General features: G+C 60.0%; 54 protein-coding genes (2 of these 54 cut by a window edge). 29 read left to right on the top strand and 25 right to left on the bottom strand.

Going from position 1 to position 56,201, the window contains the following annotated elements; all coding sequences use genetic code 11:
• The 4 genes from HD598_RS09395 to HD598_RS09380 all read left to right on the top strand — a co-directional run.
• Positions 1-732: the 3' portion of a PhzF family phenazine biosynthesis protein gene (locus HD598_RS09395; protein ID WP_071894763.1), read on the top strand. The gene continues 246 nt to the left of window position 1, outside the view; the window shows 732 of its 978 coding nt (coding positions 247-978); the start codon falls outside the window, past its left edge; the stop codon is at positions 730-732.
• 29 nt (positions 733-761) lie between these two features.
• Entirely contained in the window at positions 762-2,327 is a 1,566-nt protein-coding gene (locus HD598_RS09390) for a DHA2 family efflux MFS transporter permease subunit (RefSeq protein WP_311539011.1), read from the top strand.
• A 1-nt stretch (position 2,328) separates the two neighbouring features.
• Positions 2,329-3,015: a TetR/AcrR family transcriptional regulator gene (locus tag HD598_RS09385; RefSeq protein WP_071894761.1), complete on the top strand. Its 687-nt coding sequence runs from the start codon at positions 2,329-2,331 to the stop codon at positions 3,013-3,015.
• 120 nt (positions 3,016-3,135) lie between these two features.
• Positions 3,136-4,443 (top strand): acyl-CoA dehydrogenase family protein, encoded by a 1,308-nt coding sequence (locus tag HD598_RS09380; protein WP_183665440.1) that lies wholly within the window; start codon positions 3,136-3,138, stop codon positions 4,441-4,443.
• A 514-nt stretch (positions 4,444-4,957) separates the two neighbouring features.
• Here HD598_RS09380 and HD598_RS09375 read toward each other — a convergent pair.
• Together HD598_RS09375 and HD598_RS09370 are read right to left on the bottom strand one after the other, a co-directional pair.
• On the bottom strand, positions 4,958-5,734 hold the full coding sequence (locus HD598_RS09375; protein WP_183665438.1) for an alpha/beta fold hydrolase: 777 nt from the start codon (positions 5,732-5,734) through the stop codon (positions 4,958-4,960).
• Between the two features lie 304 nt (positions 5,735-6,038).
• Positions 6,039-6,695 carry an NAD(P)-dependent oxidoreductase gene (locus HD598_RS09370; protein WP_183665436.1) on the bottom strand — a complete coding sequence of 219 codons (657 nt, stop codon included), beginning with the start codon at positions 6,693-6,695 and terminating at the stop codon, positions 6,039-6,041.
• Positions 6,696-6,859: 164 nt separating this feature from the next.
• Between HD598_RS09370 and HD598_RS09365 the strand changes: the two genes are divergently transcribed.
• The 6 genes from HD598_RS09365 (at position 6,860) to glsA (ending at position 14,055) form a co-directional block, all read left to right on the top strand.
• Positions 6,860-8,263 (top strand): NAD-dependent succinate-semialdehyde dehydrogenase, encoded by a 1,404-nt coding sequence (locus HD598_RS09365; protein ID WP_183665434.1) that lies wholly within the window; start codon positions 6,860-6,862, stop codon positions 8,261-8,263.
• 162 nt (positions 8,264-8,425) lie between these two features.
• Positions 8,426-9,883: an AI-2E family transporter gene (locus HD598_RS09360; protein WP_311539010.1), complete on the top strand. Its 1,458-nt coding sequence runs from the start codon at positions 8,426-8,428 to the stop codon at positions 9,881-9,883.
• Between the two features lie 17 nt (positions 9,884-9,900).
• Positions 9,901-10,767 carry an alpha-ketoglutarate-dependent dioxygenase AlkB family protein gene (locus HD598_RS09355; RefSeq protein WP_183665432.1) on the top strand — a complete coding sequence of 289 codons (867 nt, stop codon included), beginning with the start codon at positions 9,901-9,903 and terminating at the stop codon, positions 10,765-10,767.
• The gene (locus HD598_RS09350; RefSeq protein WP_183665430.1) at positions 10,745-11,356 is read left to right on the top strand and encodes a DNA-3-methyladenine glycosylase I; all 612 of its coding nucleotides are present in this window, start codon (positions 10,745-10,747) and stop codon (positions 11,354-11,356) included. Before HD598_RS09355 ends, HD598_RS09350 begins: the two co-directional genes overlap by 23 nt.
• Before the next feature lie 55 nt (positions 11,357-11,411).
• Positions 11,412-12,161: a MerR family transcriptional regulator gene (locus tag HD598_RS09345; RefSeq protein ID WP_183665428.1), complete on the top strand. Its 750-nt coding sequence runs from the start codon at positions 11,412-11,414 to the stop codon at positions 12,159-12,161.
• A 76-nt stretch (positions 12,162-12,237) separates the two neighbouring features.
• The gene (gene glsA / locus HD598_RS09340; protein ID WP_183665426.1) at positions 12,238-14,055 is read left to right on the top strand and encodes a glutaminase A; all 1,818 of its coding nucleotides are present in this window, start codon (positions 12,238-12,240) and stop codon (positions 14,053-14,055) included.
• A gap of 135 nt (positions 14,056-14,190) precedes the next feature.
• On the opposite strand, the gene purU is transcribed toward glsA, so the two are convergent.
• Complete coding sequence (gene purU / locus HD598_RS09335; RefSeq protein ID WP_409366181.1) at positions 14,191-15,111, bottom strand: formyltetrahydrofolate deformylase; 921 nt, start codon at positions 15,109-15,111, stop codon at positions 14,191-14,193.
• A 200-nt stretch (positions 15,112-15,311) separates the two neighbouring features.
• Here purU and HD598_RS09330 point away from each other — a divergent pair, with 200 nt between their 5' ends.
• Together HD598_RS09330 and HD598_RS09325 are read left to right on the top strand one after the other, a co-directional pair.
• A complete protein-coding gene (locus tag HD598_RS09330; RefSeq protein WP_183665424.1) occupies positions 15,312-15,965 on the top strand; it encodes a helix-turn-helix transcriptional regulator in 654 nt (217 codons plus the stop codon).
• 82 nt (positions 15,966-16,047) lie between these two features.
• Positions 16,048-16,899 carry a methylenetetrahydrofolate reductase gene (locus HD598_RS09325; protein WP_071894751.1) on the top strand — a complete coding sequence of 284 codons (852 nt, stop codon included), beginning with the start codon at positions 16,048-16,050 and terminating at the stop codon, positions 16,897-16,899.
• A gap of 99 nt (positions 16,900-16,998) precedes the next feature.
• Here HD598_RS09325 and HD598_RS09320 read toward each other — a convergent pair whose 3' ends face one another.
• From HD598_RS09320 to HD598_RS09270, 11 genes are all read right to left on the bottom strand, one after another.
• Positions 16,999-17,994 carry an ABC transporter substrate-binding protein gene (locus HD598_RS09320; RefSeq protein ID WP_183665422.1) on the bottom strand — a complete coding sequence of 332 codons (996 nt, stop codon included), beginning with the start codon at positions 17,992-17,994 and terminating at the stop codon, positions 16,999-17,001.
• Positions 17,995-18,045: 51 nt separating this feature from the next.
• Entirely contained in the window at positions 18,046-19,467 is a 1,422-nt protein-coding gene (gene ligM / locus HD598_RS09315; RefSeq protein WP_183665420.1) for a vanillate/3-O-methylgallate O-demethylase, read from the bottom strand.
• 212 nt (positions 19,468-19,679) lie between these two features.
• Positions 19,680-20,609 carry an ABC transporter ATP-binding protein gene (locus tag HD598_RS09310; RefSeq protein WP_183665418.1) on the bottom strand — a complete coding sequence of 310 codons (930 nt, stop codon included), beginning with the start codon at positions 20,607-20,609 and terminating at the stop codon, positions 19,680-19,682.
• Positions 20,599-21,372 (bottom strand): ABC transporter permease, encoded by a 774-nt coding sequence (locus HD598_RS09305; protein WP_071894748.1) that lies wholly within the window; start codon positions 21,370-21,372, stop codon positions 20,599-20,601. Before HD598_RS09305 ends, HD598_RS09310 begins: the two co-directional genes overlap by 11 nt.
• Positions 21,372-22,205 (bottom strand): ABC transporter permease, encoded by an 834-nt coding sequence (locus HD598_RS09300; RefSeq protein WP_183665416.1) that lies wholly within the window; start codon positions 22,203-22,205, stop codon positions 21,372-21,374. Before HD598_RS09300 ends, HD598_RS09305 begins: the two co-directional genes overlap by 1 nt.
• 117 nt (positions 22,206-22,322) lie before the next feature.
• Positions 22,323-23,882, bottom strand: coding sequence for an o-succinylbenzoate--CoA ligase (gene menE / locus HD598_RS09295; protein WP_183665415.1), 1,560 nt, complete (start codon positions 23,880-23,882; stop codon positions 22,323-22,325).
• A gap of 78 nt (positions 23,883-23,960) precedes the next feature.
• Positions 23,961-24,956, bottom strand: a complete 996-nt coding sequence (locus HD598_RS09290; protein ID WP_183665413.1) for an ABC transporter substrate-binding protein — start codon at positions 24,954-24,956, stop codon at positions 23,961-23,963.
• A 161-nt stretch (positions 24,957-25,117) separates the two neighbouring features.
• On the bottom strand, positions 25,118-25,573 hold the full coding sequence (locus tag HD598_RS09285; protein ID WP_183665411.1) for a MaoC family dehydratase: 456 nt from the start codon (positions 25,571-25,573) through the stop codon (positions 25,118-25,120).
• 28 nt (positions 25,574-25,601) lie between these two features.
• Complete coding sequence (locus HD598_RS09280; RefSeq protein ID WP_183665409.1) at positions 25,602-26,777, bottom strand: acyl-CoA dehydrogenase family protein; 1,176 nt, start codon at positions 26,775-26,777, stop codon at positions 25,602-25,604.
• A 2-nt stretch (positions 26,778-26,779) separates the two neighbouring features.
• Positions 26,780-27,667: an amidohydrolase family protein gene (locus HD598_RS09275; RefSeq protein ID WP_183665407.1), complete on the bottom strand. Its 888-nt coding sequence runs from the start codon at positions 27,665-27,667 to the stop codon at positions 26,780-26,782.
• Between the two features lies 1 nt (position 27,668).
• Entirely contained in the window at positions 27,669-28,595 is a 927-nt protein-coding gene (locus tag HD598_RS09270; RefSeq protein ID WP_183665405.1) for an SDR family NAD(P)-dependent oxidoreductase, read from the bottom strand.
• Between the two features lie 151 nt (positions 28,596-28,746).
• On the opposite strand from HD598_RS09270, the gene HD598_RS09265 reads away from it, so the two are divergent.
• On the top strand, positions 28,747-29,208 hold the full coding sequence (locus HD598_RS09265; protein WP_071894740.1) for a MarR family winged helix-turn-helix transcriptional regulator: 462 nt from the start codon (positions 28,747-28,749) through the stop codon (positions 29,206-29,208).
• 86 nt (positions 29,209-29,294) lie between these two features.
• Here HD598_RS09265 and HD598_RS09260 read toward each other — a convergent pair whose 3' ends face one another.
• Together HD598_RS09260 and HD598_RS09255 are read right to left on the bottom strand one after the other, a co-directional pair.
• On the bottom strand, positions 29,295-31,355 hold the full coding sequence (locus HD598_RS09260) for an SH3 domain-containing protein (RefSeq protein WP_183665403.1): 2,061 nt from the start codon (positions 31,353-31,355) through the stop codon (positions 29,295-29,297).
• Positions 31,356-31,731: 376 nt separating this feature from the next.
• Entirely contained in the window at positions 31,732-32,247 is a 516-nt protein-coding gene (locus HD598_RS09255; protein ID WP_071894738.1) for a ferritin, read from the bottom strand.
• Between the two features lie 106 nt (positions 32,248-32,353).
• Between HD598_RS09255 and HD598_RS09250 the strand changes: the two genes are divergently transcribed.
• The 4 genes from HD598_RS09250 (at position 32,354) to HD598_RS09235 (ending at position 35,502) form a co-directional block, all read left to right on the top strand.
• Positions 32,354-33,106, top strand: a complete 753-nt coding sequence (locus tag HD598_RS09250; protein ID WP_183665400.1) for a TetR/AcrR family transcriptional regulator — start codon at positions 32,354-32,356, stop codon at positions 33,104-33,106.
• 283 nt (positions 33,107-33,389) lie between these two features.
• Positions 33,390-33,593, top strand: coding sequence for a cold-shock protein (locus HD598_RS09245; RefSeq protein ID WP_071894736.1), 204 nt, complete (start codon positions 33,390-33,392; stop codon positions 33,591-33,593).
• 194 nt (positions 33,594-33,787) lie between these two features.
• Positions 33,788-33,976, top strand: coding sequence for a hypothetical protein (locus HD598_RS09240; protein ID WP_183665398.1), 189 nt, complete (start codon positions 33,788-33,790; stop codon positions 33,974-33,976).
• Between the two features lie 521 nt (positions 33,977-34,497).
• Entirely contained in the window at positions 34,498-35,502 is a 1,005-nt protein-coding gene (locus HD598_RS09235; protein WP_183665396.1) for an LLM class flavin-dependent oxidoreductase, read from the top strand.
• A 117-nt stretch (positions 35,503-35,619) separates the two neighbouring features.
• Here the strand turns inward: HD598_RS09235 and HD598_RS09230 are convergent, their stop codons facing one another.
• Complete coding sequence (locus HD598_RS09230; RefSeq protein ID WP_260170530.1) at positions 35,620-36,111, bottom strand: hypothetical protein; 492 nt, start codon at positions 36,109-36,111, stop codon at positions 35,620-35,622.
• Positions 36,112-36,239: 128 nt separating this feature from the next.
• Here HD598_RS09230 and HD598_RS09225 point away from each other — a divergent pair, with 128 nt between their 5' ends.
• Both HD598_RS09225 and HD598_RS09220 read left to right on the top strand, forming a co-directional pair.
• Positions 36,240-36,623 carry a hypothetical protein gene (locus HD598_RS09225; protein WP_183665394.1) on the top strand — a complete coding sequence of 128 codons (384 nt, stop codon included), beginning with the start codon at positions 36,240-36,242 and terminating at the stop codon, positions 36,621-36,623.
• A gap of 27 nt (positions 36,624-36,650) precedes the next feature.
• Positions 36,651-37,607 carry a LysR family transcriptional regulator gene (locus HD598_RS09220; protein ID WP_183665392.1) on the top strand — a complete coding sequence of 319 codons (957 nt, stop codon included), beginning with the start codon at positions 36,651-36,653 and terminating at the stop codon, positions 37,605-37,607.
• 125 nt (positions 37,608-37,732) lie between these two features.
• Here the strand turns inward: HD598_RS09220 and HD598_RS09215 are convergent, their stop codons facing one another.
• The 4 genes from HD598_RS09215 to HD598_RS09200 all read right to left on the bottom strand — a co-directional run bounded on the left by HD598_RS09215 (position 37,733) and on the right by HD598_RS09200 (position 41,372).
• Complete coding sequence (locus HD598_RS09215) at positions 37,733-38,653, bottom strand: IclR family transcriptional regulator domain-containing protein (protein WP_183665390.1); 921 nt, start codon at positions 38,651-38,653, stop codon at positions 37,733-37,735.
• A 109-nt stretch (positions 38,654-38,762) separates the two neighbouring features.
• Entirely contained in the window at positions 38,763-39,419 is a 657-nt protein-coding gene (locus HD598_RS09210; protein WP_183665388.1) for a 3-oxoacid CoA-transferase subunit B, read from the bottom strand.
• The gene (locus HD598_RS09205) at positions 39,419-40,114 is read right to left on the bottom strand and encodes a 3-oxoacid CoA-transferase subunit A (protein ID WP_183665386.1); all 696 of its coding nucleotides are present in this window, start codon (positions 40,112-40,114) and stop codon (positions 39,419-39,421) included. Before HD598_RS09205 ends, HD598_RS09210 begins: the two co-directional genes overlap by 1 nt.
• 46 nt (positions 40,115-40,160) lie before the next feature.
• Positions 40,161-41,372: a thiolase family protein gene (locus HD598_RS09200; RefSeq protein WP_183665384.1), complete on the bottom strand. Its 1,212-nt coding sequence runs from the start codon at positions 41,370-41,372 to the stop codon at positions 40,161-40,163.
• A gap of 246 nt (positions 41,373-41,618) precedes the next feature.
• Here HD598_RS09200 and HD598_RS09195 point away from each other — a divergent pair, with 246 nt between their 5' ends.
• The 7 genes from HD598_RS09195 to pcaDC all read left to right on the top strand — a co-directional run bounded on the left by HD598_RS09195 (position 41,619) and on the right by pcaDC (position 49,109).
• A complete protein-coding gene (locus HD598_RS09195) occupies positions 41,619-42,692 on the top strand; it encodes an enoyl-CoA hydratase/isomerase family protein (protein ID WP_183665382.1) in 1,074 nt (357 codons plus the stop codon).
• 46 nt (positions 42,693-42,738) lie between these two features.
• Complete coding sequence (locus HD598_RS09190) at positions 42,739-43,485, top strand: IclR family transcriptional regulator (RefSeq protein ID WP_183665380.1); 747 nt, start codon at positions 42,739-42,741, stop codon at positions 43,483-43,485.
• A gap of 145 nt (positions 43,486-43,630) precedes the next feature.
• The gene (locus tag HD598_RS09185) at positions 43,631-44,848 is read left to right on the top strand and encodes a 4-hydroxybenzoate 3-monooxygenase (RefSeq protein ID WP_260170529.1); all 1,218 of its coding nucleotides are present in this window, start codon (positions 43,631-43,633) and stop codon (positions 44,846-44,848) included.
• A 65-nt stretch (positions 44,849-44,913) separates the two neighbouring features.
• Positions 44,914-45,753, top strand: coding sequence for a protocatechuate 3,4-dioxygenase subunit beta (gene pcaH / locus HD598_RS09180; RefSeq protein WP_183665378.1), 840 nt, complete (start codon positions 44,914-44,916; stop codon positions 45,751-45,753).
• Positions 45,754-46,335, top strand: a complete 582-nt coding sequence (gene pcaG, locus HD598_RS09175; protein ID WP_071894724.1) for a protocatechuate 3,4-dioxygenase subunit alpha — start codon at positions 45,754-45,756, stop codon at positions 46,333-46,335.
• Positions 46,336-46,455: 120 nt separating this feature from the next.
• The gene (locus HD598_RS09170) at positions 46,456-47,859 is read left to right on the top strand and encodes a lyase family protein (RefSeq protein WP_183665376.1); all 1,404 of its coding nucleotides are present in this window, start codon (positions 46,456-46,458) and stop codon (positions 47,857-47,859) included.
• Positions 47,856-49,109 carry a bifunctional 3-oxoadipate enol-lactonase/4-carboxymuconolactone decarboxylase PcaDC gene (pcaDC, locus tag HD598_RS13890; protein ID WP_183665374.1) on the top strand — a complete coding sequence of 418 codons (1,254 nt, stop codon included), beginning with the start codon at positions 47,856-47,858 and terminating at the stop codon, positions 49,107-49,109. The genes HD598_RS09170 and pcaDC overlap by 4 nt, the downstream gene beginning before the upstream one ends.
• Before the next feature lie 102 nt (positions 49,110-49,211).
• Here the strand turns inward: pcaDC and HD598_RS09160 are convergent, their stop codons facing one another.
• From HD598_RS09160 to HD598_RS09150, 3 genes are all read right to left on the bottom strand, one after another.
• Positions 49,212-50,441: a glycerophosphodiester phosphodiesterase family protein gene (locus tag HD598_RS09160; protein ID WP_183665372.1), complete on the bottom strand. Its 1,230-nt coding sequence runs from the start codon at positions 50,439-50,441 to the stop codon at positions 49,212-49,214.
• 87 nt (positions 50,442-50,528) lie between these two features.
• On the bottom strand, positions 50,529-52,358 hold the full coding sequence (locus HD598_RS09155) for an FMN-binding glutamate synthase family protein (RefSeq protein ID WP_183665370.1): 1,830 nt from the start codon (positions 52,356-52,358) through the stop codon (positions 50,529-50,531).
• Positions 52,359-52,531: 173 nt separating this feature from the next.
• Positions 52,532-52,861 (bottom strand): hypothetical protein, encoded by a 330-nt coding sequence (locus tag HD598_RS09150; protein ID WP_183665368.1) that lies wholly within the window; start codon positions 52,859-52,861, stop codon positions 52,532-52,534.
• Between the two features lie 34 nt (positions 52,862-52,895).
• Here HD598_RS09150 and HD598_RS09145 point away from each other — a divergent pair, with 34 nt between their 5' ends.
• Positions 52,896-53,321, top strand: a complete 426-nt coding sequence (locus HD598_RS09145) for a hypothetical protein (RefSeq protein ID WP_071894717.1) — start codon at positions 52,896-52,898, stop codon at positions 53,319-53,321.
• Between the two features lie 44 nt (positions 53,322-53,365).
• Here the strand turns inward: HD598_RS09145 and HD598_RS09140 are convergent, their stop codons facing one another.
• Positions 53,366-53,962, bottom strand: coding sequence for an acyl-CoA thioesterase (locus HD598_RS09140; protein ID WP_071894716.1), 597 nt, complete (start codon positions 53,960-53,962; stop codon positions 53,366-53,368).
• 111 nt (positions 53,963-54,073) lie between these two features.
• Between HD598_RS09140 and HD598_RS09135 the strand changes: the two genes are divergently transcribed.
• On the top strand, positions 54,074-55,459 hold the full coding sequence (locus tag HD598_RS09135) for an MFS transporter (protein ID WP_183665367.1): 1,386 nt from the start codon (positions 54,074-54,076) through the stop codon (positions 55,457-55,459).
• 70 nt (positions 55,460-55,529) lie between these two features.
• Positions 55,530-56,201 carry the 5' end (the start) of a sodium/proline symporter PutP gene (gene putP / locus HD598_RS09130; protein ID WP_183665365.1) on the top strand. Its footprint extends 849 nt past the window's final position, so 672 of the gene's 1,521 nt are visible here — the first part of the coding sequence; it begins with the start codon at positions 55,530-55,532; its stop codon lies beyond the right edge, outside the window.

The following is a 56,201-nucleotide window of genomic DNA, read 5'->3' as shown; positions in this document are numbered from 1 at the left end:
GTCCACGCGTGGCTCAAGGCCGGCAACGTTCCCAAAGCCACCGGCAAGGTCAAGGTGGAATGCCAGCGCGGACTCATCGATGTACGCATCAACTCGCAAGAAAGCGACGTCACCAACCTCGCCTTCCGCGCGCCGGAGCTCTTGCGCACGGGACCGCTCGAGGATGACGTTCTGGAATGGGCCATCGGCGCGCTCGGCATTCAGCCGGAGGCCGTGGTGGCGCACCAATGGATCGCGAACGGGCCGCAGTGGGCTGGCCTCATGTTGCGCAGCGCCGAGGATGTTCTAGCGATCGAACCGGATTACAAGGACCTTGAAGGACTCGAGGTCGGCGTGATCGGCCCGCATCTTCCCGCCACGGAAGCGGACGCTCTGACCAAGCGCAAGGCTCACGCGAAGCCGCGCAAGAAGGGCGCCCGCGCTGAGCTTGAACCGCTCGAAGCCGCCCCCGACGAACTCGTCTTTGACTCTGAAATCGCCACCGCACCTGCGGACTTCGAGGTTCGCGCTTTCGTGTCCGGCGAAGGTCAGCCCGAGGACCCCGCGACGGGTTCGCTCAACGCGGGCTTTGGCGTGTGGCTCACGTACGCCGGCCTCGCCTCAAGCAAGTTCGTGGTGCGTCAAGGCACGCGCATTGGCCGAGCAGGCATGATCGGGATTTCCGCCGAGGACGACGGCGTGTGGGTTGCGGGCGACTGCCGAACCCTCATTCAAGGATCCGTCACCGTCTAAAGCTGCACTGCCCGCGGTACGCTATCGAGGTGTCTTCGACGAACCCACCCCACCAGCACGCCGGTCAACCAGTGACTCCTGAACAGGAAGCTCAACAACTCAAGATCGCGTGGGGTGCGCTCTTCGCGATGGTGATTGGGTTCTTCATCATCCTCGTGGACTCCACGATTGTTTCCACCGCCATGCCCGCGATCATGCGCGGCCTGAACGCGTCCATCACGGATGTGGTGTGGGTAAACAGCGCGTACTTGCTGGCCATCGCCGTGCCACTGCTGATAACTGGCAGGCTGGGTGACCGTTTTGGTCCCAAGAACATCTTCTTGATCGGTGTGGTGGTCTTCACCCTCACGAGTCTGTGGTGTGGGCTCGCCCCGAACATCGAGACGCTCATTGTGGCTCGTGTTTTCCAGGGCCTTGGCGCTTCCTTGATGATGCCGCAATCCATGACCGTTATTACGCGTCTTTTCCCGCCGCATCGTCGCGGCGCAGCCATGGGCCTCTGGGGCGCCGTGGCCGGTATCGCCACCCTCGTTGGTCCGTTGGCCGGCGGATTCCTGGTGGACACCATGGGCTGGGAATGGGTCTTCTTCGTCAACGTGCCTGTGGGACTGATCTGCATCTGGCGCGTCATGGCGAAGGTGCCGCGCTTTGAAGTGCACAGCCACAGCTTCGATTGGCTGGGCGTAGCGCTCTCCGGCATCGCGATGTTCCTCATTGTCTTTGGCATCCAAGAAGGCAACACCTACAACTGGGGCGCCATCAACGAATGGGTCTCCGTCCCCGGGTTGATCATCTGCGGAGTGGTCATCTTTATTGCGTTCATCCTGTGGCAGCGCTTCAATAAAGCGGAGCCGTTGCTTCCGTTGAAGCTCTTCACGGACTGGAACTTCTCCTTCGCCAACGGCGCCATTGCGCTCATGGGCGTGGCCATCACGGCCTTCGCGTTCCCCATCATGCTGTACTTACAGTCCGTGCGCGGCCTGACCCCCACGCAGTCGGCGTTCATGATCGCCCCTATGGCGGTCATGTCCCTCATCATGGCCCCGCTGGTGGGCAAGGTGTCCAACAAGGTGGACGCGCGCGTCTTCGCCGTGCCTGGCTTCTTGCTGTTCGGCGGTGCGATTTGCGCGTACGGGCTCATCTTGCGCGCCGATACGCCGCTGTGGATTCTGCTGATCCTCTCGGCTCTCATGGGCATTGGCTCGGCGGCCGTGTTCCCGACGGTTTCCATGACCGCTACTCGCGACCTTGGCCAGTCCAACGCGGGCGCGGGTTCCGGTATCTACAACACCACGCGCCAACTGGGCGCAGTCTTGGGTTCGGCGCTGATCGCTTCGGCGATGGAGGCGCGCATCGCTCAAGAAGTCGCGAACACTACCGCGGGCGCCTCGGCTGCCGTGAGCGGCGGTTTCTCCGAGGGAAGCATGGGTCAGGCCGTTCCCGAGTTCTTGCACGGAGCCTTCAGCGCCGGACTGGGCCAATCTTTGTTGGTTCCGGGTATTGCCGGATTGCTGGGCGCCGTAGTGTGCTTGTTCTTTAAGAAGCGCATCGATTCCCCTCCTGCCCACACCGCCGCACAGAACACGCCTGAATAAGATGACCGAGTCCACGTCCTCACCCGTCCTTCCCGCCCTCGAGCTGCTGGCGCATCAGGGTTTCCATGCCACGAGCGTGGACGAGCTCGCGGCGGCGCTCGGCATGAGCCGATCCACGTTTTTCCGTCGCTACGGCACCAAGGAAGCGGTGGTTTTCTCGGATCAGGAAGCTATCGTCAAGCACGCAACCGAACGTCTCTCCCAGATTGACCCCAACGCAACGCTTGCCGACCGCCTTCCGATAGTGCGCGACGTCGTACTCTCCGTCTTTGACCGCTTCACCGCGGATCGCGAAACCGCGGCCCTCCGCTTCCACCTGGTGCGCGAAGTCCCGGAGCTCAAGGACCGCGAGCTGGTGAGCACGCACCGTTTTGAGCGCGTGTTCCGGACCTTCTTGGATACGTCAAAGAAGGAGCACGACGCCGCAGCTCGGGTCACGTCCGTAGCTTTCGCCGCCGCTGTGGTTGCGGTTCATAACGATCACTTCCGCCGTTGGTTGCGTGACTTTTCCGCGGTGCATCAAGCGGAACTGCGGGTTGCGGTGGATGGTGTCTTGCGTCGGTTCCTTCCTGAGGCCGCGGGAAGTGAGGCTTCTGAACCTGCTGAACTTTCTGATCAGCGATTGTTTACCGCTGAGGATGTGCTTGAGAAGGTTCGCGCGGCGCTTGCTTTCGACGCTCGGGATTGATGGTCCTGCGGGGATCGACGTGGAACTGAGTACCTTGACATGAAACGCAGTGTCAGCGATAGTTAAGCCAATTGTGGGGCGTGCTGTTGCACCTCCAAAGCTGACCTTTCAGGAGCTTCCATGTCACTGGACCACACCCTCGACGCACCACTTGACGACTCCAGCGAGGACACTTTCCCGCACGGCGTGACGGAGCCCGAATACGACCTCTGGGGAACCTTCGCCGATCCTCGCGATCCCTCCGCCACCATGGACGTCAACACGGATCCGGCCGGCATCTTTGCCAATGTTTCCGCGGAAGACCGCGAATACTGGGCGCGTGCTCGCGAGTTCGGCTGGAACCATGTTCGCCCCGTGATCGACGAAGCCTGGTCCAACGCGGACTACCCGGTGGACCTCGCCGTGAAGCTCGGCGAAGCAGACCTCCTGCGTGACGGCCTGGATCTTGCCGGGCACCCAAAGCAGTCTCGCTCCGCGGCAGCTCTTGTGAATATGGAACTGAGTCGCTTCGACGGTTCCGTAGGAACCATCTTGGGCGTTCAGGGCGGACTCGCTTTGCGCTCCGTGGTCATGTGTGGCTCCGAAGAGCAGCACCGAGACATCGTTCCGGCCATGGCTAACGGCACGCTCTTAGGCGCCTTCGCCTTGACCGAACCCACCCACGGCTCCGACTCTGTGGGCCTCGAAACGCGCGCAGTGCGCACCGAGGGCGGCTACCTCATCAGCGGTGAAAAGAAGTGGATCGGCAACGGCTCCATGGCACAGTCCGGACACGACGCCGTCTCCGTGGTCTGGGCACGCGACGAAGAAGGCAAGGTTCGCGGGTTCATCGTGGACCAGAAGTCCGAGGGCTACAAGGCCACCACCATCACCGGCAAGCTGAGCCTTCGCGCCATCTGGCAGGCTCACATCCGCATGGACAACGTGTTCGTTCCCGACTCGATGGTGTTGCCAAACGCTCGCAGCTTCAAAGACACTGCCGCCGTCCTCTTCGCCACCCGTCTGGGTGTTGCGTGGAGCGCAGTAGGTCACGCCACCGCGCTCTATGAGACCGCGGTTCGCTACGCGAAGCAGCGCACCCAGTTCGGCAAGCCGCTGGCAGCGCACCAGATTGTTCAAGAGCGCCTGACGCGCATGCAGTCGGAGCTCGTTGCAGCTCAGCTCATTGCATGGCAGATGACTCAGCTTGAAGAAACCGGGCAGCTCACTGGCGCTCAGGCGTCCTTGGCCAAGTTCACCTGCACGCGCAACGCTCGCTCTATCGCGCAGAACGCGCGTGACCTCATGGGCGGAAACGGCATCCTCATTGCCAACCGCGCCGCGCGTCACTTCGCGGACATCGAGGCCATCCACACGTACGAAGGCACCGAGACCGTTCAGGCCCTCATCATCGGCCGCGACATCACGGGCTTCTCCGCGTTCGCGTAACCTCCACCACGCGCAACCTCCGCCACGCGATAGCTCGAGCGGCTTTTCCAACAGTCCGTCCGCTCGAGCGTCGCGAGTGCCTGCTCTTATCAGGCGTCGTATCACTCGCAGCGATTGTTGCGTCTGCCAGCATGCTGGGCGCTCGGCTTCTCCCGCCATGTACTGATTGTTGCGCTCAAGGTCGCCGCTCAGTCCAGACGGCCGGCGAGACACCACTTCACGCGTACCGATTGTTGCGCCCAACGTCGCAACCCGAGACTCACCACGGAGCACTCGTAGCTGGTGTTGCGTTATCGTCGGCGCAGAGACAGCATGTACGCAACCCCAGCTACATGTGAAATAAGAACGCCCGTTAACCGGCCTCAAAACGTACCCATTGTTGCGCCGATTCTCGTCCTTGGACTTGGGAAATCGGTCACTCGTAGCTGGAGTTGAGGGATCGTAGTCTCTGAACCTACGATCCCTCAACTCCAGCTACGTTTAGATTGAGAACGCTCATCGGAAGGCGGACGTGCTACTTCCCGAGACGCTCCAAGAACGGGAGCACCGCGTCCAGGATCTCCTGGTTCGGGAAGAGCGTCTGCCCGTGAGTGCGACCTTCGAGTGCCACGAACTCGGCGTTCGGCATGATGGTGGCGGCTTCGCGAGCTTCGGAGAAACGCGGTTCATCGCGAGTGCCCGCCATCAAGAGTGCTGGCATGGTCAAGTGCGCCAATGCGTCATTGGACACCCCCACGTCGTGGGACTCGGTGTATTCGAAGAGTGCTGCGAGTGCTAGCGGGTCGTTCGCCACGAAGGCGGCCCGAGTTGCCGGGTCTACGCCGGTTCCGTCCGCGAACGCTTCAATGTCTTCGTTCTTGAGGGCTTCCAAGTAGCCCGGGAAGAACACGCGCTCGTATTGGCCTTCTTGCTTTCGCGGGCTTCCGCCCAAGCTGATCAAAGAATCCACGCGCAGGGGCGCTGCTTCGGCCAACGCAAAAGCCAGTCGACCGCCCAGCGAGTACCCCATGATCGAGGCGGACTCCACGGATTCCGCGTCCATGACGGTGAGGACATCCTCGACGAATCGTTCCATCACATAGGCGGACTGGTCGTGCGGTTTCCCGGAGCGCCCGTGACCGCGAAGGTCAATGCGGATGGTGCGGTAGTCGGACAGGCCTTTCACATAGCCCAAGCCCCTCCAGATCACGCGTGAAAGAGCGGATCCGTGTAGCAGGATGACGGCGGGACCGGACCCTGCGACGTCGTACCGGATTGTGGTTCCATCAGTGGGATTGGCTACGTCAGACACATCAGCCATGGTACCGCTGCACTCTCACCACACTCATAACTAGTATCCAGCCAATTACAAGGTTCGGTTCTTAAGCTAGAAGTACCTCAAAAGGTGCGAGTGATGATGAAAGCGCCGGCTGGTTGGAAGATCCCCCTGAATCTCCTCCGGCCGGCGCTCCATTTAACGCAAAAGGCTGCCGTGGGCGAGTCATGAACCGTGCGGAGTCGACCAATCATCGCAAAATGATGGACAATAGTTTCACGCGCCGGTTCCAGATCCCTATCGCCTCCATTTTCTGGACCGGCGCACATCCTTTTTTCGGCTATTCGCCGAGGCTTGAGAACCACTCCTGCAGAGGCGTCTCGCCATCGCGGAAATTCAGCGTGTGACCGATGGTCCGCGGCTCGTTCAGCGCTTCAACAATCGCGTGCGCTACGTTGCCGCGCGAGGTCTGCGATCCTGACTCCGCCACGAAATCCGGTTCCACTCGGCCCGTAGGCTCTTCGAGCGTGAGCGCGCCGGGACCCAGGACGGTCCAGTCGAGTTCAGAAGCGCGCAAGTGATCGTCCGCGGCGATCTTCGCGACCATATACGGGTAGAACGGATCGTCCTGGTTGACGAGGTATTCCGTGCTCGCTCGCGAGAAACTCACCGTGACGTAGCGCGAAACTTGGGCGTCGCGCGCGGCATTCATAGAACGTATCGCTGCGTCGCGGTCTACCGCGTACGTGCGGTCGGGATTGCCGCCGCCGGCACCCGCGGACCACACCACAGCGTCCTGGCCGCGGAGTACTTCCGCAAGCTCCGTCGTCGTAGCTTCTTCAATATTTAGTACGACGACGCTCGCACCGGTCGCGCTTACTTCTTCCGCGTGATCGGGGTTGCGAATAATTGATTGCACTTCGTGGCCTGATTCGACCAAGAGTGGGGCCGCCAACAGGGCGATCTTTCCGTGTCCACCGATAATTGTCACCTTCATGCTCTCCAGCCTAGTTCTGGGAACTGTACGAGAGCTAGGAGTGAGCGCGCCGGGAGCTTTTTTCGCATAGGCTTGAGGGGACTGTAATCGCGCTCACAGCTTCGGTGTTTTACCCGGATGTGCGCGAGTGCAGGAATGCACCAATTGCTACAAAGGGAGTACTTGTGTCCGCCAACAAGAGCGCAGCTCAGGACCTTTTCTACACCGTCATCAACCCTGCCACGGGGGAGGTCGTCAAAGAATATCCAACGGCCACGGATCAGGAAGTGCAGGATGCCCTTGCTGCCGCCGATAGCGCTTACAAGGAATGGCGCGAGGTGCCTATCGAGGAGCGCGCCAAGATCGTGGCTCGCATTGCCGAGCTGTTCACTGAGCGCGCAGACGAACTCGCCGCCATCATCACCACCGAGATGGGCAAACCGCTCTCCCAGTCCAAGGGTGAAGCCGAGTTCTGCACGGATATCTTCAACTACTTCGCCACCGAGGGCCCAACGCTGGCCGCGGATCAGGAGATCAAGTCCTTCAGCGGTGGCAAGGCCATCATTCAGAAGCGTCCCGTAGGCGCACTGTTGGGCATCATGCCGTGGAACTACCCGTACTACCAGGTGGCTCGTTTCGCAGCCCCTAACCTGATGCTGGGCAACACGATTGTGCTCAAGCACGCTGAATCGTGTGCCACCTCGGCGCTGGCCATTCAGCAGATCATGGAAGACGCTGGCCTGCCTAAGGGCGCGTACGTGAATGTTTTCGCGAGCCACGATCAGATCGCGGACATCATCGCTGACCCTCGCATTCAGGGCGTCTCGCTGACCGGTTCTGAGCGCGCTGGCGCTAAGGTCGCCGAGATCGCGGGCCGCAATTTGAAGAAGGTTGTGTTGGAGCTGGGCGGCTCTGACCCGTATGTAGTTTTGGATTCCGACGACGTCGCTGCCGCGGCTGCCGCTGCCTGGGAAGTACGCATCGAGAACACTGGCCAGGCCTGCAACTCGAATAAGCGCATGATCGTTATGGAGGATATCTACGACGAGTTCGTGGGCGAGCTGTCCAAGCTGGCTTCCGGTCTGGTTCCGGGCGATCCGATGGAAGAGAAGGACGGCACTTTCGCGCCGATGTCCTCCCGCAAGGCCGCCGAAGGATTGGCGGAGCAGCTCAAGGACGCAGTGGATAAGGGTGCCACGGTTCTGGCTGGCGGCAAGTTGCACGACGGACCGAGCGCGTACTTCGAGCCCACCGTGCTGACCGGCATCACCAAGGAAATGCGCGCGTACTCCGAAGAACTCTTTGGACCTATTGCAGCCGTGTACAAGGTGTCTTCGGACGAGGAGGCTCTCGCTCTCGCCAACGATTCCGTCTATGGCTTGGGTGGAGCCGTGTTCTCTACGGATGAGGAGCGCGCTCGCAAGATCGCCGAGCAGCTCGAAACCGGTATGACCAACGTCAACGCTGCTTCTGCGGAGTCCGCCGAGATGCCGTTTGGTGGCGTCAAGCGTTCCGGTTACGGCCGTGAACTAGGCCCGCTGGGCATGGAAGAATTCGTCAACAAGCGTCTCTTGTACGTGGCCGAGTAACTGGTGGTTCGCCGGTGATGATCTTTCGGGATGATCGCCAGCGGCCCTCTCAGGTGACTACACAGTAAGCCCAAGCCGCGTAGGATCGAATCCTAAGCAGCTTGGGCTTTGCTGTGTTTTGACGTGAAGAATTTGCTGATGGGATGAGGGAGAGAAGAACTCGTGGCATTTAAGTTGTGGGGACGTCCTCGAAGCCAGAAGGTTTCCGGACGGGACGATCGCTCCGGGGCTACCGCCTTCACCGTATCTACGCCGACTGATGCAATCAATCAGTTCGCACCGACTAAGCAAGATCGCATTGCTGGCATGTGGGCTGACCCGATGGGGCGCATCTCAACCCGCGCACTTCAGCTGCTCATCATTGTAGTGATGAGCGCCGGCGTGGTGATGGCTCTCTTGAACCTCACGTTGGTGGTGTTGCCGTCGTTGATCGGCCTGATCATCGCGTGTGCTTTGTGGCCATTGGTTGCTTTGTGCCGCCGGGTCATGAACTCGATGCTTGCCGCGTGGACGGTGTTCTTGGGTGCGCTGCTGATCCTGGGAGGAATCGGCACGGCCTTGTTCTATTCGGTTCGCGCAGAGTGGCCTGAACTGGTGGAGAAGGGAACCGCCGGGTTCCAAGAGCTTCAGAACCTCGTCTCTCAACTGCCCATTGAAATTCCTCAAGAGCAGATCGATAGCGCGTTCAATTCCGTTAAAGACTTCTTCTTGAGCGCTCAGTTTGGTGCGGGCGCTTTGAGCGGATTGTCCGCGGCCGGCACGTTCGTCACCGGTTTGGCGCTCTTCTTGGTGATTCTGTTCTTCTTCCTCAAGGATGGAGACCGTATCTGGGAGTTCGTGCTGTCCTGGATCCCAGCCCGCGTTCGCGGTCGCTGGCACCGCTCCGGCCTGAAGTCCGTTGAGGTTTTTGGTGGCTACATTCGCGGCACCGCCACGGTGGCTGCGGTGGATGCAATCGGCATCGCGATCGCCTTGATGATTCTTCAGGTTCCGCTCGCCATCCCGCTCGGCGTGATTGTGTTCCTCGGCGCCTTCATCCCCATGGTGGGCGCAACCATCGCTGGCGTCCTCGCCATTTTGGTGGCACTGGTGGCTAACGGTCCCATGGTGGCACTCATTGTGCTGATCGCCGTGATCGCCATTCAGCAGCTCGAAGGCAACTTCCTCCAGCCGGTCGTGATGGGCAATGCGCTCAGCCTGCACCCGCTTATCATCTTGGTGGCATTGACTGCCGGCACCGTCTTGGGTGGGCTGGTAGGCGCGGTGATCGCGGTGCCGCTGACCGCCGTCGTCTGGGCCATCATCAAGATTTGGTCTGGCCGTGACGAGGAATCCGTCGTGAAGCAGAAAGCGGAGGAAACGCAAGCCTCCATCAAGGCTGTGAAGGGTCGCCAGTCAACCTCCGTCACTGATGTGAGCGACACCAACCAGTCATCGGAATACCGCCGCTCAGGCCACGATTCGGATGGAAACTCCGGACACCATTCTGATCGCGACGGGTCAACGGGCACCACGGACTCTTCGGATTACTCTTCATCGACGGACAGTTCATCATCGAGCTCTAGCTCCTCCTCTAGCGATAGCTCGTCCTCATCTGATTCCTCTTCCTCCAGCGACTAGAGCGCTAGAGGCACGTGATGGAACAGCACGACGAAGAGTTCATTACACCTGAACTGTTCGAACTTCCTGACGACGTTTACCCCGCTGGTGCCGCGAAGGGATCAGCGGGGTCAGCGGGATCGTTGGTTGACGGTGGCGATCCCCTGCAGGTCGGAGACGCGCAGGGCGGAAATACGCAGAGCGGCGAGACAAGCGAGCCGCAACGCCAGGTGATTGCGACCGGCGCCGTGCTGTTGCGGAACTGGCTCACCCCGGAGCAACAGCGCTACCTCGTGAACAAGTTCCGGCAGTGGGCGGCCGGTCCGGTTCCTCCGCGACGACCCCTCATTTACGGCAAGCCCATGAGCGTGCAGTCCGTGAGCTTGGGGTGGCACTGGCAGAACTACGCGTATTCGCGTATCGCGAGTGATGTCAACGGGGCGCCGGTGTTGCCGATGCCCGAGTGGCTCATTGAGGTGGGCACTAAGGCGGCTGCTGATGCGTTCGCCGAGTATCCGGCGTCTGCGAGCGCCCGCTGGTACACCCGGGAGGATAATCGCTTCGTCGCCGACTCTGCGTTGCTCAATTACTATTCACCCACAGCCAAGATGGGAATGCATCAGGACAAGGAAGAATCCACAAATGACCCGGTGGTCTCCTTTTCGCTCGGGGATTCTTGTACGTTTCGTTTTGGAAATACCGAAAGCCGAAACCGCCCTTACCAGGATGTGCAGCTCAATTCCGGAGACCTCTTCGTCTTCGGAGGGCCTTCCCGCTACGCCTATCACGGCGTCGTGAAGATCATCCCCAACACTTCTCCCAAGCATTGTGATCTAGCGGTTGGTCGCATCAACATCACGCTACGAAACATTGGAGCCACTCATGACCCTCACCAGGACAGATAGCGGACTGATCATCGGCGAAGACGGCAAAGCACGCCCGCTCTGGGCCGCTTCTGACCCCCTGATGCGCCAGTACTACGACGAAGAATGGGGCATGCCCGTCACGGACGAACAGGGCGTGTACGAGCGCATTGTTCTGGAGGGCTTCCAGGTGGGCCTGTCCTGGGCCACTGTCCTTCGCAAGCGCGAGAACTTCCGCGAAGCTTTCCACAATTTCGAGGTGGACACCGTGGCTAGCTTCGGAGAAGACAAGGTGGAGGAGCTCTTGCAGAACGCCGGAATCATTCGCCAGCGCGCCAAGATCAACGCCGCCATCAACAACGCTCGCGCCACGCAAGCACTCCGGCAGGAAGGCGGACTCCCCCAGCTCGTGTGGAGCTTTAAGCCTGAAGTGACGCCTCGTCCGCTGTCCATGTCCGAGGTGGCAACAGTCAGCGAGGAATCGAAGGCGCTCGCCAAGGCATTGAAGAAAAAGGGTTTCTCCTTCGTCGGCCCCACCACCATGTATGCGCTCATGGAAGCCATCGGCATCATCGATAACCACGTGGTGGGGAGCCATCGTCGCGGAACCTCTGGAATCTGGGGCGAGTAGGCGTCGTCGTACTGTCTCTTGACATTGACGCAACGTCAACCGATTCACTGAACGTATGAACACCGAAAACCGCGAATGGAGCATCCAAGAGCTCGCCCGCATCTCCGGCACCACTAGCCGTACCCTGCGGCACTATCACGAGCTGGGATTAGTGCTTCCGGCGCGGTTGGGTGCCAATGGGATGCGCTATTACGACGACGCAGCCCTCGCCGCGCTCCTCAATGTGCTGGCGCTTCGAAGCCTGGGTTTGTCATTGGAACGCATCAAGACCATCCGGGCAGGCGAAGACGACCTCGTGAGCGCGCTCGAATCCCGAGTGCGCGAACTAGGCGAGCTTCAAGCGCAAGTACAACGGCAAAGGCGCAGTGTTCAACTCACCATTGATCAGTTGACGAAAGGACAAACCGCCATGAACGCGGACAATTTTGATGGATTCGATAACTCCGTCTACCAAGAAGAAGTGGAAGCCCGCTGGGGAAAGGACGCCTACGCGTCGTCGCAGCGACGGTGGAACGCTCTTTCCAAGGAACAGCGGAATGCCCACCAGCAAGATCACGTGGACATCGCCCTCGAGTATCAGCGGCTTGCCGAAGCAGGAATCGAGCCGGACGCCGAGTCCGCTCAGGCCGTAGCTGCACGGCATGTGGCCTGGTTAGCGGTCTTCACCAAGCCCGCCCAGCCGTACGTGGTGGGACTTGCCGAAATGTATGTGGCAGACCCGCGCTTCGCGGCAAACTATCACGGCCGCGCCGAGTACGTGCGGGATGCGTTGACTGTCTACGCGGATCGTGAGCTACCGAGGTAGGGGTTCAGTAGGCTGGGAGAACGTGTAGACACAACAATGGTCCATCGCCGCGTGATGGGCTGAGAGGGCGGATCTCGTGAAATCACCCATCCAGCAGTACCTTGACGCTCTCCACGAAGAGCTGCATGGTCTCACCGACGGAACCCCGTATCAGGGAATTCCATCCACCGCCGTCGCGGATCCCTCGAAGTTCGGGATCTGCCTCGCGACGGTGGACGGTGTGCTGTACGAAGCGGGTGATACGGACGAGTTGTTCTCCATCCAGTCCATCTCAAAGCCCTTCACGTACGCGCTGGCGTTGGAGGATCTTGGTTCCGAAGCTGTGGGCCAGAAAATTGACGTGGAGCCCTCCGGCGATGCGTTCAACGAGATCTCTTTGCAGAGCGGAACCGGCCGGCCAGATAACCCCATGATCAACGCCGGCGCTATCGCGGCCACCTCGCTGGTGAAGTCCCGAGGTCCGCGTTCTCGCTTCGGGCGCATCCAGGATTTCTATTCCTCCTTCGCCGGTCGCGACCTTGATATGTCCTCCTCAGTGTTTTCCGGGGAACGGGATACCGGGTACCGCAACCGGGCGCTGGCCCAACTGCTCCGCTCCTTTGGCATCATCGAGGAAAACCCGGATCCTGTGGTGGAAGACTACTTCCGCCAATGCTCGATGATGGTGAACGCTCGAGACCTAGCGCTCATGGCCGCCACTCTCGCCAACGGTGGCATTCACCCTAGCGAGAATCATCGGGTGGTGTCACCGGAGACGGTGCAGCAAGTGCTCTCGGTGATGACCACGTGCGGCATGTACGACGACGCCGGAGCGTGGACCACCTCCGTAGGGCTGCCTGCGAAGTCCGGCGTGGGCGGCGGCATCATCGCCGTCCTGCCCGGCCAGGTGGGAATTGCCGTGTACTCGCCGCCGCTAGATCCGCATGGATCGAGCGTGCGCGGCGTAGCTGCCTGCACGCGTCTAGCCAGCGATATGGGCCTTCACTTCATGCGTTCAGGCCGGCCGGGACGTTCGAGCATCCGCTCGCTCTACACGTTGCGGGATTCATACTCTGGCGTGCGTCGTAGCGCTGACGCCATAAAAGTACTGGAAGCGCATGCGGAACAGTGCGTGATCATCGAACTCGGCGGCGACTTGCTCTTTGCCGGCACGGAGACCGTTTTGCGCACCATCACGGAGATGCATGACCGCATGTCGATCTTGGTTCTGGATGTGCGGAAAGTGGACGACTTCGGCCCCGTCGCCTTGCGCATGATGACGGACCTCGTCAATGATTTCGCCGCCGAAGGCAAATCCATCTGCCTCGTAGACCCAGATGGGGCAATCACCGAGCAGCTGGATAAGAGCTGCCGCAAGAGCATCCCGTCGTTCCCCGGCCACCCCGTGGCAATGGAATGGGCCGAAGGTGAGGTCATTGGACGGTTTGCGCCCGAGCTGATTACTCCGGACAGCGTCGATGTTCGTTCTTCCGCCACGTTGGAGCCGCTGAAGTCTGCTGACTTGGATGTGGTCAGTGCGCTGCTGGAGGATCGCTCTTACGAGTCCGGCCATGTCATCCGCCGGATCGGTCAGCCGTTCGCAGGTATCCAGTTCATCGTTTCCGGTCGAGTGTCTCTCACGGGTCGCACCACGGACGGCAGCCGATACCGGCAAGCCACGTTGGGTCCCGGCATGACTTTCGGAGAGATCGCACTCGGCGCATCCGGCCAACAGCAGACCACGGTGACAGCGCTCGAGCCAACCGAAGTCAAAGTGCTCACACACCATGCCCTCGACGATCTGGAAGAGTCACACCCGCAAGTGGCCCTTCGTTTATGGAAGGCCATCGCTCGCGACGCCTACACGCGCGTCGAGCAGACCATGAAAGACAACTCGCTGCGGCTTCGCGGCTAGCGTTCACGTCACGAGCTACGCCGAATCGTCCGCCTCAACAAGCGTCTGCCTCAATACAAGTCCACTTAAAACACGTGTGCGGCCAACCCTCAGAAGAAGATTGGCCGCACACGCAGCTGATTGAAGATCAGTGAATTAGCCCTGGAACACCACGGTGCGGTGACCGTTGAGCATCACACGGTTCTCGGAGTGCCAGCGAACGGCACGTGAGAGGGCCTGAGACTCGGCGTCGCGGCCGGCTGCAACGAGGTCTTCTGGCTGGTGCGTGTGGTCCACACGGAAGACCTGCTGCTCGATGATTGGACCCTCGTCCAAGTCCGCGGTCACGTAGTGAGCGGTAGCGCCCACGAGCTTCACGCCGCGGTCGTAGGCCTGGTGGTAAGGCTTGGCGCCCTTGAAGCCTGGCAAGAAGGAGTGGTGAATGTTGATGGCCTTGCCTTCAAGCTTCTGAGTCATCTCGTTGCTCAGAACCTGCATGTAGCGCGCCAGCACCACCAATTCCACGTTGTTCTCATCGATCACCTTCTGAAGCTCGGCTTCAGCTTCGGCCTTGGTGTCCTTGGTGACGGGGATGTGGATGTAAGGAATGCCTGCAGCGTCAGCAATCGGCTTGAGGTCAGACCAGTTGGAGACAATTGCTGGAACGTTGATGTTCAGCTGGCCCATGCGCAAGCGGTACAGCAAGTCGTTGAGGCAGTGATCGAACTTGGAAACCATGAGCAGCACGTTCATGGGGCGCTTGGTATCAACCAAGGTGTAGTCCATGTCGTACGCTTCGGCCGTTGCCTTGAAGGCGGCCTGAAGAGCTGGAAGGGAGATCGGCTTCTCGCAACGCGCCTGAATGCGCAAGAAGAAGCGGTCCGTCATCTCGTCATCAAACTGCTGCGAGGACATGATGTTGCACTTGTGAGAGACCAGGAATCCGGTCACAGCGTGCACAATGCCGATGGTGTTCGGGCAGCTCAGCGTCAGCGTGATGTTCTCAACGGAGTCATCGGAAGCGGTCACTGAAAGATCATCAGCGGTTGCTGCTTGAGCGGTCTGTTGTTCAGTCACAGGTTACTCACCTTCTATGGTTCTCATACTGGCGTTTCGGCGGCGTGTCCGCTCCACGGCAACGTGCACTGGTTAGTGCTTCGAGCTGTCACACTATCTGATACATCAGTTGTCGATCAATAGGTTTCGTGAAGCGCGTCTCATTTAACGCTTGCACCTTTACCCTATTGTGAAAGGTAGTTCACGAAAGGAATTCCCTAATGAGTCTTCGTTACGCACTGCTCGCCATACTGACGGCTCGTCCGAAGACCGGATACGACGTATCGAAGGGCTTCCACTCCTCCGTTGGCCACGTGTGGCACGCGCCTGATTCTCAGGTGTACCCCGAGCTTCGGCGGATGGAGCAAGATGGACTTCTTGAGTCCAAAGATATCCCGTGGGGCACCCGAGGAAAGAAAAAACTCTACTCGGTGACGGAAGCTGGAATCACCGATTTTCGGACCTGGCTAGAGACGCCTTTCGACTACTCCCTCACCCGGGATCCGCTGGCCCTGAAGACCGCGTACATGGAGTGGGGCAACCCGCAGGGACTGCTCACTCAGCTCGATGAGCACATCGCCTTCCACCAAAGTCTCATCACCCAATGGTCCGCAACGATTGCCGGCCTCGAAGCGCAAACGGATGAGATTCTGCGGGATCGCCTTGGCGCTAGCGAGGAGCGCGAATGGGGACTGATCGCGGGCTACAAAATCCTGGCTTACAAGGGCTTGGTTGCCCGCGCAACGGCTGAAGTGAAATGGGCCAAGGAAGCCAAGAAGGAATCCGCGAAACTCGAAGAACGCTTTGGGTCCAATATCAGCACGCGCACCGCCACGGCTCCCCTACGCAGCATCGATGAGCATGAAGAGGGCTAAATGTCTCTAGACGCTCACTATCGGCATAGATAGTGTGGAGGGAGCGCGCTTAACGACGAGCGCGAGGCTCGAAAGGACCATCATGAGCGGTACCGTCGCGGAACCAGAAGCGGCCACACTCGTCAGCAACTTCTCCCTCGAGATGACCGGCAAGGACGTGGAGGCGCTCGAAGCGGCCGCCCACCTCATCCCTGCGGGCACGCGCATCAACGTCACCTTCCTCGGCAACGAGGACCTCACTCTTCGCGTTGAAGCCGCGGCCGCCGTGCGCCGCTTGGGCTTTGAACCAGTCCCCCACATTTCTGCTCGCCGCCTCCATACGGAAAGCGAACTCACCGAATTCCTGGAAGCCCTCCGCGAGGCAGCCCAGCCCTCCACGATTTTTGCCGTGGGTGGCGACCCGGAAACCCCTGTTGGTCCGTATCCAGATTCGCTTTCGCTCATCGAGACCGGACTTTTCCCGCAGTTCGGCATCACGGAAATCAATATCGCGGGCTACCCCGAAGGCACGCCGGTCATCGACGAGCCCACCCTCTGGGACCACCTTCGGCGCAAGAACGCCGCACTCAAGGAGCAGGATCTGAGCGGCACCATCCTCACGCAGTTCAGCTTCGACACCGAACCCGTTCTGACGTGGGTCGCACAGGTGCGCGAACACGGCGTGGACCTGCCCATCCGCGTCGGTGTCCCGGGCCCGGCGGGCATCAAGCGCTTGCTGAATTACGCGAGACGCTTCGGCGTCGCCTCGAGCGCTGGCATCGCCAAAAAGTATGGCCTCTCGCTCACCAATTTGCTCGGCACCGCTGGCCCGGATCGCTTCATCAACGATCTCGCGCGCGAGCTCACTCCCGCTCACGGCGAGGTCAAGCTGCACTTCTATACGTTCGGCGGCTTGAGTGCCACCGCGGAGTGGATCCGGGATTTCCGTCCCTGAATTTCCCCGCATATAAAAGGACGACGACGCCGCCCGCAAGCTGCGCCGTCGTCCTTCAGTAATGTGGGACGTGCGTACCGATTACTGCGCTGGAACGAACTACTCCGCAGGCAGCAAAGCGGTCATGTCCGGAAGTTCGGGGATGAGGCCGCGGGATTGCGCGATCTCGGCGATCTTCTGGATCGATTCCTTATTCACTTCTTGGGGGAACTTCGGCATGGTGAGCTTTGCCGCGACCGCAGGATCGATCTTGGTGTAGGTCGAGAGGACTTCGCGAGCCTTCTCCGGGTTCTCTTCAGCGAACGTCTGCGACGCCTTCATGGCGCGCGTGAACGCTGCCACCGTGTTGGGATTCTGCTTCACGTAGTCATCGGAGGTGAAGTACGTGGCGATGGTCAGGTCCTTGACCGGGTACGCGTAGTTGGAGAAAACGGACACGGCGCCGTCGTTCTTCGCAAGCGTCACGAACGGCTCAACCGCAGCAATGGCATCCACGTTTCCGCTTGCGAGGTTCGCCGGCATATCCGGGAATGGCATCTCCACGAACTGGATCTTCGTTGGATCGCCGCCGGCTTCCTTGACGGCTTCAGAGACGGTGGAGTCAGAGATATTGGCGAGCGTGTTCACGCCCACCTTCTTGCCCTCGAGGGACTTGATGTCGCTGATGCCAGAATCCGATGACGTGACAACAGCCGCGAAGTCCTTCTTCTCATCGCCCGTCGTCTGCGGACCGGCCGCCACCATCTTGAGAGGAAGGCCCTTTTGGCGGCCAACGATCAAAGAGGTGACATTGGAGAAGCCAAAGTCCATCTGGCCGGAGGTCACGGCTGGAACAATCGCCGCGCCACCCTGCGCGAGCGTGAGCGTGACATCGAGGCCCTCCTTCTTAAAGAGGCCCTCCTGAACACCTAGGTAAATCGGGGCGACGTCGACGATTGGAATAACGCCAACCTCAATGCTGGTCTTCTCGAGAGTGGTGGAGGTTGAGGTGCCCGTGGCAGCGCTCGAGGAGGCGGAACCCGAAGGAGAGCCCGAGCCGCACGCCGTGAGCGTGAGAAGTGCCACGGCTGCTAGCGCCGATGCCAGCTTTTTCATGTTGTTGCCTTCTTGATGGTGTGTGTGGGAGAGAAATCTTCGAGATCCGCTTTATGACGCGGAGCCGCTTTCCTGGTAACCCGTGCGCCAACCGCCCTGGTAGCTCTGGCGGGCGACGGCGGAGAACGGAACTGGGGAGACCACCGCGCGGACATCCTTCTGGGTGTGCCGTTCCACGGTGGTCTTGCGGGTGCCACCGTTCTCTTCGCCCCAGACCACGCGGATTTCGGCGCCTTCGGGGACGTCCGCGTTGACGGTGGCAAGGGAGAGCGCGCGGTGCTCGTTGGAGGAGTAGCCCGTGAACATGGAGAAGCCCACCACGTTGCCATCAGCGTCGATGACCTTGTCATAGTTGGAGGATCCGTAGTTCGCGAGCGGGAGGTCGAAGAACTTGAAGTTCTCACCCTCCGGCTTGAGGATCGAGTCCTGAATGCTCTTGAAGTCCTCGTCATCCCAAGCGAGCGTGACCTTGCGGCGCTGCTGAGCGGGATCGATCTTCTCGAGGGCGTCGCGGCCAATGAAGTCGTGATCGAACTTCACGAAGGATCCGTAGCCGAGCTCCCACGGGTTGAGGTAGTAGTCCTCGATGTTCTCCGAGATGAACGAGCCGGCGATGGCATTGTTGGCTTCGTAAGAGGTTGCCGGGAGCCATTCGCGGTAAGCGCGCAGCTCTTCGCCCATGTAGATACCGGGCAGTGGGGACGGAATCCAGCCGGATTCGAGGGTGTTGGACGGGTACGCGCGAGAGCCCACGGCCACCATGCCGAACTCAGCGCCGGCTTCAAGGATGGCGTCACGGATCTTGTCATAAGTGGCGTAAGGACCCCAGATTTCCAAGCCTGGCGCACCGGACATGCCGTGACGCAGCGTGCGCACGGTTTCGCCGGCGATGTTCATGGTGGACATCGAGAAGAACTTCAACTGCTCCACCGGTCCGCCGTTGAGCTTTTCGATGATCTCCCACGCGCGAGGACCCTGAATCTGGAAGCGCCAGTACTCGCGGGAGACTGGCTTGCCCATGGGGCGAGCTGGTGAACGGCGGTCTTCGACGATGTCCAGGTTGTTATAGCCGCCGGTTGCAGCGTTGTACAAGAGCCAGTTGGTGGACGGCGCGCGGCCCACGTAGACGTATTCGTCCTGGTCCTGACGGAAGAGGATGCCATCGCCAATGACGTGTCCGGCGGGAGTGACGGGGACGTACTGCTTGGCCTTGTTGACCGGGAAGTTGGCTACCGAGTTGATGGCGGTGTCTGAGATCAGCTTGATGGCATCAGAGCCGCGCAGGATCAAGTTGTCCATGTGGTGGGACTGATCGAAGAGTACGGCGGTTTCACGCCAGGCGCGCTGCTCCGAGCGCCAGTTGGAAAACTCCGGGGCCACTACCGGATAGATGTACGCACCTACCTGCGAGTTACGCAGAAAATCGACGGTGTTTCCGGCCTGATCGAGGACTTCTTGCAGATTGTTCGCCATGAACATTTTCCTTTCGACTGAGCAATCACAGCACTGTGAGCCACGCCACACTCAGAGCTTATACCTATGCAGATAGGCACGTCCATGGTTGGTTGAAAAATTCAATGAAGCTGGTCTTGGCAAGATGTTAAAGAAGGTGGGCGCGCTATCAGCGCACCCACCTTGTCCCCCAACTCATTGCCCAGCACGAAGACCGGGCAAACTTTTACCGCCTACTTTGCGACCTTTTCGTCATCCGGGCGGTGACCCTTTTTCGCAAGCTGAATCTGCTCGTAGACGTGGTGGCGCAACTGGGTGAAGCGCGGATCCGCACGCGTTTCCAGCTGATCGCGATCTGCTGGCAAGTCGATCACCAAATCTTCTTGGACCACGGTGGGCGAAGAGGACAGGATGATGACGCGCTGGCCCAAGTACACGGACTCGTCGATATCGTGCGTCACGAAGAGCACGGTCATGCCGAGCTGCTTCCAAATGCGGCGCACCAAGTCTTCGAGGTCAGCGCGGGTCTGCGCATCGACGGCCGCGAACGGCTCATCCATGAGAAGCACTTCCGGCTGGTACGCCACGGCGCGAGCAATCGCCACGCGCTGCTGCATACCGCCAGAAAGCTGCCAAGGGTAGGACTTGGGAACGTGCGCCAAGCCCACAGCCTCAAGCGCTTCGTTGACCAAGCGCGTGCGCTCAGCCTTCGGTACGCCGGCGTTCTTGAGCGGCAACTCCACATTGTCTGCCACACGCAACCAGGGGAAGAGGGAGCGGCCGTACTCCTGGAAAACCACGGCCATCTTCTTCGGAGGAGCGGTGATCTTCTTGCCATCGAGCACCACTTCGCCGTCAGTGGGCGCGAGCAAACCCGCGATGCACTTCAAGAGAGTGGTCTTGCCGGAACCGGAAGGACCCACCAGGCAGACGAGTTCGTTGCGGCCGAGGTCGAAGGTCAGGTTGCGGACAGCCTCAATGTCGCCACCATCCGTGTGGTAGACCTTCTTGAGGTTTCGGACGCGCAGAAGAGTTTCCGAATCCGGGAGCGTGCGCCCCGCGGGTCCACCAGCCGAGGTGGCGGTGGTTTGCAGGGCTCCAGATCCAGCGGGCTGCTGGATGTGATCTCCGGGGACGTTGATGTTCTCTGGGTTAGCTGGCATTTTCTACCTCTTTGAGACCGCGGTACCACCGAAGGATACGACGCTCGATGAACTGGAAGATGAAGGACATTGCGACGCCGATCAGGCCGAGCACCACAATGCCGGACCACATTTCGGGGATCGCGAAGGAACGCTGGAATTGGACAATCGTGAAGCCGAGCCCGGAGGATGATGCGAACATTTCCGAGATCACCATCAGGATCAAGCCAATGGGAAGCGCTTGGCGAACGCCGGCCATAATCTGCGGGGCAGCCGAAGGCAGGATCTGATAGCGGACGCGAGCGAAACCGTCGATGCCGTAAGAGCGGCTGGTTTCGTTCTGCACGGGGTCAATTGAGCGGACGCCTTCGATGGTGTTCAACAGGACCGGCCAGATGCAGCCGAAGACAATCACGGCCACCTTCATGGAGTCGTTGATACCCATGATGATCATGAGCACCGGTACCAAGACTGGCGGCGGAATAGCGCGGAAGAACTCGAAGACCGGCTCCGTGAAGTCGCGCAGCCACTTGTTCAAACCAATGAGCAAGCCAATGATGATACCCAGCGCAATCGCGATGAGAACGCCCGTGACAAGTCGACCAATCGAGGGAAGCACGTCCGTGAAAATACGCTCGGTGAACCACGTAGCCGCGAAGCGTTCTGCGAGCAGCGCAGGGGTGGGAACGAAGAAGTTCTTCGCTCCACTCGTGCCGAGCGCCCACAGTCCAATGAGGATGAGCGGCAGCGCCACAATGTAGAAAATCTGCTTGAGGACCTGCATCAGACCACCACCTCGCCACGCACGGAGGGATGCCAACCGAGCGTCTTCTTTTCGATAAAGCGCATCACCATGTTGATGAGCACGCCCAGCAAGCCGGTCGCCAAGATCAAGGCGTACATGCCGGCGATCGCGCCACCGGACTGGGCACGAGAGATCTCGTTACCAAGTCCTGGAGAGCCGATCACGAGCTGTGCGGTGATGGCCAGAATCAGTGCGACGGCGGCCGCCAAGCGGATGCCGGTCATCAGGAACGGCCATACCGTGGGGAACACGACGTCCCGAACGCGTTGAATATAGGAGAAGCCGTAGGACTTCGCCGTGTTCATCGCTACGTTATCGACGTCCGCCACTCCGTAGAGCGTCTGGATGAGAACCTGCCAGAAAGACGCGTAGATGATGAGCATGAGCGAGGATTCCAGTTTCACTCCGAAGAGCAACACGGCAAGCGGAATAAGTGCTACCGAAGGAATCGGGCGGAGGAACTCCACCGTGGAGTTGGTGAATTTGCGCAAGAAGGGACTCATTCCCACCACTAGGCCAATCACCGTGGCGGCAACAACAGCTATGGAAAGCCCGATGACCCACGCGAGCATGGTGTCTCCCACGGCCTTCCACAAGCTCGCCATGCCGAGATCTTGAGCGAACACCGCGAGGACCTCGGATGCGGGCGGCAAGTAGCGCGCTGGCAGAAGTCCCACGCGCGGTGCAATCTCCCAGGCCAGAAGGAACGTGATGATTCCGGCGACGCCCAGAATAAGACGGCGCGGCGAGGAGCTACGACGCTTCTTAATTGCCGCTCGAGCGGTTGCCGGTGCAGCTGAATTTGCGGTCATGACGATTCACCTCCGTGAGTGTGTGTAGTGACGGGACATTGAAAACCCTCCTTTGTGATGCACATCTCTCCCCAGCATAGATGCCTACAGGTGAAATATGGTTACCACTGTGTGAAATTATTGTCTCTTTGACAATGCAGTCGCGTAACGAGCGCGAAGATCAGCTTTGCGAATCTTTCCGCTGGCTGTGCGCGGGAGCTCCTCGACGAACTCCACTGTTTTCGGGGTTTTATAGCGAGCAAGGCGGCCCGAGAGGTGCTCAATCACTTGCTCCGCGGTAGCACTGTGGCCTTCAGCAAGCGTGACGACAGCATGGGGCACTTCGCCCCACTTTTCATCCGGCACACCAATCACCGCAACGGCAGAGACGGAATCCAACTCCATAATGAGCTGCTCCACTTCCGCGGGGTAAATGTTTTCCCCGCCAGAAATGATCATGTCCTTGATGCGGTCAGAAATAAAGAGGAAACCCTGTTCATCCAGGTAGCCCATGTCGCCGGACTTGAACCAGTCACCATCTTCGAACATGACCGCATTCGCATCTGGCCGGTTCCAGTATTCGCGAATCACGTTGGGGCCCTGAATAAGAATTTCTCCCACAGATCCGGCTGGCTGATCCTCGCCCATAGCATCGACAATGCGAATGTCAGTGAAGAAGTGCGGCAAGCCCGCGCTTCCCATCTTCTCGCGCGAGTAGTGCGGCGGGACGCTTGTTGCACCTGGAGCTGTCTCCGTCATGCCATAACCGCCGGAGAAGGACAATCCGCGCTCTTCGTAGGCGTCCATGACGCGAACGGGAACAGCCGAGCCACCACACGTGAGCATGCGCAACGATGACAAGTCGGCGTTTTCCCAGTCAGGATGCTCGGCCAACATTTGGTACGTGGTGGGCACTCCAGACAGCGAGGTCACACCAAACTCTTCGATAGCTCGGATCACAGCGGACGGATCAAAGCGGTCTTGGAGCACCACGTGACCGCCCTTGAGCAAGAGCGGCAGAACACCCATGCCCAGGGACGCCACATGGAACATCGGCGCAATCATGAGCCCCACCGCATCCGAGGTGACGTCGTAGTCCACCAACACGTTGTAACTGTTCCACGTCATATTGCCGTGGGTCAGGACAGCGCCCTTCGGACGGCCCGTAGTTCCGGAGGTATACAAAATGATGGCCGCGTCTTCCAACGCAACCGGCACATCACGAACCGTGGCAGCGGAAGCCGAGACTGCGTCGTCGTAATTTTCCCAAGAGAGCCCCGCGGCCCCCTCAGTGACAGCAGAAGCAGCGAGAGCGAGCACGTGGTGGACCGCAGTATCCCCCACCGCGCGCGCAGCCAGCTCTATGAAACCGGAATCGACAACCACGACACTGGATCCAGAATCCTGCAAAGCGAACTGCACTTCCGGTGGCGCCAGCCGGGTGTTCAGTGGCACAAAAACCGCACCCAGCAACCCTGCTGCGAAGAGGGTTTCAATGAAGGCGGGGTGATTGATGCCAAGGTAAGCCACGCGATCGCCGGGCTTGATGCCGCGATCTTCGAGGGCGCTCGCGAGACGCTCAATGCGTTCGGCGAGCTCATCGTAAGAATAGGACAGCCCCATCCCCGTGACGGCCGGACGGCCAGCGCTCTTGACGCGGCGGCGGTGAATCCAAGTGCCAAGTCCCTTGTTGTGCATTGCGCTTCGTTTCCTTTTACACATCTTTGCGAGGTTTGCCGAGCTGCTCACCACTACGAATTCGCAACGGGCGTGAGGCTACTGAACTGCCTTGAGCGCGTTCACGTCAGGAGCCTTGGAAATGAACTTGAACTTCGCAGCCAGCTCGCCGAGCTTGGTGATCTGCTCTTCAGGGAACGTGGCGTCCCAGGTTTCCATCTTCAGTCCGGAAGCAACCTTGGCATCCATGCTCATGAACTCAGGCAGTAGCGCCTTCGCGCCGGCTTGATCACCCTCGGCGGTCTCGAGGACCTCCGTGAGGGCTTCCTGGAACTTCTTCACGGTCTCAGGCTGGCTGGTTGCCATGGCGCCGGAGGTGAAGGACACCATGGTGGGCAAGCCCGGAATGGCGGTCTGGTTGGGGTAGCCCACTAGGGTGTTGTTTTCGTCTGCGAGCGCGCGGGACAGCATCGGCTCCGGGAGCCAGATGGCATCCACGTTGCCGCGGGAGAGCTGAGCTTCCATGTCCTGGAACGGCATTTCGGAGAACTTCAGAGCGGAGGCGTCGGCGCCAGCCTTTTCGGCGGACTCCGTGATGGTGAGATCACCCTGCGTCTTGAGCGCGTTGACGGACGTGGTCTTGCCAGCCAGATCTGCAAAGGTCTTGATGCCGGAATCCTTGCGGGTCACGACGCCATTGATGTCATCGCCGGTGGCCTTGGAGTTGGAATAGCCCGTGACAATGCGCATATCGAGGCCCTTATCCGCAGCGGTCATGACGGAGAGCGGGTTGCCAATGCCGAAGTCGATGTCGCCCGTGGAAACAGCCGGGAGCATTGCGGCACCAGCGTTGGCGGTCTGCACGGTGACCTTGAGGCCATGCTTTTCAAAGATGCCTTCCTTGACGCCGTAGTCGATGGCAACCGAAGGCGCGATGGGGAGCAGGCCAACGGTCACTTCTTCGAGACCGGCGGCCGAGCTTCCGGAGCCGGAAGCCGCGGAAGTAGAGCTTGCAGAAGGGGATCCGGCGCCACAGCCGGTCAGTGCGATAGCCGCTACAGCGAGGCCAGCTGCGAGGGTGGAAAGACGCTTCATGGTGTCTCCTTGGGGAGTGTGTGCCGTGGCGCATAAGTGATCTGCGCCACATGATGTTTAGATAGTATGTTCAATCGTTGAAAAGCACAACGATTATTTCGAGAAAGAAAACCGGCCCCGTCGTGGAGCCGGCATTCAGCGAAAAAGAACGATCACAACGCCTACGCGTAGAAGCGGTACAGGCCGCGAGAAACCACAGCAGGCTTCTCAGAACCCTCCAACTCAACTACCTGATCGACAGCGATCTGGTAGCCGCCCTTCACTTCATCCACCTCGGCAATAGCAGCCTTCATACGGATCTGCTTGCCCACGTGCACTGGGGAAGGGAAGCGCACCTTCTCGAGGCCGTAGTTGACCTTGGTGGTCACGCCTTCCACGTCAAACATCTCGCTCCAGAACGCAATCTGGAGGCTGAGAGTGAGGTAGCCGTGAGCGATAGGGCCGCCGAACGGGCCAGCGTTTGCACGCTCAACGTCCGTGTGGATCCACTGGTGATCGTCAGCGGCGTCCGCGAAGGTGTTGACCTGCTCCTGGGTGACGGTGCGCCACTCGGAGTAACCAAGATCGGTTCCGGCGGCGTCCTTGAGCTGGTCGTAAGAAATTACTTGCTGGGTCATGATTGAGCCTTTCTAGAGTGAGTGGTTTCTAACGGTTGAAGGCGCCGAGCCCCGTGATGGCACGACCCACCACAAGAGCGTTAATTTCGTCCGTGCCTTCGTAGGAATAAATTGCTTCGGCGTCTGCGTGGAAGCGGGCCACATTGTTTTCCAGCAGGATTCCGTTGCCACCCATAATTTCGCGGGCGAGGGCTACGGTTTCGCGCAGCATGCGTGCCGTGAACATTTTGGCGAGCGCCGAATTTTCGTCGCGGTAGTTACCTTCAGCTTGCTGTTGAGTGAGCCGTACGACGACGCCTAGGCTTGCGGTCACGTTGGCAAGCATGGTGGCCAACTTTTCCTGAATCAGCTGGAAGCCTGCGATAGGCCGCCCGAACTGTTCACGCTTCATGACGTAAGCCAGCGCCTCTTCGTACGCGCCAGCAGCGCAACCGGTCGCGATCCATGCAACGTCGGAGCGCATGTTGCGCAGGCACGCGGCCACGTCTGCGAATGAATTGATCTTCCGCAAGCGAGCCTCGGAACGCACGCGCACGTCGTCGTACTGGATATCAGCGTTCTGCATCATGCGCAGGGACGTTTTGCCGTGCATCTTGGAGATCGTTAGGCCCTCGGAGTCGGTGGGGACCAGGAAGCACTTGACCTGGCCGTCCGCCTCATCGCGAGCGAAGGTCGCCAGTACGTCCGCCATGGACGCACCGCCGATCCACCGCTTGGCGCCGTTGATGATCCAGTCGCCGTTGGGTTCTTGACGTGCGCTCGTCGCGAGACCGCGCGCAATATCGGAGCCGTGATCGGGCTCGGTGAGCGCGAAGACGCCCGTGAGCTCGAAGGACTGGATCTTGGGATCTAGCTCGGCAACCTGCTCGGCATCGCCGCCGAGGTTGACGGTGGTGCGGAAGAGTCCGGACTGCGCGTTGTAGAGCGTGACGATCGAGGCGTCCAGGCGAGCGAACTCGAAGTTCCGGAAGCCTCCGTAGAGCGCGCTCGGCTCCGCGCCGCCCAGCTCTTCGGGCGCCATGAGGTTGAGCTTGATGAGATCCGGCATGATCTGAACCGGGAATTCAGCCTTCTCCCAGTACTCGTTGACGAGCGGGCGAACCTTCTCGTCAAGCACTGCGCGCAAGCGGCCCAAAGCCGCGAGCTCGCCCTCGCTCAACAGCGAGGAGAATCCGTACTGATCGCTCGGATAGAAATCGGTCATCGCTACCCCAGACCCAACAGCCTGACGGCGTTGTCCTTCAGAATCTTCGGGCGCGCTTCATCCTTGATGGGCAGCTCCGCGAATGCGGCCAACCACTTGTCAGGGGTGATGAGCGGGAAGTCAGTGCCGAAAAGCAACTTCGAGGACAGCACGTTGGAGGCGAGCTTCACGAGCGACTCCGGGAAGTACTTGGGGCTCCAGCCGGACAGGTCAATGAACACGTTCGCCTTGTGGGTGGCGATCGAGTTCGCTTCTTCCTGCCACGGCACCGAAGGGTGCGCCATGATGATCGGCAGGTTCGGGAAATCCGCCGCCACATCATCGAGCAAGAGCGGGTTCGAGTAGCGCAGCTTCACGCCGCCACCGCCGGGCAACCCGGCACCCATACCGTTTTGGCCGGTGTGGAACACGCACGGCAAGCCGATTTCCTGGAGCGCTTCCCACAGCGGGTAGCGCTCAGCAGCGGAAGGATCAAAAGCCTGCAGCGAGGCGTGGAACTTGAAGCCACGAACCCCGAGGTCCTCGTACTGGCGGCGCGCTTCCGCAATCGCCGCGGGACCCATGAGCGGGTCCACGGTTCCGAAAGGAATGATCACGTCGTTGTTGCGCTGCGCATCCGCCACCAAGTCATCCACTGAGTTTGGCTCGTGCTTGAGTGCCATGCGTGCGTCAACCGTGAAGACAACAGCCGCCATGTTGCGTTCGCGGTAGATCTCCGCGATGCGATCCAGGGTGGGAGTGCGCTCTTCCGATTTGAAGTACTTCGCGGATGCTTCGAAGAAGTGATCCGGCATCGCGAGGTGGCCGTGGCTGTCACACTCGAGGTGGACGTGCGTATCCAACGCATCGATGGTGGTGACGTCGACGGCGCATTCGTATCGCGTGGTCATGCTACTTGGCTACCTCGGGACGCAGTTCTTCGGGAAGCTCAGGGAACTTCTCGCCCACGGACTGGGACTTACCGGCAAAGGGGTATCCGGACTCGAGAGCTTCGAAGCTCCAGCCGCCGTCATGGAACGCGGACTCGACGGCTTCCGGGTGGGACCACAACTGCAAACGGTCGCCACCGGCGCCGATGGCCTGGCCGGTGATGTCAGCGGCAGCATCTGAGGCCAAGAAGGCAATCAAGCCAGCAACGTCTTCAGCGGTACCGAATCCCAAGTCCTTGCGGAAGAAGTCTGGCATCGCTTCGCCGCGATCCTGCGCTTCAACAGCCTTCTGGAAGAACGGCACGGTGCGGGTCATCTCGGTGGCAGCCACGGGAATGACGGCGTTGACGGTGACGCCGGCCTTCTTCATTTCGAGGGCCCACGTGCGGGTCATGCCCACGATTCCAGCCTTGGCTGCAGCGTAGTTGGTCTGTCCGAAGTTTCCGCGCTGGCCAGTAGGTGAGCCGATGGTCACGATGCGACCTGCCACGCCGTTCTCCTTGAAGTAGGCGTAGGCCTCGCGCACGCACGTGAAGGTGCCCTTGAGGTGCACGTTGATGACGGCGTCGAAATCCTCATCCGTCATCTTCAGGATGGACTTGTCCCGCAGGATGCCTGCGTTGGTGACGAGGATATCGAGGCGACCGAAGGTATGGAGGGCTCCCTTGACGAGGGCCTGCGCAGCTTCCGTAGTTCCTACTGGTACGACGACGGCTGCCGCCTGTCCGCCGTGTTCAACGATCGAGGCGACGGCGGTGTCTGCAACCTCTTGGTTGACATCGTTGATGATGACGGATGCGCCTTGACGGGCGAGCTCCTGGGCGTAGGCGAGGCCGAGTCCTCGGCCGGATCCGGTGACGATGGCGACTTTGCCAGACAGTGCAGACATGGTGCTCCTTCAGATGGTTTCGTTCTGGAATCCACTGTGCACCAACATCATTGAAAAAGTCAACGATTATTTTCATCAACTAAAACCGGAGTTTTCGCGGTACCCTACTCCTCAGAGAAAAACATGGTTTCCAGTGAAAGGAGGATCGGCCATGACCCAGGTTCCCCTCGAGACCGATCTTGACCGACTGTCCCGCAGTCCACTCTCAGAAGAAGTCACCTTCCTCATTGCGCGCGTCAGTTCGCTCGCCAACGCGAAAGCGAACGCATCCCTGCGGGAGCTCGGGCTCAAAGTGCGCTCGTATTCGGTGCTCAACCTCGCCGCAAGCGACCTGAACCCCACGCAGCGCGAACTCGCGCACATGCTCTCACTCGATCCTTCGCAGATCGTGGCCTTGGTGGATGAGCTTGAAAACGCGGGATTGATTCTGCGAGAACAGGATCCTCGTGACCGCCGTCAAAAGGTCATCACCGCCACTGTGGAGGGCGAAGCGCTCCTTGCGGAAGCGCGCGAGCGCACTCAGGCGGCCCAGGCCGAGAGCTTGGCACCCCTGACCCCAGAAGAGCAGCTGGCTTTTCGAGAGACCATGCTGCGACTGGCCTTCAACGAATAGTCCACAGACGCAAAAATCCCGGCACCGTGAACAGTCACGATGCCGGGATTTTCGTTATTCAGAAGTATTACTTCATGCCACAGGATCTACTTCAAGAAGGTCTGGTAAACCCAGCCAACCTTGCCCTGGTAGGTCACGCGCAGCCAGCCGCCTTGCTCGCCGTCAACAAGTACGGAAGCGCCGCCGGCGATGGTGCCGACCTTCGCGTAGGTGTTGCCCGGTCCGGTGCGGAAGAAGACTGCCGTGGTGGCGGTCATGGTCTTCGCCGTCACGGCGCTCAGCTGTGAAGTGGGGATCCACCCGGTGACGCCGTTGTAGGTGGCGCGGGAGTAGTTGCCGCTCGTGGCGTCAACCATGACCGTGACTCCAGCGCTCAGAATACGCACGCGGGAGGCGCCGTCTCGAGGCGCTGACACCATGTTCAGGCTCACCGTGGTCTTCATGGCCTTCGCACTCTGCAAGGCAATGGTGGAGGTGGAGGTTGACGTCGTCGGAGCTGGTGCCGTCGTCGTGGTCGTCGTGGTTCCCAGCGGCTTCAGGTAATGGCCGATAACCCAGCCAATCTTGCCGTTGACCTGGATCTGAACGTACGCCGTGCCGCGATCGAGTTCGGTGACCTTGGTGCCAGCGGGCAGCACGCTGATCACGGAGCGGGACGTGGATGGACCGGTGCGGAAGTTCAAGTTCGCGGTGGTCTGGTGCGTCGGAGCGGTAACCGTTGGGGTCGTTGGCGCTGGAGCCGTGACGGTGACGGCGGTGAGGTAGGCCGAAGCTACCCAACCGGTCGATGAACCGTAGGTGACCTTGGACCATCCGCCGGACGTCTGGGTCACGGTGACCTGTCCGCCGGCAGGCAGAACCTTGACCACACCGTAGGTCATGCCTGCACCCGTACGGATGTTGACATCGCTGATGGCCTTGAAGGTGCCCGTGGTGGGGGCTGTGACAACCGGAGTCGTTGGAGTCGTCGGCGTCGTTGGCACCGTCGTGGTGGTGATGGCCTTGAAGTAATCGTCGATCACCCAACCGGTCTTGCCGTTGTACGTGATCTTGTACCAGCCGTTGGAGGTCGCCGTTGCGGTGACCTTGGTGCCGTTAGGGACCAAAGTCTGAATGGCGTAGCTGGTGCCTGGGCCCGAACGCATGTTGACGTTGGCCGTGGCCTGGTAGGTGCCCGTCGTGACGGTGCCGGTTGGAAGCGTTGGCGAGGTGGAACCGCCCCCGACGCCACCGGAGATCGGGAAGTTTGGATCGAGCGGGGTAGGTGCAGCTGGCAATCCGCTGGTTCCGTAGTACGGACGCACACCGAGGTGAGCAACCCAGCCCACGAAGCCGCCGGCGCTCACGCGAACGTATCCGTTGCTCATTTCGCCGGGGATGCCGGTCATGAGGGCACCAGACGCCAGCGTCGTTAGCGTCGTGGAGCTAGAGGACGGCGATGCCTTGAGCGATTGCGTGCCGTTGGCGGAGTATCCGCAGCTCGAAGGAACCGTGGTGTTGTACACGCGGGAGGCGTTCGCCTGAAGATCTACGCCGCGGTCTGCAAGCCATTCGGCCGAGTCAAGGTGCGTACCGGTGTACCAAGCGCCCTCCCACACTTCGAAGTGCAAGTGAGGTGCGGTGGATGGTCCGGAGCTTCCCACAATGGAGATCTGCTGTCCCGCGCGGACGGTCTGGCCTACTGCGACGTGGGTGTTGGCGTTCCACATGTGGACGTACACCGTGTGGAATACCTTGCCCTCGATCTCGTGGCGAACCACAATGTAGCCGCTCGAGGAAGAGGTGCCGCTCTTGGTCTTGGTGACCACGCCGTCGGCAACAGCGAAGATTGGTGAGCCGCTATCTGCCGCAAGGTCCTGGCCAAGGTGCCACGTGGAGCCGCCTACTACAGGGATGCAGCGTGGTCCGTATTCGGACGAATAGCGGTACGCACCGGATGCCAAGGGCAGAACGACGCGTGAGGTAGTCGTGGCCGCGGAGACCGCTCCTGCCTGAGCACCGTTGAGCGCCGTAGGCGTGCCTGCTGGCTTAGCGCCGGGCTGCGCGAGTGGCACAGTGGCGGCGTGAGCGGCTTGACCGGAGACGAGTAATGCAGTGGCAAGTGCCGTGGTCGTGGGGACCACCAGCGCGCGGGAAGAAACGGCCATGAGACATCCTCAAGTCGCCGGCGCCTAAGGAGCCGGACTATGAACGGTTTTCAAAGTCACCTCAGAGCGTGGGGAACGCACAAAGCTGACGTGGAACCTTTAAGAAATATTGGGGATAACTTAAAGCTTCCACATAAGAGTTAAACCCGAAACCTGCGATTTATGCAACAAAAATTTCGGAAGTCGGCGCGTCGTGATGAACTCGCCGGTAACAAGTACGTGACAATACTCCGCCAGTATCGCCGCTGTAGTGCGGTGATCACGGCCACTCACTTGAGCGGAATACCGCGGAAATACGACGACGCCGCAGCTTTCGCACCTAGGCGAGCTGCGGCGTCGTCATCAAAAATCGACGATCAAATTATTGTCGCGAAATTTATGCCTCGGCCGGCTGAACCTGAGCCACACGCTGACCCAATTCGGCGTCGAGACGCAAGAGGCCCGGGCCGTCGTCGCTAATCAACTTCACGCGACCCACGATCTCAGAAATGGTGGATTCTTCCTCAACCTGCTCGCTAATGAACCAGTACAGCATCGGCAGGGAGTCAACATCCGCGGCGGACTGCGCAGTGCGGTACAACTCGCGAATCGCTTCAGACACCTTCTTCTCATGTGCCAAGGCGGCCTCAAAAGCCTCAAGCACGGTGTTTGCGCGGGACGAGACAGCAGGAATTGCCTCGAAGGTCGGGTGAGCATCGCGATCCGTCATGTGCTTGACGAACTTCTCGCAGTGGATGATCTCTTCCTCGGACTGCGCGCGCAGCCACTGGGCGATGCCTGGAAGGTCAATGACATCCATGTCGATCGCCAGTTGGCGGTAAACAATCGATGCCTGCATTTCCAAGGTCACTTGCTTATTGAATGCTGTTTCCAATTCACCGGTAAGTTCCATAAACCCAGCCTAGGGTGTTCGCGACCACTCCGCATCAACGATCACGATGGGCGAACTCATAACCATCACAGTTGTTGCATTTGCGTTATATGGGATAGTTATTGGCATGCCTCGACCCCGAATTCACGATGTTGCCTTGCGCAATCAAATGCTCGATGAAGCCGCGCGGATTACGGCAGCAGAAGGCGTTGAGGGACTCAGCGCGCGCCGCCTATGTACCGCAGTGAACACCAGCACCACCGCCGTTTACACGCTCTTCGGAGGAATGGACGGCGTAAGGTTCGCGCTGTACCGGCGAGCAGCTGACAGCTACTTCGAAGATTTCTCGCAGATTCCTTATAACGACGACGAACCCCTCAAGTTCATGGATGAAGCCATGCTCAAGTACCGGCGCTGGTCCATGGCCAACCCAAACTTGTACGGCATCTTGTTCGGCGGAGCGCTCAAGCTTGACCCAACACTGCCCGAATCAAGCGGCGGCATGCCAGAGTCGGACCTTCGATTCGCCGCCGAACTGGCAACCGTGCCCACTAAGGCGCTCTTGCGGGCCATCGAGTTGGGGCATTTGCCGATCCCTATCAACCGGGTTCCCAACTTCTTGTTGTCCACCTGGGCGTGCATGCACGGCCTAGTCTCCCTTGAAATCAACGCCATTACCTCTGGGATTCAGAGTGGGCTTCCGGGTATCAACGGCGCCGGCTTCGACGAGCATTTGTACGTTGAAACCATTCGCAGCCTCACCCGCGGACTGGTCCAGACGTACCATTTGGACGAATACAACGAAGATCCCAGCACCGAAGTGCTAGATGAGTTGATTGTCTCAAGTAAGAATTCTCAGCCGGGCGAAAACGCCAAATAGCGCTACATCGCGCGGATGTTCAAGGTAAACAACAAGCCAACAAATTCGCCCCTTAGGTGAATTTTAGGAAAACTAACGATTTTATGCCCCTCCCGTCTAGCCATATCGACTTTTCTGGCGTAACGTGGATTACGTAGTTTCAGTAGTTCCCGCAGTTGGTAGTGCCTGGTCTCCTCGGAGATCAACCTTTCCTGTCAGCGGTACATCACGTAGCTGCATGTAAGTCTTCAATCCTGGGACTTGCGCCCCTACGTCCGCAAGGACATCCGAAAGGAACATCAAAATGGCAACTGGCGTCGTAAAATGGTTTAACGCTGAAAAGGGCTACGGATTCATCGCTCCAGATGACAACTCCGCAGACGTTTTCGCTCACTACTCCGCTATCCAGTCCAAGGGCTTCCGCGCTCTTGAAGAAGGACAGCGCGTTGAGTTCGAAATCACCGATGGTCAGAAGGGCCCACAGGCCACTGACATCCGCGCTCTCTAATCTTTAGACAGCTAAAGCTTTACAAGCTTCGGGGTGAATAACCCCACCAACAAGAACCTCCCGGTTTCTGAGTCTTCCTCGCGAAGACCAGCCGGGAGGTTCTTGTTTTTGCAAGTGCCTTTTCATGGCAGCCGCCCTCGCCTTTGCCAGTGCCTTGTCAGTGCGCACGAACTCGTCTTTTCTGCTGCATTTTCATGGCCGCCGCACTCATTCGCCTCTACTTGCGCCTCTACTTGCGCGTTTCACGGCACCAAACTCGGCGTGATCGGCGCGGCGTTGCCTCGTCGCCACCTGTCCGCTACCTCGTCTCCACCTATCGCTGCCTCGTCGCTGCCCAGCACCGCCCACTCGCGGTTGAACGTAGCGAGAGTTGCGCCATCTAGAAGCGCACGTAGCTGGTGTTGCGCGATCGTATCCAGCGAGACGCCTATTCCGCAACAATCAGTACATCTGAAAAATGCGGCACAACAATCGCTACGTTGAGGTCTTTGCGCAAGCGCAACTATTGATACGTCTCCGCGGCCCAACGCAACAAAAACTACGCTCGGCCATCGGCTCCGATGCAACTATCGCTACGGCCACATTTTGAGGCGCAACAATCACGACGTTTCTCCGCCGCCATGGCCACTGCCACTGACGTCGCCACTCCTGCCTCCGTCGCCGCCGTCTCCACTCCTGCCTCCGTCTGCGCCATCGCCATCGCCGAAGTCTCCGCACCTGCCTCCACACCTGCCTCCCGGCCAGTCTCCGGCACTTCGCACTTCGCACTTCGCGCACTATCAGTGAGACATCGGATCGTCTCCAGGCTTGCGACTTCGTGGTTTGTTCACCAACGAAAACGCAAGTCCAGGGACGAAGCGAAGTCTCGGGAATGCTTGATGCCTGTTGGCGGTTGTCAATTGATATGAGCATTCCTCTTTCCATTCTGGACTTGGCCATCATTCGCCCCAACAGCACGGCAGCTGTTGCTTTCAAAGAGTCCGTTGAGGTAGCTCAGCGCGCAGAACAACTGGGCTACAAGGGTGTTTGGTACGCCGAGCACCACAACATGCCCACGATTGCGTCGAGTGCCACCAGCGTTTTGATGTGTCACGTCGCTAATCACACCTCCACCATTCAGGTGGGTGCCGGCGGCATCATGCTTCCCAACCATTCCCCCTTGGTGATCGCCGAGCAGTTCGGAACTTTGGAAGAACTCTTCCCAGGTCGTATCAACTTGGGACTCGGTCGCGCACCGGGTTCTGATCAGGCAACTTTCCGTGCCCTTCGACGCGACTTCGCCGCCGCAGATTCCTTCCCTCACGATGTTGTGGAGTTGCAGGGCTATCTCGAAGGCGACTCGGTCATCAAGGGTGTAGACGCAACACCGGGCAAGGGCACCAACGTGCCGCTGACCATTCTCGGTTCTAGCCTGTTCGGAGCCCAGCTGGCAGCTCAGCTAGGTTTGCCGTACTCCTTCGCGAGCCACTTCGCTCCGGATGCGCTCATGCAAGCCGTCCAGGTGTACAAGCAGCAGTTCAAGCCGAGCGATGTTTTGCAAGAACCCTATGTCAGCGCGGGAATTAACATCATCGCTGCGGACACTGACGAGCAGGCTTTCCAGATTCTTGAGAAGACCAAGCGCCAGCGCATTCGTCAGATGTTGGAGCGCGGCCGCACTCAGCCATTCACTGAGGATGAGCTGGACATGGTCATGGAGTCACCGGCTGGCCAGCAGGTCCTACGCATGCTGACGTATCTTGCCGCCGGCACCGGCGAACGCGTCAAGGACTACTTGGAACAGTTCGTCGAAACCACCGGTGTCAACGAACTCGTGACGGTGCACTCTGCGGTAAATCACGAGGATCGCTTGCGTTCGCTCGAAGTGACTGCAGCAGCCATGGGACTTACTCAGCCCGTCAGCGCATAACTTCACGCAGATATTTTCAGGCCAAGTTTCACGCACAAGGCCGACGAAAGTTAGTCAAAGAGAGTCGTCGATCTAGGTCGAAGACACTGACCTCCCGTTCCCTGCCTGCTTGTTCCATCAAGCTCGCAGGGAACGGACTCCGGCCCACAGTACGCCGATCAATAGCAGGATGAGAACGCCGTCGCACGCGATGTACGCGTAGTGCCACAGCGATCCGCCGTCGGATGCTCCGCTAAGCACTAAATCGGTTTGATGATTGAGCTGCGGCCGCACCACGATAACTTTCACGAGTTGCACCACGCCAAGCGCCGCCACCATCCCCTGAATTGCGGTCGAGACGCCCCGCCCAATGGTCGCAAACAGCATCGCCGCGAAGATAAAGAATTCAACGGTGTTCATGACGCCGAAAACCAGGCGCCCGATTCCGAGGCCCAGCGGAATGGTGATGCCTGGAGCTTGAAATTTCAGTGGCGCCTCGATCAAGGAAATCCCGATGATCAGTCCCAACCAGAGCGCCGGCAAAATGAGTCTCATGCCTAGCCAGACGTGAGAATCACGCGTGTTTCGCTCTGCGATGGCTTCATTTTCTGGGCGTCTTTGCCTCGTCATGAACCAAATTCTAGCGTCTTTATAAATGCGCTCTCAAGAAGGCTCAGAAACGTTCTCCACACCACTTCCCCGCGTGCCTTGGAACGCATAGGCTGATGCTCAAGTCCATTGTCTACACAGGAGGAACCATGAGCGATCCGTACGAAGACACCGAGTACGACGAACAAGCCGCTGACGACTGGGAAGATCCAGAAGACGGCCGTGACGGAACCCCTCCAGAGGGCTCCTCGGATGACCCAGAGTCCATGGATCGCATCGATCCTTTGCGCCAGCACACGTACCTGATCGACGGCGAACCGGTCGAGGATGAGGATGACGGTTGGGAGACCGATCCCGACAACGTGGGGTTGGACAACGGTGAGGATGAGGAACTCGTTGAAGAAGACGAGGACTCAGACGATGACGACGAAGAAGACGAAGACTCCGACGACGAGGACGAGGTCGACGACTGGGGCGACGACGAAGATGATGAAGAAGAGTTTGATGAAGAGGAAGAGGACGAGGATAAGTAGTCTGGGCGGCTAGTATCAATGGTCGCCATGATTAATCCTCATCAGCTCCGCATCCTGCTCGAAGTCCTCGAAGCTGGATCCTTTGCGGCCGCCGCACCGCGCTTGGGTCTCACGCCGTCTGCCGTCAGCCAGCAGATCAGCGCGCTCGAGAAAGCTTCGGGGGTCACGCTCTTCGAACGTAGTGCGCGATCTGCAGTGCCCTTGCCCTCCGCGGAGGCGATGGCGCGGCATGCGCGCATTGTGCTCACGGAACTGGAATCGCTCGTCGCCGCTGCGTCTGCGGCGGAGACCAGCAGTTCTCATGTTGAGTTGCGCGTGGGAATTTTCCCGTCATTGACGTCGTACCTGATTCCGCGATTGATGCACGACGACGCCTGGTTGGCTTCCGGAACACAGTTGCGGTTGAGCGTGGGTGAGCCTGCGCAACTGGTGCGTAGCTTGCGTTCTGAGAACGGGCTTGACGTTGCGCTGGTGTTCCAAGTGGGCCAAGGTGGGCTGGCGTGGCCTGCGAGTTTGAAGAGAACGTGGCTCGCTGAGGATCCATTCGTTTTCGTTCTACCTGCAGCTTGGGGCTTCGAAGCTGAAGCAGCCCTCTCCCCCGCCCAGTTGGCGGACATGCCGTGGATCATGCACCATCCCGGAGCTTCGGATGCTGTGGTCATCGCCAACCTTTTCGCATCCTTCGGCATGCAACCCCGCGTGGTGGCGTACTCGGATGATTTCAACACCACACTCTCACTGGTGGCATCTGGATTGGGGGCCGCGCTTGTTCCCAAGCTCGCGCTCACCAATCTTCCAGAAGGCACCGTCTCGGTGCGAATTCCGGAAGCAAAACTCTCCCGTAGCGTCTTGGCTCTTACGAATAAGCCGCCGTCGCGGAGCGCTCGCGAGGGCACCGAAAACGAACGCGCAAGCGTTCCCGCAGTCCAAAACGCGGCAGCGATTTTTGTGGAGCGAATCGCCGCGCTCCTAGCTTCAAGCTAGCCGCGCATCGGTGTAGTCATGCGTATGGGCGCGAGCGTGTGCGTATGGGCGTGCGTGCGTGCGTGCGATTAAAAGTGTGGGCGTAAGCGTGGGTATCAGTTTCGGCGTGAAGGCCGAAGCTTTGTCTACTTCTTCGCGCGAAGATCTGCGCCGATGCGGTCCGCGGTGGCTTTGAGCGCCGGAACAATGGTTTCGAGCCGCGGAGCCGACGTGGTTCCAGGAACCACACTCATGGACACGTTCAAGGCGCACACCACATCACCTTCCGGCCCGAACACTGGCACGGCAACGGATTGCAGACCGACTTCAAGTTCCTGATTCACCACGCAGAAGCCTTGCTCACGCACAGCATCAAGCTCCCGAGCAAGCGCTTCAGGCGTGGTGATGGTGGCTGGTGTGAGCGGGTCAGCCTTCAACTGAGAGATTGCAGCATCGCGCTCGGAAACGGGCAAGTACGCCAAGAGAACTCGACCCATGCTGGTGGCAAAAGCCGGCAACCGAGTGCCTACGGAAATGCCGATGCGCATGATGCGTCGGGTGTGTACGCGGGCGATGTACACGATGTCATCGTCGTCCAACACTGACGCGGAACACGACTCGTTGAGTTCACCCGAAAGCTGTTCAAGCGCGGGCTCAATGATCTGCGGGAGCGTGTGCGAGCTCAGGTACGAATACCCCAACTGAAGGACGCGTGAGGTGAGCTCAAAGTACTTGCCGTCGAACCGGACATAGCCGAGCTCGGCCAGGGTCAACAGGAATCGTCGGGCGGTGGCTCGGGAAAGCCCCGTACGACCAGCAACCTCAGTCAACGTCATGGAAGGATGCTCAGCGTCAAAGGACCTGATGACGTCGAGACCACGCGCCAAGGACTGAACCGTGCTCGAAGACTGCAGCGTACCCGAAGAATAAACCGTGTCTGACGGATTAGCCGCGCTCAAAGACGCCTCAACACCGGACTCAGCGCCAACGGACACCGCGCCAACGGACTCAGTACCAACGGAAGATGGGTCGGGGACGGAAGTGGCGTCGTCGTAATTCCAAGACATCGTGGCGTTAGCGTCCTTCCAAAACCGAGCCCAAACGGCTCTCAAGAATACGCAAAGCCGCGCCGTTCCCAGAATCTGAAAAGGCGCGACTCGCGTAAAGGGGCAAAAGTTATGCGCGTTCCAAGGTGAACGGAATCTTCTCTTGCAACTCTTCGAACGTGGTGCCGTGCGTGGAGCGCACAACAACCTTGCCGTCGTTGATCAAGAAGATGGCGCTTTCCGTGTAGACACGCTTGACGCAGCCCAGACCCGTGACCGGGTAGGTCAACGCGTCCACGAGCTTCGCGGCACCATCCTTTGTGAACAGGCTCATCATGACCCAGGTTTCCTTCGCACCGATGGCGAGGTCCATAGCGCCACCCACAGCAGGGATAGCGTCCGGAGCGCCGGTGTGCCAGTTTGCGAGGTCACCCTCGCGAGAAACCTGGAACGCACCCAAAACGCAGACGTCCAAGTGTCCGCCGCGCATCATCGCGAATGAGTCAGCGTGGTGGAAGTAGGACGCACCGGGGAGCTCGGTGACCGGGATCTTGCCGGCGTTGATGAGGTCCTCGTCGATGTCGTCACCGGTGGCCTGCGGGCCCATGCCCAACATGCCGTTCTCCGTGTGGAGCGTGACGCCCTGATCGGCGGTCAGGAAGTTGGAAACGAGGGTTGGCTGACCAATGCCCAAGTTCACGAAAGCGCCAGGAGCGATGTCCGCGGCAACAATCTGAGCCAGAGCGTTCTTGTCCAGCTTTTCAGCGGTGGAAGCGAAAGCAGTCATTACTTGGTTCCTTCCTTAGCAGCAGCCTGTGCGCCATTCAACGTCACGACGGTGTCAACGAAGATGCCTGGCGTCACGATTACTTCTGGATCCAACGCGCCGATCTCCACGACCTCGTTGACCTGCACAATGGACTTCTTCGCGGCGGTAGCCATGATGGGTCCAAAGTTACGGGCCGTCTTGCGGTACACGAGGTTGCCGAGCTTGTCAGCGCGCAGCGACTTGATGAGGGCGAAGTCAGCCTTGATCGGGGATTCGAGCACGTAGCCCTTGCCGTCGATCACACGGGTCTCCTTGCCCTCGGCCAGCAGCGTGCCGTAGCCGGTTGGCGTGAAGAAGCCGCCGATGCCAGCGCCAGCAGCGCGGATGCGCTCGGCCAAGTTGCCCTGCGGAACGAGCTCAAGCTCGATCTCGCCAGCGCGGTAGGCAGTGTCGAAGTGCCATGAGTCAGACTGGCGTGGGAAGGAGCAAATGACCTTCTTCACGCGGCGTTCCTTGATGAGCAGTGCCAAGCCAGCGTCGGCCTGACCTGCGTTGTTGTTCACAACGGTCAAATCCGTTGCGCCGCAATCCAAGAGTGCGTCGATCAGTTCCATGGGCTGGCCGGCGTTGCCGAATCCGCCGATCATCACGGTTGAACCGCTGGTGATCTCGGAGACGGCGTCCGCCGCGTCAGTTGCGAAGCGAGGTGCCATGGTGTCCTTTCCTGTCTGTGAAATTCAGTGCTAGCTTGCGCCGCAATTACTTGGTTGCGTTGGGGTTTTCCACTACGACGGCGAGGCCCTGGCCCACACCGATGCAAATGGCAGCCATGCCGTACTTTTCGCCGCTCTCCTGCAAGCGACGTGCCACGATGCCCAAGATGCGCATACCGGAAGCGCCCAGCGGGTGACCGATGGCGATGGCACCGCCCCACTGGTTGACGATGGCTGGATCGATGTTCCACTGGCGGATGCATGCGAGGGACTGGGCCGCGAAGGCTTCGTTCAACTCGAGCGCGCTGATGTCATTCCACGTCAGGCCAGCATGGCGAAGAGCCTTGTTAGCGGCCTCTACGGGCGCTTCACCGAAGAACTGTGGCTCGTTGGCTGCCGCGCCGCGGCCGATGATCTTGGCAATCGGTGCAAGACCCAAGATGTCGCCAGCGCGTTCGCTGCCCAACCAACCGCCAGAGGCGCCGTCGTTCATAGGGGAAGCGTTACCAGCGGTAACCGTGCCGTTCTCAGCGGAACGGAACACCGTGCGCAAGGCCGCGAGGGACTCGGCGGTGGAGTCTGGGCGGATGGTCTCGTCACGCGTGACCTCGGTGCCCTTCTTGGATGCTGGTGGGACGGTGACAACGAGGTTGTCATACTTGCCCTCATCCCAGGCCTTGGCGGCAAGCTGGTGCGAGTTGGCTGCGAAAGCGTCCTGCTCTTCGCGAGTGATGCCGTGCTTTTCGCGCAGCTGCTCGGTGGCTTCACCCAAGGACACCGTCCATTCGGATGGCATCGCTGGGTTCACGAGGCGCCAGCCCAAAGTGGTGTTGGCGAGCTCGAGGTTCTGCATGGGGAATGGGCGGTCCGTCTTAGGCAATACCCATGGAGCGCGGGACATGGATTCCACGCCACCAACCAGCATGAGGTCAGCTTCTCCGGTTTCAATCTGACGGCTGGCCATCATGGCCGCGTCGAGGGAAGAACCACACAAGCGGTTGATCGAGGTTCCGGGGATCGAGGTAGGAAGACCGGCGAGCAGCAACGCCATGCGAGCTACGTTGCGGTTCTCTTCGCCGGCACCGTTGGCGTTGCCGAAAATTGCTTCGTCAATCTTGTTGGCGTCAAGACCAGGAGCGCGCTCCACGAGGTTCTTGATCACCAGGGCTGCGAGATCATCGGGACGATGGCCGGACAGGGATCCGCCAATCTTTCCGAAAGGGGTTCTAATGGCGTCGTATAGGTAGGCCTGCTGCATTGCATCTCCTGCGCTGTTCGGGAAAACGTCCCGCATCCAAAGTTTGGAATGTTCACATAGTGAACTTTTGTTCGTATGTTGAACTTTACCGTGGATCGACGTGACCTACAAGACTTTGATCGAAAAAAGTCAAGACTTCCTGAACACGGCGAATCCTAGTAACGTCACACATGCGTCCCATTGAACGGACGCACTCTTGATCGGGGCTGATCACAGCGCCCCGGCTACCTCGTGAAAGGCGCTTCAATGAGCAACCTCGTGACTGCCAAGATTGTGGACAGCATCGGCGTCCTCACCCTGAATCGCCCAGAAAAGCTCAACGCGCTGAATCACGAGATGGTGGATGCCATCGCAGAAGTACTTCAGGAGTGGGCTGGCGATCCTTCGGTCAAGATGCTCTTCATTCAAGGCGCCGGCGAGCGCGGCCTCTGCGCAGGCGGAGACATCCGCGCGTTCTATGACTTCCTCAAGGACGGACAGCCGGAACACATGCTGGCGTTCTTGCGCGCCGAATACGCGGTGAATCGCGCCATCGCGACCTTCCCCAAACCCACCATCGCCTACATGGATGGCATCTGCATGGGCGGCGGAGTAGGCCTGTCCGGTCACGCAGACGTCCGCATCGTCACCGAACGCTCCAAGGTAGCGATGCCCGAAACCCGCATTGGCCTCACTCCGGACGTGGGAGGCACGCACTTGCTGGGCCACGCCCCTGGACGCACGGGCGAATACTTGGGACTAACCTCCTCCGTGATGGGTCCAGGCGACGCCATTTACGCCGGATTCGCGGACATGATGATCGATTCAGAGAACTACGTGGACGTCGTCTCCACTCTCCCGGACCTCGTGGGACTTTCCACCGCGGACCTCTCGGCTGCGCTCGAGGTCATGTACGGCGCCTCCCCCAACATCGCCGCCAAAACGCGTGGCGCACTCCCGGAGAGCCTCGAAATCAACCAGGACTGGATTGATCGGGCGTTCGCGGGCGAGACGGTCGCGGACATCATGAACGCACTTGCCGAAATTCCGGGCGAGGGACCTCGCGCTGCCCTTGAAGAGATGAAAACGCACTCTTACCTCAGCCAAGAAGCCGCTTTGCAGTGCATCCGCGCCGCTCGCGAAGGCAACAACCTCTCCCAAGCGCTTGAACGCGAATACAACATGGTGGAATACGTCATTTCCTTCCCAGATTTCGTGGAGGGCGTCCGTGCTCAGGTGGTGGATAAGGACCGCAATCCGCAGTGGACCATCAAGGGACCCGAGGACGTGGATCGTGAAGCGATCTCCCGCGTGGCCACCAACGTCCCAGACCCCGCGTAGTCCCGGCCCGCGTAGCCCCGAAACCTCCACACCAGCACACTAAAAAATGGCCAACTCCCCTTCCGGCGATTCAGTTCTGGATCGCTTGGTTCGCATCCTCGGCGCGTTCAGCGCGCAACACTCGGCACTGACCGTGAGTGCTCTGGCGCGCCGCGCGAACGTCCCGCGCGCCACCGCGTACCGGCTGGTGGAATCCATGGTCAGCCACGGCTTGCTGGAACGCCGGGACAACGGCGAAGTGGCTGTTGGCTTGGGGCTTTGGGAGATTGTGAATCGTTCTGCGAGCGCCAACGACCTCAAGACCATCGCCATGCCATTCATGGAGGACGTCAATCAGGTGGTCCAGCACAGCACCCAGCTCTCCATCCTGGTGGAGGACGAGGTGCTAGTACTGGAGCGGCTTTCGCGCCCCGGTCACGCAGTCAACGCCGCCGGCATCGCCAAGCGCATGCCGCTTCACCGCACCTCGATGGGCATGGTGCTCTTGGCATTCTCCGCGCCTCACGTGGCGGAGGGTTTCATGCAGCGTCACGGCACAGAAATAGCGCTCTATCATCAGGATTTCCGCCGCTCGCTGGATCACATTCGGCGTAACGGCTACGCGACCTTCGACGGTTTCATTGACGAAGAAACCACGGGTGCCGCCGCCCCCATTTTGGACACCAGAAACCGTGCCGTCGCCGCGATGGGCATCGTGGTTCCGCGGGAATCGGATCAGCTTCCCACCGCCATCGCCGCCCTGCGCACGGCGGCTCGCGGCATCAGTCGCGCCCTCTCCAGCCTGCCCGCGTAGGCGAGCTGCGTCGTCGTACTAAAGAACGCAACAAATCCCATTCAATGGGACAACCGTGGCGCGCGCCACAATCGAAACCGCACACTGAATCTAATGCCTGCCGCACTGAGCGCGGGCGGTAAGAATTTCATGGAAGGTTGCGCTCTTGACTGAAGGCACGACGACGAAGACTCAAGTTGCGATTGTGGGCGGCGGTCCCGCGGGACTCATGTTGTCCCATTTGTTGTCCCAGCGCGGCATCGACAACGTGGTCGTCGAAAAGCGCGATCACGACACCATTTACAACACGCACCGTGCCGGCATCCTAGAACAGCAGGCCGTCAAAATGCTCACCGAGACCGGCGTTGATGGGCGGGTCTTGACCGTGGGTGACGAGCATGAGGGAATTGACCTGCGGTTCAATGGCGAATCGCACCTACTCAACTTCCCAGAGCTCGTGGACGCTACCGTCACGCTCTACGCGCAGAACGAAGTCTTCCTGGATCTTGCAGCCGCCCGCAAGCGCGACGGCGGCGACGTGCGCTACGAATCCGACGTCACCGAACTGCTGGACATCGAAGGCGAGAACCCCGGCTTCCGCTACACGGACAAGGAAGGCGTTAGCCACGAAGTGCGCGCGAAGTTTGTGGTGGCAGCCGACGGCTCCCGCTCCTTCTGCCGCCGCCAAGTACCGACTGGCAGGTTCGAAGAATTCACGGTCCGCTACCCCTTCGGGTGGTTCGGCATCCTATGTGAAGCCCCCAAGTCCTCCCCGGAACTGATCTACGCAAACTCCGATCACGGCTTCGCGCTCATCTCCCAGCGCTCCGAAACCGTGCAGCGCATGTACTTCCAGTGCGACCCCGAAGAGAACGTCGACAACTGGTCAGAAGACCGCATTTGGGCCGAACTGCAGCGCCGCGTCGACGGACCGGACGGCTTCCAACTCAAGACCGGCCCCATCTTCGACAAGACCGTCCTCCAGTTCCGCTCCTTCGTGCGCGAACCACTGCGCCACGGCAACATGTTCCTCGTGGGCGACGCCGGACACACCGTCCCTCCCACGGGCGCGAAGGGCCTGAACCTGGCGTTCGCGGACGTCAAGGTGCTGTTCGAAGCCTTGGATTCCTACTTCGGTTCGCAAGCCGCCAAGAATTCGGCGCTGCTCGAGGCCTACTCTGACACCGCCCTGAAGCGCGTGTGGAAAGCCCAGAACTTCTCCTACTGGATGACCTCCATGTTGCACACGCGTGAAGACATGACGCCGTTCGAGCGCAAGCGCGCCCTCGGCGAACTCGAAACCATCGTGGGCTCCACCTACGGCCGCCAGTACCTCGCCGAGTCCTACACGGGCTGGCCACACAACGGTTCCGCAAACGCTTAGTACCGACTTCCGCTTAGTACCCGCATCCACCTACACCCCGTCCAAAACCCCGAAAGGAGAAGCCTGTGAGTGCTCAAGAAACGTCCACTGACAAATCGTTCGAGAACAGCCACGCGCTTGACCCCGCAGCCACGGCCGATTCCCAGCAGCAGATCGACCAGGAAATCGCAGACCTTCACGGCGGCTATCGCGCCGCTGTCGAGTCCGGCGAGAGCAAGGAAGAGACGCAGCCGCGCATCAACTTTGCGCCATACCGCTCTTCACTGCTCCGCCACCCCACCAAGAACTTGCACCACGCGGATCCAGAGACTATCGAGTTGTGGTCCCCGGCGTTCGGCGAGCGTGATGTGCATGCGCTTGAATCGGATCTGACCATCCAGCACAACGGTGAGCCCATCGGCGAGCGCATTGTGGTGCAGGGTCGCGTTCTTGATGGCGACGGTCGCCCGGTTGCCGGCCAGCTGATCGAAATCTGGCAGGCCAACGCCGCCGGCCGCTACATTCACAAGCGTGATCAGCACCCTGCCCCGATTGACCCGAACTTCACCGGTGTGGGCCGCGCCATCACGGGACCTAACGGCGAATACAAGTTCACCACTATCAAGCCGGCCCCGTACCCGTGGAAGAACCACCACAACGCGTGGCGCCCAGCGCACATTCACTTCTCGCTGTTCGGCACGGATTTCACGCAGCGCATGATCACCCAGATGTACTTCCCGGGCGATCCACTCTTCAGCTTGGACCCGATCTACCAGTCCATCACGGACCAGAAGGCCCGCGACCGCTTGGTTGCTACCTACGATCACTCGGTCACTTCCCACGAGTGGAACACCGGCTACAACTGGGACATTGTCCTCACGGGCAGCAACCGCACGTGGATGGAAGACGGAGAGGACGAACACTAAATGGCACAGGCACCTGACCTTAAGCTGGTTCCCACCCCGGGCCAGACCATTGGCCCGTTCTACGGTTACGCGCTTCCGTATGCTGACGGACACAAGCTCGTGGATCGCGCTCACCCGGGTTCTATCCGTTTGCACGGCACCGTGTATGACGGCAAGGGCGCCGTGGTTCCGGACTCCATGTTGGAGATCTGGCAGGCGGACGAGCACGGCAACATTGCGCAGAAGGATGGCTCGCTGGTTCGTGACGGTTTCACGTTCACGGGCTGGGGCCGCGTGGCCGTGGACAACGTGGGTCACTACACGTTCCAGACCGTGAACCCTGGCGCTACCGATGAGGGCAAGGCGCCGTTCATCATGCTGGTGGTTTTCGCCCGCGGCTTGCTGAACCGCTTGTTCACGCGCATTTACTTGCCGGAGGACACGGCCGCTCTTGAAAACGACCCGCTGTTGAAGTCGCTTTCTGAGGAGCAGCGCAAGACGCTCATCGCTACCCGAGAGGAAAACGGCGATCTGCGCTTCGATATTCACTTGCAGGGCGAGAACGAAACCGTGTTCTTGGCGTACCCGCGCAACGGCGAATAGTTCGGTTGGGGTGAGGTGGGGCTCGCGGCGAAACTGCTGCGGGTCCCGTTTCACGTCAACGCTTGGTTGCCTCGCTTCACGTTTCTGCTCCACATTTCTCTCACGCAGTAGGCTCATAACATGACTTTTTCGGCCGATTTTGGTTTGCTCACGCCGATGTGGGCTGGCACGGCGGTGGCGCACGCATCGAGCGATGCCGCGTTCGCGCAGGCCATGTTGGATGTCGAGGCCGCATGGGTTTCGGTGCTCGCCGGTGCTGGGTTGACCAGTGGCGAGGACGAAGAAGCGGTTCTCGCGGCCGCGAACGTTGAGTTGTACGATCTCGAATCCCTCGCGGTGCGCGGTCAGGATGGCGCTAACGCGTTGATTCCGTTGTTGGGTGATTTGCGGGTTGAGATCGCGAAGAATTACGACGGCGTGAGTGCAGTTCACAAGGGCGCTACCAGTCAGGACATCATCGATTCCGCGCTCATGTTGGTGGCGGCCCGCTCTGGCGCCATTATTTTGGCGGATTTGATGCGTTCCGCAGATGCGTTGAACGTTCTCGCTAAGGCGCACCGCCGCCAGCTCTGCGTGGCCCGTTCGCTCACGCAGCACGCTCTGCCCATGACTTTTGGTTTGCGGGTGGCAAACTGGTTGAGCGGGATTATTGAGGCGGGCGAGCGTTTGCAGCGCGCGCTCGAATCCTTGCCGTTGCAGTGGGGCGGCGCGGTGGGCACGCTCGCTTCCCTGACGGATTCCTTAGCGCGGAATGACGACGACGCAGCCGCGTCCGCGCAGGCCAACGTCACTGTTCGTGACCTCGTCATTGACCTCGCCACCAATCTAGGGTTGCGCTCCTCGATCCCATGGCACACCAACCGACTTCCCATTACGCAGCTGGCCGCGGCGCTCGGTGATGTCATCGCCGCGAGCGGTCACATCGCCAACGACGTCTTGATGCTCTCACGTCCCGAGATCGGCGAAGTGTCCGAGCCTCAGGCTGCCGGCAAGGGTGGCTCTTCGGCCATGCCGCAAAAGCAGAACCCGGTGCTGTCGGTGCTCATGCGCTCGGCCGCTTTGAGCGCTCCGCAGCATGTGGGCCAGTTGTATCTTTCTGCCGGTGCCGCGGATGACGAGCGTCCCGATGGGGCCTGGCACGCCGAGTGGGCGTCGTTGCGTGAGCTGCTTCGCTTGGCGGGCGGTTCGGTGGACAAGCTCGCTCAGCTCGCCGAGGGTCTCACGGTGAACCCGCACACCATGGTGCGCAATGCGGCGCTGTCCGGTGATCTGTTGGTCTCAGAGCGGGTCATGTCCCACCTGGCGCCCATCATCGCTGGCGGCAAGAAACGCATTCAAGAACTCGTGCGGCAGTCCTTGACGGAACGCCGGCCGCTCGGGGAACTCTTGCGCGAATCTATCCCGCAAGAGCGGTTCTCCACTCACGAATTGCAACGGATCTTGGATCCACAAAATTACTTGGGACAAGCGGACGCGTTCATCGATAGCGTCTCTGACCGACTCACTGACTGGAAGGAATCATGACCCAACCAAAACTCGTCGCCACTCTGCTCACCGCTACCGCTGAAGACGCGTCTGGCGCTACCGGTTCTGCAGCTTCAACCGCCGCGGCCTCCGAGGCAGCCCGCCCGGTGTTGATCGTCGGCCCATCGTTGGGCACCGGCGTGAAGGCGCTTTGGGGTCCGGCTGTCGCTGATCTTGCCCCGTACTTCACGGTCATCGGATGGGATCTTCCAGGTCACGGTGACGGAACTCCGGTCACGGAGGGCTTCTCGATCGAAGAGCTCGCCGCTGGCGTGAAGGCGCTCATCGAAAAGCTTGAGTCCGAAGGTCAGCTCGATGCTTCTCAGGGCCTGTACTACGCGGGTGTTTCTGTGGGTGGCGCTACCGGCTACCAGCTGGGCATCTCCTTCCCTGGCCTCTTCAAGGGCATCGCTCCTATCTGCACGGCTGCGAAGATCGGCACGCCGGAAGCGTGGAACGAGCGCGCTGACCTCGTAGAGAAGGCTGGCACGCCCACCATGGTTTCCGGTTCTGCGCTGCGTTGGTTCGCACCGGGCTTCATCGAGAAGAACCCTGTCGTTTCCACGAACCTCTTGCACACGCTTCAGGATGCCGACCGCGTTTCCTACGCTTTCGTGTCCCGCGCGCTCGCCGGGTACGACGTTCGCGAGCAGCTCGGACAGATCTCCGATCCACTCATTGCTATCGCTGGCCGACACGACGCCGTGTGCCCACCTGAGGATGCAGAGTTCGCTGCCGCTCGGGTTCAGAAGGGTCACTCCGCCGTCGTAGAGACCGCGGCTCACTTGGCTCCCGCCGAGGATCCTGCTGCCACCACTCAGTTGCTGGTTGATTTTTTCTTGGGTGAGGGCGTCGCTGCCGGCTCGGATCGGTTGCCGGGAGATACGTACGACGCCGGAATGGTGGTTCGTCGCGAAGTCCTCGGCAGCGAGCACGTTGACCGCGCAACTTCGTCTTCAAACGCTTTCACGGACGAGTTCCAGGAAATGATCACGCGCTACGCGTGGGGCACCATCTGGACGCGCCCAGGACTCCCCCGAACCACGCGCTCTGCTATCACGCTGACCGCGATGATCGCTGGAGGCTATTGGGAAGAGCTCGAGATGCACGTCCACGCCGCGCTGCGTAACGGCATGACGCCTGAGGAGATCAAGGAAGTCTTCTTGCAGTCAGCCATCTACTGCTCTGTTCCGGCCGCCAACGTTGCGTTCAAGATCGGCAAGAAGGTCCTTGAGGAGTACGAGAAGTAAACGGTAAAAAAGACCAATAAGTACGAAAAGCGCCTCGCTCCCCCAAAAACTTGAGGGAGCGAGGGGCCTCTTGTTCGTGACCAGTTGGGGACTAGTCGCCGACTAGTTCGCGAACGAGTCCAAGAGGGTGTGGTTTGCGGTCCAGAAACCCAAGGCTTCGCCACCGTTGTTGAGGATGGCGGAGGTCTTGCCGTTGTAGAACTTGTCCGCGGTGTTGGTTCCCGGTCCGGTGAACACCTGCAAGGAAGCGCCAGGTTCAATGACGTAGCCCTCGCCGATGTGCAAGAGGTTGTTGGCAACATCGCGCAAGTAGTAGCCGGACACGTCCACTGCGGCGTTGCCAGTGTTGGTGACGACCACGTGCTCACCGTTTTCAGCCTGAACGTCGTTACCTGGAGCGTCGTTCACGGAGTCCGTGATTACCAAGCCGCGGCTGGCTGGGAACGGGTTGACTCCATCGAGGTAGCGCTCGAACTGGATGGGGTAATCGCCCGTGATGCGCTCAACGCCCATCGCGACAGCTTCTTCCATCGCGTCGATGTCATTGACCGTGTACACGCCGATCTCCAGGCCTGCGGCCTTCACGCGATCTACGCCTGCCTGATCCAAGGTGCGGTAGCTGGTGCCCACGGAGTCAGCGAACGTGGAGATCAATGCCAAGGTGGCAGCGTCGGGAACGGTGGAGGACAGCTGCTGCAAAGGAATCTCCGGTGCAAGTGCCGCGAACTTCATGTTGGACGTTGGATCGAAGCTCAGAATCTCCACCTTGCCGGCTTCTACCAGCTTGATCCAGGCTGGATCGTTGTGCAGTGCGTCAGCTACAACCTTTTCGACACCCGGGGAGTTCTTAGGAGACTTGATTTCCATGAAGACGCCAGTGTTCTTGGTGGCAACGCGAGCGATGTCGTTGAAGTGTGGGATCTTCTCGCCAATGAACTTCTCAGAGAAGTAGGAACCTGCATCCAGCTGCTGGAGCTCGGCCCACGTGAAGGACGTGATGGGGTCGTTCTCGCGCCCCGGGAACACCTCCTCAACGTTGGTGGTGCGCGCTGGGGTGTCATCGTGGAACAAGAACGGAACGCCATCAGCGGACAGCTGGACATCGGACTCAATGAAGTCCGCACCAGCAGCACGGCCATCCTTGAAAGCAGCCACGGTGTTCTCCGGCGCGGTGCCAGCGGCACCGCGGTGGCCAATGGTGACCGGCTGTTCAGCCTCGGGAGTACCGAAGAGGGATTCAGCGGCGGTAGCCACTGGAGCGATGAGCGCGCTGAAAGACAGGGCGCCGGCCGTGAGAGCGGTGGTCACAGCTAGGGAGAGTCGCTTCTTCATGTTCGTTTCCTTTCACATGGGTTGGCGTATGCCTGACCAGTGTGGAGGACCCGAATGGACATCGTGCGAAGTCAAAGTGAACTTCGGCTAAAGTCCTTCCCGCGAAGCGGTCTTCCCTTCCGGCCGAGCGCCGGAACCAGCAACCACCGGAGTCGCACGATCGTTCACCTTTTCTCGAGTGTCATCGCGCGGCGGCTGCGCCACGATCTTGCCCTCACGGCTGGCTACTCGGCCGTCACGGCCCCCAACCACCGGCAAATCTGTGGTCTGCGGATTAATGTAAGCTGCGTCGTCGTCCTCCGTGTTCATTGGTTCCAAGTAACCGAGGGCCGCGAACTCACCGAAGTGATCCGCGTCTGCCTCCTCCCAATCCGCAGCCCAACCGCGCGGCGGTTCCACGAGAAGCTCGCCCGGACGCAACCAGTTGTAGATGGAAGCGTAGGACTTGGTGGTCAAGTGGTCCGTGCGGCGGCGCAACATGCGGGTGTTGAGGTGCTTGATATCGGTAACACCCATGGACGCCATGATCTGTTCGGCCTCCGCGACGGTGAGCTTTTGGTAGTTGTGCACGCGATTGCCCTTGTCAGTGACATCGAGCGCGCGCATGAGGCGCGGATCCTGCGTGGCAACACCCACGGGGCATTCGTTCGTGTGGCACTTCTGGGCCTGGATGCAGCCGGTGGCCATCATCATGGCGCGAGCGCTCATGGTGAAGTCCGCGCCCTGAATGAGGCGCTTGACGATATCCGAACCCGTAGCGACCTTGCCCGCAGCCCCAAGCTTGATGCGATCGCGCAAGCCCGCACCCACCAGTGCGTTGTGCACCAGCATGAGGCCCTCGGTCAGCGGGGTGCCCATGTGGTCTTCGTACTCGAGCGGAGCCGCACCGGTGCCGCCTTCGGAGCCGTCAATGATGATGTAATCCGGCGTGATGCCAGTGGCGAGCATGGCTTTGACCATCGCGAGCACATCCATGCGGGACCCCACGCAGAACTTGTACCCAATCGGCTTGCCGCCGGAAAGTTCACGCAGCGTGCCGACGAACTCCATGAGCCCGCGCGGCGAAGAAAACGCCGAGTGGGAGGCCGGCGAAATGCAGTCGATGCCCAACGGCACCTCGCGTGCTTCAGAGATTTCCGCGGTGACCTTCTTGCCCGGCAGCACGCCGCCCAGTCCCGGCTTAGCGCCTTGAGAGAGTTTGAGCGTGATGGCTTTGACTTGCGGCATCGCAGCCTTCTCGGCGAAGCGTTCCGGGTTGAACTTGCCGTCCTCGGTGCGGCAACCGAAGTATCCGGAGCCAATCTCCCAGAACAGGTCGGCACCGTATTCCAGGTGGTACTTGGTCAGCCCGCCTTCGCCGGTTTCGTGCACAAAGCCACCCATCGCGGCGCCCTTATTCATGGCCAGCACGGCGTTCTTGGAGAGCGATCCGAAGCTCATCGAGGAAATGTTCATGAGCGCGACGCCGTAGGGCTGCTTGCAGTCGGGTCCGCCGATCATGACCTTTCGCGGCTTCTCCGGCGGGCTCACGGGCGCGGTGGAGTGCAAGAGGAATTCGTAGCCCTCCTGGTTCACGTCCCGCTCGGTACCGAAAGCCTTGTGGCTGTCCTGACCTTTCGCGCGAGCGTAAATGAGGGAACGCGTGTCCCGGTCGAAGGGGCGGCCGTCGAAGTTTCGTTCAATGAAGTACTGCTGGATTTCGGGGCGAATGGATTCCAGGAGGAACCGCATGCGTCCCAGAACGGGGAAGTTTCGCAAGATTGCGTGCTTCGTTTGGAACGAGTCATAGATGGCAAGGCCCAGCAGCGCGAGCATCACAGCCGCGAGCACCCACCAGCCGGTAGAGCCGAACGCCGCGGCCACCACCGTTGCAAAACCAATTGACGCCAACAGGATCAAGATCAAAAAACGGACCATGTATTGAAGCGTAGTGTCAAAAAGTGGCCACATCTGGACATAGAGGTGTTGTAAGCACAATCGCTTACCATTCACGGGGGTTTAGTCATGGAAAAACGGTCCTTTGTCCTACCGGCGGCGGCGCTCAGCGTCGGCGCCCTTCTCCTGACCGGTTGCGGCGCTTCGGCGCCGGATCAGACCGCGTCCGTCTCTTCAGGTTCCACGTCAATTTCTAGTACGACGACGCAGGCTTCCGTTTCGAAGTCCTCTTCCGCGGCGTCGTCGGTTGCGTCATCAGGTACGGCGTCTGGGGCGGCGAGCGAGAGCGCTTCCGCCAGTAGGGCCCCTAATTCGCGGAGCGTCTCTGCGAGCGCGGGTGCGTCCACGAAGACAGTAGCCACCAAGGCGCCCACCACTTCGGCGGCAGCAAAGCCATCGACGACGAAAGCGCCGTCCTCTTCCACAGCTAGCGCCACCAAGAGCGCTCGTCCCACGACTACCCAGGCGGCTGGCCCCAAGAGCATTCGTGGTCTGGAGATTTACAAGATCGGTCAGCCGGTGGAGTTCAAGGATGGCTCCAACAGCTCGGATGCGGTGGAAGCCGCCTTCACGATTACCGGGATCAAGCGCGCCACCACGTGCCCCGGCGATGCCAGCATCAAACCGATCAACGGGCAGTTCATCATCTTGAACATTTCCGGGTGGAACGAACTCTCCCAGCAGACCAGCCCGCAACCCATCTGGGTGCACTCCGGGGCGTGGCAGTTCTACCCCGGCGGCGGCTCGCGAGCAGCGATCCCAAGTGCGAACACTCCCCTGACCAGCCCGTGCCTGAAATCGCAGGCCATTACTGAATTTGGTGCGGGACAGGTGCCTGAGAGCGCTCCGAAACGAGGCGTCGTCGTACTAGATGTAGCCCGCGGTGCCGGCAGCATCACGTATTCGGATATGGGCGTGGAAAGTGTGGAGTACCGCGTTCCGTAACCACCCAGCGTTAGTCGCCTGAACGCTCTAGTCACCCGAGCGCATTAGTCGCCTGAACGCAGCGGCGCGGGGAGGAATTTGCCCAAGTGAGAGTCGGCCCACGAGTGCGGGGCCGGCTTTCGCGCTGAAGGCAGGGCCGTCTGTTCGCGCCAGAGGTGCAAGAACTCAGGTAGCTCGCGATCCGTGGGGATTTCCTCGCCCATGGCCGCGAAGATTTCGTTGTTGGAAACCGGGCCGCTCTTACCGAGCAATCGAGTAGCGATGAACGCGCGAACGTAGAGTTCGCCGTCGGACACCACGCGCTGTTCAAAGTAGATGCACTTCTCATCCACGCCAATGATTTTGGTTTCGAGGGAGAACTTTTGGTGCAAGCGCACGGACTTGCGGAACGTGATGGTCTCCGCCTGAACCACGGGAGTCCAACCGTTTTTGCGCATGATGTCCCACGCGCCGGAGCGCACCATGAGATCAAATCGTCCCAAGTCACAGAAGGATAGGTACATGCCGTTGTTGACGATCATCGCGATGTCGATGTCCGTTGCCAGCGCGCGTAACGGCAACGAGGACTCGTCCAGGAGGTGAAGCTTTGAGCGCTTCCTCGAGGTGATGAGCAACAAGAGTGTCCGTAGAAGCAAGTGCATAGTGGCAGGCTACCGGCCGGTAACCGATACCCGAAAGGGTCTTCTCTCAACCCGACAGATTGACAATTCTCAATCACTAGCTCAAAATTTGAGGGAAAGAGGAGGTTTTCCATGGCACCGCGCGCCCTGCGGCCCTTTATCCATCGCGACTACCGCGTACTGGTTACCGCACTGATCGCTAGCGTTTTCGGCCAAGGTATGTGGGCTGTTGCCATGGTGTACCAAGTCAAAGCGCTCGGCGGCGGACCCATCGAACTCTCAGTGGTGGCCACCGCTACGAGCCTCGGTATTTTGCTGCTGGTTCTTGCGGGCGGCATCGCAGCCGACCGTCTTTCCAAGCGCAAAATCATCATCGCCGTGGAATTCGCGTCCCTGCTGGTCATGGGCACCGTCGCGGCGCTCGCGCTCACAGGGAACATCGCCGTCTGGCACCTCGCGATCGCCGGCTTCATCCACGGCGCGGGAGCCGCGTTCTTCTTCCCGGCCTACTCTGCACTCTTGCCGCAAATGCTTCCGCCTGAAGATCTGCTCGCTGCCAACGGCGTCGAGGGCGTCTTCCGTCCGGTCCTGCAGCAAGCAGCCGGGCCAGCGATCGCCGGCATGATCGTCGCCGCAACCGCTCCAGGCGTTGCTATTGCGGGCATTGTGGTGTGCCACGTCTTCGCGTTCATCATGCTGTTGCAGCTCTCCCACAAGCCCGAATACGACTCCCACATCGCAGCCGACGAAGTCCGGCCGTCCGTTTTCGCGGACCTCAAAGAGGGCGTGCACTACACGGTGAAAACTCCGTGGCTGTTGTGGACGCTGCTGTTCGCGGTGATCTCGGTGCTGTCCTTGATGGGGCCCATCGAGGTGTTGTTGCCGTTCGTGGTGACGGATCAGCTGTTCGGCGACGCCGCCATGTTTGGTTTCTTGTTGGCAGCGTACGGAATTGGTTCCGCTATTGGATCTCTCGGCACCGCGTCCATGCGATTGCCGCGACGCTACCTCACCCTCATGTTGTCAGTGTGGGGTTTCGGCACACTGCCGCTCATCGCCGTGGGGTTCATTTCCGAGTTCTGGATTATGGCCGCGCTCTTCCTGGTTTTGGGCGTGACCGGCGGAATTGGTCAGGTCATTTGGGGCACGCTGTTGCAGCGCCGTGTCCCGTCTCACATGATGGGCCGCGTCTCCAGCCTGGACTTCTTCGTGTCCCTGTCACTGCTGCCGGTGTCGATGGCGCTTGCGGGTCCGCTGTCCCAGATCATCCCGATTTCCGTGATTTTCATTGTTGCTGGCGTGGTGTCGCCGGTGGTTGCGGTGATCGCTTGGCTCGCGGGCAGGATGTACGACGACGAAATCAGCCATCCCCTCGATTCCCAACCACCGTCGGAGGATGATCGCGAAGACACTGCGATCGGCCACGGCGGTATCGGCATCACGCCGGGAGCCGACGGAGCAGCCATCACTGGAGCCTCCGAACTAGCTTCTTCCGAGAACAAATCCGCCGGAAAGTAGCAAAAGGAGCGTAGGAAAGGAAGCGTAGGAAAGGAAGCGTTATGCGACTTTTCTTGGCATAGTGTCAGGCATGTCTGACACTACATTTCAGCTCCTCGCGGTAGGACTGTACTTCGCTGCCATGATTGGTATCGGGTTCTACGCCTACCGCAAGACCAGCAACCTCGACGACTATATGCTCGCCGGCCGCGACCTCAAACCGAGCGTCGCAGCCATCTCCGCGGGCGCCTCGGACATGTCCGGATGGCTCCTCATGGGTTTGCCTGGCGCCATCTATTTGATGGGCCTCGTGGAAGCGTGGATTGCCATCGGCTTGACCGTTGGCGCGTGGTTGAACTGGAAGTTCGTGGCACCGCGCTTGCGCTCCTACACGGAAATTTCCAACAACTCCATCACCGTCCCTAGCTTCCTTGAGAACCGCTTCAAGGACAAGACCCGCATCCTGCGCATTGCCGCCGGCGTGATCATCCTGCTGTTCTTCACCTTCTACGTGTCTTCCGGCATGGTGGCGGGTGGCAAATTCTTCGAGGCCAGCTTCGGCGTCCCGTACTTCTGGGGCATGGTGTTGGTTGCTGGCGTGACGCTCTTGTACACGCTCTTCGGCGGATTCCTCGGTGCCTCGTTGACGGACGTTGCTCAGGGCTTTCTCATGCTTGCCGCACTGGTTGCCGTTCCCGTAGTTGCCGTCATTTCGATGGGTGGCGTGGGTGAAGTCATCAATCACATCAACCTGGCCGATGCC

The sequence above is a fragment of the Neomicrococcus aestuarii genome (genome assembly GCF_014201135.1).
Classification (GTDB): Bacteria; Actinomycetota; Actinomycetes; order Actinomycetales; family Micrococcaceae; genus Neomicrococcus; species Neomicrococcus aestuarii.
Note: the sequence above shows the minus strand (reverse complement) of the source record. Positions and strands in the feature narration are given on the sequence as shown.

What these genes read in the sequence shown, in the direction of transcription:
- HD598_RS09170 (WP_183665376.1), top strand. Translation starts at nt 46,456, where the DNA reads ATGACTTTTTCGGCCGATTTTGGTTTGCTCACGCCGATGTGGGCTGGC.
- HD598_RS09270 (WP_183665405.1), bottom strand. Translation starts at nt 28,595, where the DNA reads ATGTCTGCACTGTCTGGCAAAGTCGCCATCGTCACCGGATCCGGCCGA.
- HD598_RS09290 (WP_183665413.1), bottom strand. Translation starts at nt 24,956, where the DNA reads ATGAAGCGTCTTTCCACCCTCGCAGCTGGCCTCGCTGTAGCGGCTATC.
- pcaG (WP_071894724.1), top strand. Translation starts at nt 45,754, where the DNA reads ATGGCACAGGCACCTGACCTTAAGCTGGTTCCCACCCCGGGCCAGACC.
- HD598_RS09325 (WP_071894751.1), top strand. Translation starts at nt 16,048, where the DNA reads ATGAGCGGTACCGTCGCGGAACCAGAAGCGGCCACACTCGTCAGCAAC.
- HD598_RS09275 (WP_183665407.1), bottom strand. Translation starts at nt 27,667, where the DNA reads ATGACCACGCGATACGAATGCGCCGTCGACGTCACCACCATCGATGCG.
- HD598_RS09240 (WP_183665398.1), top strand. Translation starts at nt 33,788, where the DNA reads ATGGCCGCCGCACTCATTCGCCTCTACTTGCGCCTCTACTTGCGCGTT.
- HD598_RS09345 (WP_183665428.1), top strand. Translation starts at nt 11,412, where the DNA reads ATGAACACCGAAAACCGCGAATGGAGCATCCAAGAGCTCGCCCGCATC.
- HD598_RS09310 (WP_183665418.1), bottom strand. Translation starts at nt 20,609, where the DNA reads ATGCCAGCTAACCCAGAGAACATCAACGTCCCCGGAGATCACATCCAG.
- HD598_RS09215 (WP_183665390.1), bottom strand. Translation starts at nt 38,653, where the DNA reads ATGTCTTGGAATTACGACGACGCCACTTCCGTCCCCGACCCATCTTCC.
- HD598_RS09135 (WP_183665367.1), top strand. Translation starts at nt 54,074, where the DNA reads ATGGCACCGCGCGCCCTGCGGCCCTTTATCCATCGCGACTACCGCGTA.
- HD598_RS09160 (WP_183665372.1), bottom strand. Translation starts at nt 50,441, where the DNA reads ATGAAGAAGCGACTCTCCCTAGCTGTGACCACCGCTCTCACGGCCGGC.
- HD598_RS09230 (WP_260170530.1), bottom strand. Translation starts at nt 36,111, where the DNA reads ATGACGAGGCAAAGACGCCCAGAAAATGAAGCCATCGCAGAGCGAAAC.
- HD598_RS09380 (WP_183665440.1), top strand. Translation starts at nt 3,136, where the DNA reads ATGTCACTGGACCACACCCTCGACGCACCACTTGACGACTCCAGCGAG.
- HD598_RS09305 (WP_071894748.1), bottom strand. Translation starts at nt 21,372, where the DNA reads ATGCAGGTCCTCAAGCAGATTTTCTACATTGTGGCGCTGCCGCTCATC.
- HD598_RS09330 (WP_183665424.1), top strand. Translation starts at nt 15,312, where the DNA reads ATGAGTCTTCGTTACGCACTGCTCGCCATACTGACGGCTCGTCCGAAG.
- HD598_RS09280 (WP_183665409.1), bottom strand. Translation starts at nt 26,777, where the DNA reads ATGACCGATTTCTATCCGAGCGATCAGTACGGATTCTCCTCGCTGTTG.
- HD598_RS09235 (WP_183665396.1), top strand. Translation starts at nt 34,498, where the DNA reads ATGAGCATTCCTCTTTCCATTCTGGACTTGGCCATCATTCGCCCCAAC.
- HD598_RS09190 (WP_183665380.1), top strand. Translation starts at nt 42,739, where the DNA reads ATGGCCAACTCCCCTTCCGGCGATTCAGTTCTGGATCGCTTGGTTCGC.
- HD598_RS09320 (WP_183665422.1), bottom strand. Translation starts at nt 17,994, where the DNA reads ATGAAAAAGCTGGCATCGGCGCTAGCAGCCGTGGCACTTCTCACGCTC.
- HD598_RS09385 (WP_071894761.1), top strand. Translation starts at nt 2,329, where the DNA reads ATGACCGAGTCCACGTCCTCACCCGTCCTTCCCGCCCTCGAGCTGCTG.
- HD598_RS09205 (WP_183665386.1), bottom strand. Translation starts at nt 40,114, where the DNA reads ATGGCACCTCGCTTCGCAACTGACGCGGCGGACGCCGTCTCCGAGATC.
- ligM (WP_183665420.1), bottom strand. Translation starts at nt 19,467, where the DNA reads ATGGCGAACAATCTGCAAGAAGTCCTCGATCAGGCCGGAAACACCGTC.
- HD598_RS09300 (WP_183665416.1), bottom strand. Translation starts at nt 22,205, where the DNA reads ATGACCGCAAATTCAGCTGCACCGGCAACCGCTCGAGCGGCAATTAAG.
- HD598_RS09150 (WP_183665368.1), bottom strand. Translation starts at nt 52,861, where the DNA reads ATGCTCTTGGGGCCAGCCGCCTGGGTAGTCGTGGGACGAGCGCTCTTG.
- HD598_RS09285 (WP_183665411.1), bottom strand. Translation starts at nt 25,573, where the DNA reads ATGACCCAGCAAGTAATTTCTTACGACCAGCTCAAGGACGCCGCCGGA.
- HD598_RS09225 (WP_183665394.1), top strand. Translation starts at nt 36,240, where the DNA reads ATGAGCGATCCGTACGAAGACACCGAGTACGACGAACAAGCCGCTGAC.
- HD598_RS09260 (WP_183665403.1), bottom strand. Translation starts at nt 31,355, where the DNA reads ATGGCCGTTTCTTCCCGCGCGCTGGTGGTCCCCACGACCACGGCACTT.
- menE (WP_183665415.1), bottom strand. Translation starts at nt 23,882, where the DNA reads ATGCACAACAAGGGACTTGGCACTTGGATTCACCGCCGCCGCGTCAAG.
- HD598_RS09255 (WP_071894738.1), bottom strand. Translation starts at nt 32,247, where the DNA reads ATGGAACTTACCGGTGAATTGGAAACAGCATTCAATAAGCAAGTGACC.
- HD598_RS09265 (WP_071894740.1), top strand. Translation starts at nt 28,747, where the DNA reads ATGACCCAGGTTCCCCTCGAGACCGATCTTGACCGACTGTCCCGCAGT.
- HD598_RS09140 (WP_071894716.1), bottom strand. Translation starts at nt 53,962, where the DNA reads ATGCACTTGCTTCTACGGACACTCTTGTTGCTCATCACCTCGAGGAAG.
- HD598_RS09200 (WP_183665384.1), bottom strand. Translation starts at nt 41,372, where the DNA reads ATGCAGCAGGCCTACCTATACGACGCCATTAGAACCCCTTTCGGAAAG.
- HD598_RS09350 (WP_183665430.1), top strand. Translation starts at nt 10,745, where the DNA reads ATGACCCTCACCAGGACAGATAGCGGACTGATCATCGGCGAAGACGGC.
- HD598_RS09370 (WP_183665436.1), bottom strand. Translation starts at nt 6,695, where the DNA reads ATGAAGGTGACAATTATCGGTGGACACGGAAAGATCGCCCTGTTGGCG.
- HD598_RS09355 (WP_183665432.1), top strand. Translation starts at nt 9,901, where the DNA reads ATGGAACAGCACGACGAAGAGTTCATTACACCTGAACTGTTCGAACTT.
- HD598_RS09195 (WP_183665382.1), top strand. Translation starts at nt 41,619, where the DNA reads ATGAGCAACCTCGTGACTGCCAAGATTGTGGACAGCATCGGCGTCCTC.
- HD598_RS09155 (WP_183665370.1), bottom strand. Translation starts at nt 52,358, where the DNA reads ATGGTCCGTTTTTTGATCTTGATCCTGTTGGCGTCAATTGGTTTTGCA.
- HD598_RS09250 (WP_183665400.1), top strand. Translation starts at nt 32,354, where the DNA reads ATGCCTCGACCCCGAATTCACGATGTTGCCTTGCGCAATCAAATGCTC.
- HD598_RS09210 (WP_183665388.1), bottom strand. Translation starts at nt 39,419, where the DNA reads ATGACTGCTTTCGCTTCCACCGCTGAAAAGCTGGACAAGAACGCTCTG.
- HD598_RS09220 (WP_183665392.1), top strand. Translation starts at nt 36,651, where the DNA reads ATGATTAATCCTCATCAGCTCCGCATCCTGCTCGAAGTCCTCGAAGCT.
- pcaDC (WP_183665374.1), top strand. Translation starts at nt 47,856, where the DNA reads ATGACCCAACCAAAACTCGTCGCCACTCTGCTCACCGCTACCGCTGAA.
- HD598_RS09245 (WP_071894736.1), top strand. Translation starts at nt 33,390, where the DNA reads ATGGCAACTGGCGTCGTAAAATGGTTTAACGCTGAAAAGGGCTACGGA.